We start from the raw sequence: 57,535 nt of genomic DNA, 5'->3' as shown, positions 1-57,535 counted from the left end.
GGGTGATCAACCTCGGCACCGAGGGGAGCATGCTCACCGGCGCGCTCGCCGCGTACGCCGTCACCGCCGAGACCGGTAGCCCGTGGGCCGGGGTGGTGGCCGGTGCCGCCGCCGGCGGCCTGCTCGCCCTGGTCCACGCGGTGATGGTGCTCTGCCGGGGCGCCAACCAGCTCGCCACCGGCCTGGTCGTGCTCTTCCTCGGCCTCGGGCTGACCTCGATGTTCGGGGCCGCGTACGTCGGCCGGGCGATCAGCCCGTTCCGGCCGTACCCGATCCCGCTGCTGGCCGACATCCCCTGGCTGGGGCCGATCTTCTTCCAGCACGACCCGCTCGTCTACGGCTCCTACCTGCTCGCCCCGGCGATCTGGTGGCTGCTGTACCGCAGCCGGGTCGGCCTGACCATCCGGGGGGCCGGCGAACGCGGCGAGGTGCTCACCGCGTACGGGCACTCGCCGCAGCTGGTGCGCTACCTGGCCGTGGTGACCGGTGGTCTGCTCGCCGGTATCGGCGGCGCGCACCTGTCCACCGCGTACGCCACCGCCTGGTTCGAGAACATGACCGCCGGTCGGGGCTTCATCGCCGTCGCCCTGGTCATCTTCGCCGCCTGGCATCCGCTGCGCGCCGTCGGCGGGGCGTACCTGTTCGGCGCCGCCCTCGCCCTCTCCCCCGCGCTGCAGGCCCGTGGCCTGGGCTTCAACCAGTTCGCCCTGGACGCACTGCCGTACCTGGTGACCATCGCCGCGCTGGTGCTGCTCGGCCGCCGCCGCAGCAACGCCGCCCCGGAAGGACTTTCCCGGGTCTTCGAGTTGACCCCCGCCAAATAGATCACGGAGGAACCCCCAGATGAGCATCCGAAGACTGTCCCGTCGCGGCGCGCTTGCCGCCACGGCCGCCACCACGCTCGCCGCCGTACTGCTGGCCGGCTGTGCCACCAACACCACCACCGCCGCGTCGACCGGGGACGCCGCCGGGGCGCCCGGCACCGGCGGCACCGCGATCGGCTTCATCTTCGTCGGACCCAAGGACGACTACGGCTACAACCAGGCCGCGTACGCCGGCAGTCAGGCCGTCGCCGCCGCGTACCCGGATCTGGAGGTGCTGACCGCCGAGAACGTCCCGGAGGACGACAACGCCACCCGGGTGATGGAGAGCATGATCCGCAAGGGCGCGAAGATCATTTTCGCCACCTCGTACGGCCACAAGGACCCGGCGCTCAAGGTCGCCGCCGCCAACCCCGACGTGGTGGTGCTGCAACAGGGCAACATCGTCGACGGCGACCTGCCGCCGAACTTCGGCACCTACTTCGGCACCGTCTACGAGCCGGTCTACCTGGCCGGCATCGTCGCCGGAAAAACCACGAAGACCAACAAACTGGGGTACGTGTACGCGTTCCCGATCTCGCAGACGCTGGACAACATCAACGCGTTCCAGCTCGGTGCCGCCTCGGTCAACCCCGACGCGAAGACCTACGTGGTCAACACCTCCAGCTGGTGCGACCCGGCCAAGCAGGCCGAAGCCACCAACAGCCTGCTCTCCCAGGGCGTCGACGTGATCAGCCAGCACCAGGACTGCACCGCCACCATCATCCGCACCACCGAGGCGGCCGGCGCCTACACCGTCGGCTACCACGCCGACGCCAGCGAACTCGCCCCGACCGGCTGGCTCACCGGCTCCGAATGGGACTGGGGACCGCTGTACACGAAGATGGTCGAGACCATGATGGACGGTGAGTTCACCGGCAGCGAGTACAACGCCAACTTCCGGGTCGGGCTGAAGACCGGCGACAACCCGTTCGTGCAGTCGGCGTACGGGCCGGCGGTCGACGAGGAGACCAAGGACCTCGTCGAACAGGCCAAGGCCAAGATCAGCGCCGAGGACGGTTCGCCGTTCGCCGGGCCGGTCGTCGACCAGGCAGGCACCGTACGGGTACCCGCCGACACCATCCCCGACTACCAGACGATCGAGTCGATCGACTACTTCGTCGACGGCGTCGTCGGCCAGATCCCGTCGTCCTGACCGACCCGCCGGGGGTACGGCCGGTGTGCGCGCCCCACCGCGCGCCCGGTCCCGCACCGGCCGTACCCCCGGCGCCACCGGAGGTATCCCCCGTGACATCGACCGCACCGGACGACGTGACCGCAGCGACCCGCACCACGCGGGCGGCCGCCGCCACTCCCACCGCGCAGCTGGCCGCCGCGACCCGCGCCGCGCAGCTGGCCACCGACCCCGAACAGCCGATCTGGATCACCCTGCTCGACCCGGCCGAGGTCGCCGACGCCGCCGCCCGCGTCGACCCGCAGGCCCCGCTGGCCGGCACCGCCGTCGCCGTGAAGGACAACCTCGACCTGGCCGGCCACCCCACCACCGCCGGCTGCCCGACCCTGGCCGGCCGACCGGCCACCGCCTCGGCCACCGCGCTACGCCGACTCACCGACGCCGGTGCCGTGGTCATCGGTAAGACCAACCTGGACCAGTTCGCCACCGGGCTGGTCGGCACCCGCAGCCCGTACGGCGCCTGCCACAGCGCGGCCAGCGCCGCACACGTCAGCGGCGGCAGCAGCTCCGGCAGTGCCCTCGCCGTCGCCACCGGCCTGGTGCCGCTGGCGCTCGGCACCGACACCGCCGGGTCCGGCCGGGTGCCGGCCGCCTTCAACGGCATCGTCGGGGTGAAACCGACCCGGGGGCTGATCTCCACCGTCGGGGTACTGCCCGCCTGCGCCGGGCTGGACTGCGTCACCACCTTCACCCGGACCGTCGCCGGGGCCCGCCCGGCGCTCGCCGCCCTCACCTGGGCCGATCCCGACGATCCGTGGTCGCGGCCGATGCCGGCCCAACCGCCGGCCGGGGTCGCCACCCGGATGCGGGTGGTCGCCGTACCGGACCGGCCGCTGGACCTCGACCCGGTGCACGAGACCGCCTGGCGGGCGGCGCTGCGGCGGCTGCGGACCGTCGCCGCGCACGTGGTGGAGGTCGACGTCACCGCGTTCCTGGCTGCCGCCCGGCTGCTCTACGACGGACCGTGGCTGGCCGCCCGCTGGGCCGCGTTCGGGCACCTGCTGGAGCCGGACGGCCCGCACCTCGACCCGACGGTACGGACCATCGTCTCGCGGGGACGTGACATCGCCGGGCCCGACGTCTTCGCCGGACTGGACCGCCTGGCGGCGCTGCGCCGCCACACCGAGGGCGTCTGGTCCGACGTGGACGCACTCCTGCTGCCGGTCACCCCCGGCCACCCCACGCTGGCCGAGGTCGCCGCCGACCCGGTCGGTGTCAACGCCCGGCTGGGCCGGTTCACCAACTTCGTCAACCTGCTCGACCTGTGCGCGGTCGCCGTACCGGCCGGGACCCGCGCCGACGGACTGCCGTTCGGTGTCCAGTTCATCGCCCCGGCCTTCGCCGACGGCCCGCTGCTCGACCTGGCCGCGCAGTGGTGCGGCGAACCGGTGGCCGACCCGGTCGACGCACCGACCGGGACGACCACCGTTGCGGTGGCCGGCGCGCACCTGACCGGGCTGCCGCTCAACCATCAGCTGGTCGAGCTGGGCGGGCGGCTGACCTACCGGGCCCGGACCGCCCCGGGTTACCGGCTCTACCGGCTGGCCGGGCCGGGCCTGCCCCGCCCCGGGCTGGTCCACACCGGCGACGGCCCGCCCGGCGGCATCGCCGTCGAGGTGTGGCGGCTGCCGCATCAGGCCGTCGGCGCGCTGCTGGGCACCGTACCGGCGCCGCTGGGGCTCGGCTCGGTCGAACTCGACGACGGTAGCCGGGTCACCGGGTTCCTCGCTGAAGAGCACGGCGTCCGCGACGCCGTCGACGTCACCGCCGCCGGTGGCTGGCGGGCCGCCCTCGCCGGCGGGCCGCCGGGGTCGCCGGCCGAACCGCTGGCGGCCGACCCCCCCGCGGTCAGGCCAGCCGGCGCAGGAGCTCCCTGACCAGCGGGCCGAACCGGGCGGCGGCCCCGTGGCCCGGCTCCCAGGTGCAGGCGATCCCGACGGCGGCGACCCGGCCGGTGTCCAGCAGGGTCGTCACCGCGTCGGCCACCTCGGTCAGGTGCGGTCCGCCCGGCGCGGGGAACCGCAGCCCCGGCAGGTCCACCGGGTCCACGATGTCGGCGTCCAGGTGCAGGTAGATCGGCTGGTCCGGCAGGTGCGCGACGGTGTCCGCGAGGTCGGTGACCCCGCAGCGGCGGATCGCCGACCCCCGCAGGTGGTCGACCTCCGGCGGGTCGAGGTCCCGGCCGTCGACGAGGACGACCCGGTCCGGCGCCACCGGGATCAGGTCGAGCGCCGTCGCGATCAGCTCGGGGCGGTGGCCGGTCAGCAGCCGCAGTGGCATCCCGCCGAGATAGCCGCTGCTGGTCGTCTCCGGGGTCTGCAGGTCGCCGTGCGCGTCGCACCAGACGACCGCCGGGTCGACCCCGGCGCGCTGCAGACCGGCCAGCACCCCGAGGGAGGTGGTGCAGTCACCGGACAGCACCAGCGGACGGTGGCCGGCGGAGACCGCACCGGCGACGGTCACCGCGACCGCCCCGTACAGCCAGGCCAGCCGCGCCCACTCGGTGCCCTCGGGCAGCGACGGCAGGACGGTCGTCTCCGCCGTCCCCGGCACGTCCAGCTCGGGCAGGTACTCGTCGAGATGGTAGGGCACCAGGATGCTCGTCACCCGGCAGAGACTACCGTGGACACCGCCCCTCCACAGGGGACGGGGCTGGCTCAGGACGCCGGCGCCAGCCCGGTGCCGAGCATCGCCTCGGCGCGTTTCACCAGGTAGTACCAGGCGGTCTCGCTGTGCTCGGTCACCTCGCCGATCGGCATCTCGGGATTGTCGAACGGCTGGGTCTGCAACTTGAGCAGATAGCCGGTACGCGGGTCGAAGCCCCACCAGATGCTGCCGGCCGCCTGGTAGTCCGGGGTCTGCTCCACCGCGTTCCAGACCAGGGTGACCGCCGGGTAGTCCCGGGCGGTCACCACCGGGCCGTAGTCGGTGTAGTCGGCGGCGGTCCGCTCGGCACGGCACTGGACGGACCCCAGCTGCCGCAGATACTCCTCGACGGCGGCCCGCTGCCCGGCCGGTACGTGTGACACCTGCACCTGGGCGCTGATCAGGTCGCTGGCCCCACCCAGGTAGAGGTAGCCGGTGCCGTGCGGGGTCGAACTCCAGCCCAGTTGCCACTCCGGGTCACCCGGGCAGCCCCGGAACGGGCCGAACGGGGCGAACTGGCTCTCCTGCGTCACCACGAAATCAGTCGGGCCGGTGCCGGTGACGAAGTTGCCGTCCCCGGGGCGGGGCACCACCTCGGCCAGCCGGTCCAGCGGCGGATCGGTGACGGTCAGCCGCACCGACCGGCGGCCGCTGTCGCCGGTGAAGGTCTGTCGGGCCAGCTCCACCGTGCCGGAGAGCAGCTCGCGGATCGCCCCGGCGTTGCGCCAGATCGCGAGCACCGCGTCGAAGCGCCGTTTCAGCAGTCCGCTCAGGCTGTTGCTGATCCCGTTGAAGATCCCTTCGACGTAGGTCTCCGCCGGCTTCTCCATGAACTTGATCACGAAGTCGACGAGTGGCTCGGCGCACCGCACCACGCCCTCGTAGTAGGCGTTCGCGGCCGACAGCACCCAGCCGGTGAGGTCGGCGCCGTTCGGGTTGCCGACGATCCGACCCAGCTTGATGCTCTCGGTCAGGATGCACTCGGCGGTCTGCAGGTACTTCTCGGACTGCCGCCACAGCTGCAGCGCCCTGCTGTCCGGGCTCAGCGGCAGCAGCAGTTGCAGCAGCAGGCCGGAGGCGTCCAGCAGGACGTGCCCGTAGTCGAGCCGGGCGCTGAGGGTCACCGTACCGGACTCTGGCAGCTTGGCCGGGTCGAGTCGGAAGGTGACCCGGGTGCCGGAGCTGAGCACCACGGCGGTGTCGCCCATCAACGTCCGGACGTCCTCGACGAGCGCGGTGTAGATGTTGTCCCGGCCGGTCGGCCCGGTGCCGGAGTCGGGTGCCGATTCGACCGTCAGCGCGGGCGGGAACTCCAGCAGCAGCGGATAGCCGACCGTGTTGCCGATACTGAACTGGTAGGTGCCGTCCCGGTCGGGGTGGAACCGGGCGCAGGTGTCCATCCCCGGGATGAAGTCGCCCAGGTCGACCCGGACCGGCAGGGCCTGGTAGCGGCACTCCAGCGGCGGCGGCACGGACAGGATCCCGGCGACGCCCCGTGCGTACCGGTTGGCGTTGATCTCGCGTTGCAGCACCAGCGCCGCCTGCGCGGCGGTCTCCTCCTGGTCCCAGGCCGCGACGACCCAGTAGGAGAAGTGCCGGGTCTGGGTGCTGATGGTGCCGGCGGCGGTGTCGATGTCGCCGCCGAGCGGCAGCCACTGCTCCCAGTCGGCGACGTAGGTGGCGATGAACATGTCGTCGACCGGCGCGTCCGGCGGGTAGTCGAAGGTGATGGTGGCCGGCCCGGTGAGTTCGCCGCCGTCGAGTTCCACCCGCGCGACCTCACCGAGCGGGGTGATCATGCTCTGCTGCGGGAACGCCGGTGGATCGTCGGCCGCCTCGACCCGCAGGCTGGCACCCCGGCCGTCGACGGCCGAGCCGTCCACCCGTACGGAGATCCCGGCACCCGGGTCGCTCGCGGTCAACGGCGGACCATCGCGGCCGAGCACCACGAGGGTGACGGTGACGGCCAGGGCGAGGACGACGACCACGACGGCCGAGACGGTCACGAGGCTGCGGCGGGTCATGGGTTCGGAGTCTTCGTTGACCGACGGTGGGCGGACAACCGTCCGCAGGTCGGCAAGTCCGGCCGACCGGCGGCGTCGTCCGGCCGGGCGGTCAGCCCATGATCACGCCGACGGTCAACCCTTGGTCACGCCGACGGTCAACCCTTGGTCGCGCCGACGGTCAGGCCACCGATCAACTGGCGCTCGGCGACCGCGTAGAAGGCCAGCGCCGGCACCATCGCCAGCACCACGTACGCCAGCACCTTGGCGCTGTCGTCGGCGTACTGGCCCTGGAACTCCTGCACACCGACCGGGATGGTCCACCAGCTCGGGTCGTTGAACACCACCAACGGGAGCATGAAGTTGTTCCAGCTGGCGACGATGGCCAGCACCGAGACGGTGGCGATCGCCGGCCGGGCCATCGGTAGCAGGACCCGCCAGAAGAAGCCGAACGGCGTGCAGCCGTCCAGGATCGCCGCCTCCTCCAGCTCGGCCGGGATGGCCCGGAAGAACGACCGCAGGATGATGATCGTCACCGGCAGCCCGAAGGCCGCCTGCGGCAGGATCACCCCGAGCGGGTTGTCCAGCAGCCCCAGCGTGCGCAGCAGGATGAACAGCGGCAGGATCGCCACCGCGAACGGGAACATCAGTCCGATGGTGAAGAACAGGAACACCAGTTCCCGGCCGCGGAAGGCGTAGCGGGCGAAGATGAACGACGCCAGCGCCGCGACCACGACGACGAGCAGGGCCGTGCTGGCCGCGATCAGGGTGCTGTTGAACAGCTGCCGCCAGAACGATCCGGAGCCGAGGATCTCCAGGTAGTTGGCCGGAATCCACGGCGCCGGCAGGCCGAACGGGTTGGTCGACAGCTGGGAGTTGTCCTTGAAGCCGCCGAGCACCGCGAAGACGATCGGTACGATGATCAGCAGTCCGACGAGGGCCGAGACGGCATGCAGCGACAGGTCCCGCAGGGTGCGGCGGTGGCGGGTGCCGGCCACGGCGGCGCTGGTGGACCCACCTGCCGTGGGGTGCGGAGAACGTGCCGGTCTGCTCATCTGCGGCCCCGCATGGTGGTGATGGCTCCTTCGAGGTCGCGGCGCAGCACGAACCGCTGGTAGAGCACCGCGAAGAGCAGACTGATCAGGAACATGGCGATGCTGATCGCGCTGGCGTAGCCGACCTCGAAGCGACGGAAGCCGTACTGGAACATGGTCACCGCCATCGTCTCCGAGGCGTTCAACGGACCACCGCCGGTCAGCACCCAGACCAGGTCGAACAGCTGGATGGTGCCGATCACCGCAAGGAACAGCGAGATCCGGATCGTCGGGGCGAGCAGCGGCAACGTGATGTGCCGGAAGGTCTGCCATCCGCCGGCGCCGTCGGTCGCCGCGGCCTCGTGCAGCTCGGCCGGGATGTTCTGCCGACCGGCCAGCAGCAGGATCATGTGGAAGCCGAAGTACTTCCAGGTCATCACCAGGAAGACCGAGTACAGCACGGTGGACGGGTCGGAGAGCCAGGTCGAGCTCAGCGCCTCCAGGCCGACCAGGCCGAGCAGGTGGTTGGCCAGTCCCCGGTTCGGGGAGAAGACCATGGTGAACAGGACCGCCGTGATGACCTCGGACAACACGTACGGGGCGAAGAACAGTGTCCGGTAGACCGCCCGGCCGCGCAGCTTCTGGTTGAGCAGCAGCGCCAGGCCGAGGGCCAGTGGCAGCTGGACGGTGACCGACAGCACCAGCAGCAGCGCCCCCCGCCGCAGGTCGCCGAGGAAGACCGGGTCGGCCAGCAGCCGGACGAAGTTGTCCAGGCCGATGAAGTCGGTCGGTACGCCGCCGAATCCGTTCCACCGGAAGAAGCTGGTGTAGCCGGCGACCAGGATCGGCACGATCACCAGCAGGGCGAACAGCACCAGCGCGGGCAGCAGGAACGCCACGATGGTGATCCGGTCGCTGATCCGGCGGCGCCGCAGGGCGCGGTCGGCCCTCGGGGTCAGTGGCCGACCCGGGGCACGCGCCGGGTCGGCGACGGTGGGCGTGGCCGACATCGCTCAGCGCTGCGCCACGGTGGTGACCGCCTCGGCCACCTGTGTCGGGGACATCTGCCCGGCGATCAGCTCGGCGACCCGGTCGTTGACCTCCTGGCCGACCGCCGGGGCGTAGGCCTGGTCCAGGTAGAGCTGGAAGCCGGTCGCCGTGGCGAGGGTCTCGGCGACCAGCGCGAGGTTCGGGTCGGTGATGGCGTCCTCGGCGCCGATGGTCACCGGCAGGAACGCACCCGTGGCGACCGCCCGGCGCTGGTTGTCGACCTGGCTGATGAACTCCAGGAACCGCAGCGCGTCGTCGGGTGCCTCCCGGCCGACGGCGAAACCGCCGCCGCCGCCGAACGCGTCCGACGCCGAACCCGCGCCGCCGTCGACCGCCGGGAACGGGAAGAAGCCGAGATTCTCGCCGATGCCTCCTTCGACACCGGACGCCTCCTCCTGGACCACCGGCGCCCACTGCCCCATCAGCTCCATCGCCGCCTGGCCGTTGCCCATCGCGGCGGCCTGGCCGTCGGGATCACCGTACGACGCGCCGAGGAAGCCCTGCTGGAACGGTTCGAGGGCGACCAGCTCGGCCAACCGCTCGCCGGCGCCGATGAACGCCGGGGTGGTGAAGTCGTTGTCCTGCGCCGCCTGGTCGAGCGCCTCGAGGCCGCCGATGCGCATCGCGAGGTAGGCCCAGTAGTAGTGGCCCGGCCACTTCTCGCCCCCGGCAAGCGCCACGGGGGTGATCCCGGCGGACTTGAGCGCGCGGACCACGTCGAGGTACTCGGCCCAGGTCTGCGGCGGCGCGTCCACACCGGCGTCGGCGAACAGCGCCTTGTTGTACCAGAAGCCGACCATGCCGATGTCGAACGGAACGCCGTACAGCCGGCCGTCGACCTCGTACGGCAGGGTCGACGCCGGGGCGAGGATGTCCCGCCAGGGGGCGACGGCGTCGGTGATGTCCTTGCACAGTCCTGCTTCGACCTGCTGGCGCAGCACCCCACCGCCCCAGGTGTGGTACAGGTCCGGCGGGTTGCCGGCCTGGGTGACGGTGGTCAGTCGGGCCTTGAACGCCTCGTTCTCCAACGGCGTGACGGTGATCGTGACGCCGGTGTTCTGCGCCTGGAACTCCTCGGCCAGGGCAGCCCAGACCGGCAGCATCGGGTCGGTGTTCTGGATGTGCCACCAGTCGAAGCCGGGACCGCCGTCGCCGTCGTCACCGCCGCAGGCGCCGAGCGCGAGCGCTCCGGCGCCCAGGCCGGCCAGGCCCAGCAGCGACCGGCGGGACAGGTGGATCGGACTCGCCATGCGCCGTCCCCTCACATGGGCGGGCGCGTCGCGGAGGACACGCACGCCGTCGGATACCAAATACGATCGATCCCGGTCACCGAAACTTTTCGCCGCTAGATCGACATCAGGCAATGGTTGCGGTCACGCTACGACGGCATCCCGCGACGGTCAAGACCGGAATCCCGATGCCATGCGCAGGAATCAATGGCTCCCGCAACATCGATCCTGGTGGCATACTTTCCGGAAAACTATCGAAATGGTGCCGCAGCCCGAGCCCGGAGGACCACTGATGCCGACCGAAACGACCGAAGTAGCCACCTCGGCCCGGGTCATCACCAATCCGGTGCTGCGCGGGTTCTACCCCGACCCGTCGGTGCTGCGCGTCGGCGACGACTACTACCTGGCCACCTCGACGTTCGAGTGGTACCCCGGGGTGACCCTGCACCACTCGTGGGACCTCGTGCACTGGCGCCCGATTGGCGGAGTGCTCACCGAACGCCGACTGCTGGACCTCACCGGCGCCGGCGACTCCTGCGGCGTCTGGGCACCCGACCTGACGTACGCGCACGGGCTGTTCCACCTCGTCTACAGTGATGTGTCCAGCTTCGCCAGCGGCTACTGGGACCCGCAGAACTACCTGATCACCGCGCCGTCGATCGACGGACCCTGGTCCGACCCGGTGCGGCTGCACGCCCACGGCTTCGACGCCTCGTTGTTCCACGACGACGACGGCAGCACCTGGCTGCTGGCGATGACCGCCGACTGGCGGCCCGGCCGGGACCGCTTCGGCGGTATCGAGATCCAGCGCTACGACCGGGAGGCCCAGCGACTGGTCGGCGACGCGGTCACCATCTTCACCGGTACGTCGGCCGGGCTCACCGAGGGGCCGCACGTCTACCGGCGCGACGGCTGGTACTACCTGGTCACCGCCGAAGGCGGCACCAGTTGGGAGCATCAGGTCACCGTCGCCCGGTCCCGGTCGCTGCACGGGCCGTACGAGGCCGACCCGCAGGGCGCGATGCTCACCTCGGTCGGTCGCCCCGAGCTGACCCTGCAGAAGGCCGGACACGGCAGCCTGGTGCAGACACCACGCGGCGAGTGGTACCTCGCCCACCTGGTCGCCCGGCCGTACACCCCGCTCGGCCGCTGCGTCCTCGGCCGGGAGACCGCCATCGCGCGGGTCGACTGGTCCGCCGACGGCTGGCCCCGGGTCGCCGGGCAGCTCCCGGCCGAACAGGTCCCCGCCCCCGACCTGCCGGCGCACCCCTGGCCCGCCGAGCCGGAGACCGACCACTTCGACAGCCCGCAACTCGGTCCACGCTGGGCCACGTTGCGCCGCCCGGCCACGCCGGACTGGCTCGACCTGACCAGCCGCCCGTCGCACCTGCGCGTCGTCGGCGGTCAGTCACCGGTCGGTCGACAGCGCCCCAGCCTGGTGGCCCGCCGGGTGGGGGCGTCGCACTGCGTGTTCGACACCGTCGTCGAGTTCCGCGCGGACACCCCACGCCAGCTGGCCGGGGTCACCGGCTACTACAACACCGAGAACTGGCACTACGCGTACGTCACCCGCACCGACGACGGTCGCCAGGAGCTGCAGCTGCTCAGCTGCGACAGCGGGCGCCGCCGGGCGTACCCGCAGGTCAGTGTCGACGTCACCGAAGTCGACCAGCTCGGCCTGCGGGTGGTGTTCGACGGCCCGGTGCTGCGGTTCGGCTACCACCGGGGCGACCAGTGGCGGGAGTTGCCGGTGGAGCTCGACGCGACGATCCTGTCCGACGAGTACGCCGCCCGGATGACCGACGGCGAGCCGGAGGCGTGGGGGTTCACCGGCGCGTTCGTCGGCCTCTGGGTGCAGGACATCGGCAACGACGGCGGCTACGCCGACTTCGACCACGCCAGCTACCGGGAGCGGTGAGCCCGGTCGCGTCAGCGGGCACCGCCGTTGACGTACAGGGTCTGTCCGCTGACGTAGGACGCGTCGTCACTGGCGAGGAAGGCGATGACCGCGGCGATCTCCGCCGGCTGACCGACCCGGCGCAACGGCGTCTGCTCGGCCACCTGCCGGCGGTGCTCCTCGGGGTCCACGCCGATGCGGTCGGCGACCGCTGCGGTCATCGCCGTGGCCACGTAGCCGGGGGCGACCGCGTTCACGTTGATGTTGTACGGCCCCAGCTCGATCGCCAGGGTCGCGGTGAGCCCCTGCACCCCGGCCTTCGCCGCCGCGTAGTTGACCTGGCCACGGTTGCCCAGCGCGGACCGGCTGCTCAGGTTGACGATCTTGCCGTACCGGGCCGGGACCATGTGCCGCTGCACCGCCCGGCAGCAGTGGAACATGCTCGACAGATTGGTCCGCAGCACCGCGTCCCAGTCGTCGACCGGCATCTTGAACAGCATGTTGTCCCGGGTGATCCCGGCGTTGTTGACCAGGATGTCGAGCCGACCGTGGTCGGCCGCCAACCGGTCGATCATGGCGTCGACAGCCACCGGGTCGGTCACGTCGCAGCCGACGGCGACCGCCGCGCCACCAGCGGCGACGATCTCGTCGACCACCGGCTGGGCCCGCTGTGCGCTCAGGTCGACCAGCACCACGGTGGCACCCTCGTCGGCCAACCGCCTGGCGGTGGCGGCCCCGATCCCCTGGGCAGCTCCGGTGACCACGGCGACCCGGCCGGTGAACCTGTCCATCGAGCGACTCCTTCGGCGCACGTCGGTACCGGCGGTCGGACGGGTCAGCGCAGACCGTCTCGTGGTCGGCGCCGACCGATGTGCCGGTGCCGACCATTGTGCCGGTGCCGGTCGGCCGCTCAGGGAGTGGGATCCCGGGCGTCGTACCGGGCGAACCCCGGCTGGTAGCGGGCCAGCGCCACCAGCACCAGCAGACAGGCCGCGCCGCCGGTCACGGCGGCCAGCGCCTCCCCGGTCAACTGCGCGGTCGTGCCCAGCACCAGCTGGCCCAGTTGCGGACCACCGGCGACCACCACGATGAAGACCCCCTGCAGTCGGCCCCGCAGCGCGTCCGGCGTCGCCGCCTGCAGGATCGTCATCCGGAACACCGAACTGACCGCGTCGGCCGCACCGGCCGCCACCAGCGCCGCCACCGCGAGCCAGAGTGCCGGACCCGCGCCGCCACCGGGTGCCGGGCCGGGCGACGCGGCGACGACCAGCCCGAACGCGATGATCGTCGCACCCCACGCCGCCACCGACAGCAGCACCGCCAGCCCCTGCCGACGGACCGTGCCCAGCGGGCCGGAGAACAGGTTGGCCGTGACCGTACCGGCGGCGATGGCGGCGCTGAGCAGACCGACGGTGGTCGCCCCGCCGCCGATCGCGGTCGCTCCGATCGCCGGGAACAGCACCCGTGGCATGGCGAACACCATCGCGGCCAGGTCGACCAGGAACGTCATCCGTACGTTGGGTCGGGTGCCGAGGAATCGCAGGCCCTCCCAGACCGACGCCAGCCCGGCCCGGCGGACCTCGCCCTCCGGCGGCACCGGCGGCAACGCCACCAGGGTCACCAGCGCCACCGCCACCAGCGCCACTTCGACGGCGTACGTCGCCGAGTAGCCCCACCAGCCGACCAGGGCCCCGGCGAGCAGCGGGCCGACCGTGTACGACAGGCCCATCGACAGACCGGTGAGGGCGTTCGCCGCCGGCAGCAGGCCGACCGGCAGCAGCCGCGGCACGATCGCCGTACGGGCCGGATTGTTGACCGCGAACAGCGCGTTCTGCACCGCCACCAGGGCGTAGAGCAGCCCGACGCTGCCGACGTCGAACCAGGCCTGGGCGGTGAAGCCCACTCCGACCAGCAGCAGGCCGGTCGAGGTCGTCACCACCACCCGACGCCGGTCGTAGGCGTCGACGATCGCCCCGCCGTAGAGGCCGAACGCCACCAGTGGTACCAGCGCGAACAGCCCCACCAGGCCGACGTTGAAGGTCGACCCGGTGATGTCGTAGATCTGCAGGCTGACCGCGACGGTGGTCAGGCCGGTGCCGATCGCCGACAGCGAGGTGCCGAGCCACATCCGGCGGTACGGGACACTGGACCGCAGCGGGCTGAGGTCGATCAGAAGGCGTGGCACGCCCGGCATCATGCCGGTCCAGCTGAGGGTGGTCGCGGCCGCCTCGACGGATCCCCCGGACGGGGGTTCAGCCGCCGGCGACCGATCCGATCACCTGCACCTGGGCACCGTCCGGGACCGGAGTGTCCAGACCGCCGCTGTGCCGGTGGTCGGCGCCGTCGACGTAGACGTTGACGTACCGGCGGATCTGGCCCTGCTCGTCGCGGATCCGGCGGGCCAGGCGCGGCCAGCGCTCGGTCACCTCGTCGAGGACCGCCCGCAGCGTGCCGCAGGTCGCGACGGACAACCGGGCCTGGCCGTCGCTGTCGGCCCGCAGCGGACCCGGCACCAGCAGGGTCACCACTCAGACCACCGCCGCGCGGACGCAGAGCACGTCGGGCAGGGCGGTGGCGACGGTCCGCCACGAGTCGCCCTCGTCCCGGCTGGCGAAGACGTCGCCGCTGCGGGAGCCGAAGTAGACCCCGGCGGTCGGCGCGTCGTCGGTGGTCAACGCGTCCCGCAGCACCACCGGGTAGTAGGGGTGCTCGGGCAGGCCCGCCGTCGACGGCTGCCAGCTGGCTCCGGCGTCGGCGGACCGGAACACCCGACAGCGGTGGTCGACCGGGAACCGTTGCGCGTCGGCGGTCAACGGGAAGGTGTAGATCACCCCGGACCGGTGCGGGTGTGCCGCGATCGGGAACCCGAAGTCGCTGGGCAGTCCGTCGGCGATCGACGACCAGGTGGCCCCGGCGTCGTCCGAGCGGTAGACCCCGTGATGGTTCTGCGCATACAGCCGGTCCGGCGCGACCGCGTCCCGGGCCACCTTGTGCACGCACTGGCCGAACTCCGGCCACTCGTCGGGCAGGAAGTAGGCCCGGATGCCGGTGTTGCCCGGTGCCCAGCTCGCCCCGGCGTCGCCGGTGCGGTAGACGCCGCCGGTAGACATGGCGACCAGCACGGTGGCCGGGTCGCGGGGGTCGGGCAGCACCGTGTGGATCGCCTGACCGCCGAACCCGGCACCCCACTGCGGCCGGTGCGGGTGGTCCCACAACGGTCGGACCAGCTCGAAGCTGACCCCGCCGTCGGTCGACCGGAACAGTGCCGACGGCTGGCTGCCGGCGTACACCACGTCGGGCTCGGCCGGTGACGCCGGCACCAGCTGCCAGACCCGGTCCAGGGCGGTTGCGGTGTCGGCCGGGAACGCCACCGGCGGCTGCGGCGGCTCCGACCAGGTGCGTCCGAGGTCGTCGCTGACGCTCACGCTCGGCCCGAAATGGGAGCTGGTGACCGAGGCGAGCAGCCGGGGCACCGCCCGACGGGTGTCGACCGCGACGGCGTACACGGCGGTCATCGGCAGGTGCGGGCCGGTCACCTGCCAACTACGCCGGTCGTCGTCGCTGGTGGCGACGAACAGGCCCTTCGCCGTTCCCACCGCGAGCAGCACTCGCGTACCTGGTGTCCCCATTGATCACCCTCCGGTTCGCACGACGCCGACGGCCGTCGTCGGCCCGACCGGAGTATGCAGCGGGGGACCGACATTTCAGGCCGGCCGATCCGGGCTGGTCAGGCCGGCTCAGCGGGGGTGGCGAAGCCGTACCGCTCGGCGTGGTCGGGATCGGCCGGGTCGATCTGGCGCAGCCCCTCGTCGGCCAACCGCTTGTTGATCTCGTCGAGGTGGTCGCGGACCAGCCGGGCCTCATCCTCGGTGGTCCGACCGCGGTGCGGCTTGCCCGCGTGCTCCAGGGTCGCGTAGTCGATCCGCTCGGTCGACCGGCGGGTGGTCCTGGCCGGCTTGACCCGCTCGGCGGTCCGCAGCAGCTGGGCCATGGGCACGTCGGTGGCGAGCGAGTCGAACTCGCTGGCGGTCAGCGTCACCCGGCGTGGCTCGCCGTCGCCCTGCCCGTCGTGGATCTCCACCACGGCGACGTCGAGCGCCGCGTCGTCGATGCTGTCCACCTCGTCGGGTCGCGCTTCCAGCCGCACCGGGCCGGCGACCAGGTCCGGGTGCTCCAGGACGACCACCCGCACCACCTCGTCGCCCGGATCCAGAACAGCACCGCTGAAATCGGAGACGTACACCGTCTTCCTGCCCATGTCGTTACATCTCCCGTCGGTCCGGTGGCCGCCCTGACGCGGTGGGCGGCCCAGCCGGTGAACGAAGCTACCCGACAGGTGTGCGAAGGGCACGGCAGCCGTGCTGCGGGTGTGTCCGGGCCCGCAGGGGTAGACTCGGCGCGAGGTCGAGAGGCGCTGCGACGGGCGTGGAGCGCCCGCCACGCTCGGCCGCGATCACGACCTGTCAGCGGGGGCGTGACCAGTGACAAGGGCGCCTCCGGACAGTACGGAGGTAGCCAGGTGGTCCAGTTGTCACACGTCAGCGACTTGTCACACGTCAGCGACAGTGAGCGGGCGCTCCGGGAGCTGCTCAGCCAGCGGATCGCGGTACTCGACGGGGCGTGGGGCACCATGCTGCAGGGTGCCCGGCTCACTCCGGAGGACTACCGCGGCGACCGGTTCACCGATCATCCGCGCGACGTCGCTGGTGACCCGGACCTGCTGAACCTGACCCGGCCGGACGTGATTCTCGACGTGCACCGGCAGTACCTGGCCGCCGGGGCGGACATCACCACCACCAACACGTTCACCGCGACCAGCATCGCCCAGGCCGACTACGGTCTGGAGGCGTACGTGCCGGAGATGAACCTGCGCGGCGCACAGCTGGCCCGCCAGGCCGCCGACGAGTTCGGCGGGCGGTTCGTGGCCGGCTCGGTCGGCCCGCTCAACGTCACCCTGTCGCTGTCGCCCCGGGTGGAGGACCCGGCCTACCGGGCGGTCACCTTCGACCAGGTGAAGGCGACGTACGCCGAACAGATGGTGGCGCTCGCCGAGGGCGGCGTCGACCTGCTGCTGATCGAGACGATCTTCGACACGCTCAACGCCAAGGCGGCGATCGCGGCGGCCCGCGAGGCCGTCCCGCAGCTGCCGCTGTGGATCTCCGTCACCATCGTCGACCTTTCCGGGCGGACCCTGTCCGGGCAGACCGTCGAGGCGTTCTGGCGCTCCGTCGAGCACGCCCGGCCGCTGGTCGTCGGGGTGAACTGCTCGCTCGGTGCGGAGGAGATGCGCCCGCACGTCGCAGAGCTGACCCGGCTGGCCGGCACCTTCACCGCCTGCCACCCCAACGCCGGGCTGCCGAACGCGTTCGGCGGCTACGACCAGACGCCGACCGAGACCGGCGCGCTGCTGGCGGACTTCGCCGGCGCCGGCATGGTCAACCTCGTCGGCGGCTGCTGCGGCACCACGCCGGAGCACATCGCGCAGATCGCCAAGGCCGTCGCCGGGGCGCCACCCCGGGTCGTGCCACAGCCGGAGCGGACCAGCCGGTTCAGTGGTCTGGAGCCGTTCGAGATCGGCCCGGACACCGGGTTCGTGATGATCGGTGAGCGGACCAACGTGACCGGGTCGGCGAAGTTCCGCCGGCTGATCGAGGCCGGCGACTTCCAGGCCGCCGTGGACGTGGCGCTCGACCAGGTCCGGGGCGGGGCGAACCTGCTCGACGTGAACATGGACGCCGACCTGCTCGACAGTGAGCAGGCGATGGTCACCTTCCTCAACCTGATCGCCACCGAGCCGGAGGTGGCCCGGATCCCGATCATGATCGACAGCTCGCGGTGGAGCGTGCTCGAGGCCGGGCTCAAGTGCGTACAGGGCAAGGCCGTGGTCAACTCGATCAGTCTGAAGGAGGGCGAGGAGGTCTTCCTCGACCAGGCCCGCAAGATCCGTGGGTACGGCGCCGGCGTGGTGGTGATGGCCTTCGACGAGCAGGGCCAGGCCGACACCACGCAGCGCAAGGTCGACATCTGCGCCCGCGCGTACGACCTGCTCACCGGGGAGGCCGGGTTCGACCCGACCGACATCATCTTCGACCCGAACGTGCTGGCCGTCGCCACCGGGATCAGCGAACACAACGGGTACGCCAAGGCATTCATCGACGCGCTGCCGCTGATCAAGCAGCGGTGCCCGGGCGCCCGCACCAGCGGCGGCATCTCCAACCTGTCGTTCTCGTTCCGGGGCAACGACGTGGTCCGCGAGGCGATGCACTCGGCGTTCCTGCTGCACGCGGTGCGGGCCGGACTGGACATGGGCATCGTCAACGCCGGGCAGCTCGCCGTCTACCAGGACATCCCGGCCGACCTGCTGGAACTGGTCGAGGACGTGCTGTTCGACCGGCGCCCGGACGCCACCGACCGGCTGGTCACCTTCGCCGGCACGGTCTCCGGCTCCGGCACGAAACGCGCCGTGGACCTGTCCTGGCGCGACGCGCCGGTCGCCGCCCGGCTGTCGCACGCCCTGGTTCACGGCATCGTCGACTTCATCGAGTCCGACACCGAGGAGGCCCGCCAGCAGGCGGCCCGGCCACTCGACGTGATCGAGGGTCCGTTGATGGACGGCATGAAGGTCGTCGGCGACCTGTTCGGCTCCGGCAAGATGTTCCTGCCACAGGTGGTCAAGAGCGCCCGGGTGATGAAGCGGTCGGTCGCCTACCTGGAGCCGTACCTGGAGGCCGAGAAGGAACAGGCCCGCCAGGACGCCACCGCCGCCGGCACCGAGTTCGACCCCGCTGGCGAACGCGGGCCGGGTACGGTGGTGCTGGCCACCGTCAAGGGCGACGTGCACGACATCGGCAAGAACATCGTCGGGGTGGTGCTGGGCTGCAACAACTACCGGGTGATCGACCTCGGGGTGATGGTGCCGGCCGCGAAGATCCTGGACACCGCGATCGCCGAGAACGCCGACGCCGTCGGGCTGTCCGGCCTGATCACCCCGTCGCTGGACGAGATGGTCACGGTCGCCGGAGAGATGCAGCGCCGCGGGCTGAAGCTGCCGCTGCTGATCGGCGGGGCCACCACGTCCCGCCAGCACACGGCGGTGCGGATCGCGCCGGCGTACGAGGGCGTCACCGTGCACGTCCTCGACGCCTCCCGGGTCGTCGGGGTGGTCTCCGACCTGCTCAGCGCCGACCGGGCGGAGCAGTTCGACACCGACAACCGGGCCGACCAGGAGCGGCTGCGCGAGCAGCACACCAACCGGCGGCAGCCGCTGCTCACCCTGGCCCAGGCCCGGGCCAACCGGGAGACGGTCTCCTTCGACGACCTGCCGGTGCCGGCGTTCACCGGGGTGCGCTACGTCGAACCCACCCTCGACGAGCTCCGGCCGATGATCGACTGGCAGTTCCTCTTCCTGGCCTGGGAGCTCAAGGGCAAGTACCCGGCAATCCTGGAGCAGCCGGTCGCCCGGGAGTTGTTCGACGACGCCAACACGATGCTCGACCAGATCATCGCCGACGGTTCGTTGCGGGCGCACGGCGCGTACGGGTTCTGGCCGGCCCACTCCGACGGTGACGACCTGGTGCTCGGCGCCGACTCCGGCCAGTCGGTACGGCTGCCGATGCTGCGTCAGCAGACCACCAAGCCGGCCGGCCGACCCAACCGCAGCCTCGCCGACTACGTGGCCCCGGCCGGTGACCACCTCGGCGGCTTCGCGGTCGCCGTACACGGCGCGGAGGAGCTGGCCGCCGGCTACGAGGCCGCTCAGGACGACTACCGGGCGATCATGGTGAAGGCGCTGGCCGACCGGTTGGCCGAGGCGTTCGCCGAACACCTGCACCTGCGGGCCCGGCGGGACTGGTACGAGCCGGACGCCGACCCGGACGTGGCGGATCTGCACGCCGAACGGTTCCGGGGAATCCGCCCGGCGCTCGGTTACCCGGCCAGCCCGGACCACAGCGAGAAGTGGCAGCTGTTCGACCTGTTGGACGCCGGTCGGGCCGGGATCGCGTTGACCGAGTCGGGGGCGATGACCCCGGCTGCGGCCGTCAGCGGACTGCTGTTCGCCCACCCTGCGTCGCGCTACTTCACGGTGGGACGCATCGGCCGCGACCAGGCCGAGGACTACGCCGCCCGACGGGGGGTGCCGCTGGCCGAGGTGGAGCGCTGGTTGCGGCCGAACCTCGGGTACGAGACCGACTGAGCCGCAGCTGGCTGCCGCACACCGACGAGGACGCAGCCGGTCGGGGTGTCCGCGACGAGTCGTCGCGGACACCCCGACCGGGATCGCCGGCGGCTGGGGAGGGTCAGCGCGACGCGGCGATGTCGGCGCAGTCCGACTCGTCGGGCAGCAGCGGCCGCAGGGTGACGGTCCACCGCTTACCGTCGGAGGTCCACGGGGTGGCGGTGGTGGCGTCCTCCGCCAGCGTCCGCAACTTCTCCAGCTCGGCACCGGTGACCGTCACGCAGCCGAGCTCCAGGTTCGGCGACAGCGCCGTACCGGGCAGTTGCGGGCCGGGCCAGGCCACCTCCGCCTGGCTGGCGTCGACTGTCTCGTCGACGGCCACCCACGGCTCGGCGACAGCGGCGATCGCCGTCGCCACGTACGGCGCGGAATCGTCCGCCGAGCCGCCGATCGTGCCCGGCAGGTCGGTCAGCGAGTCGGCGAACGCCCGCAGCTTCTCCCGGGCCGAGACCTGCTCGTCGGTCAGCCCTGACTGCCCGGCGTCGGCGGCCTCCGCCAACGCGTAGACCTCCAACTGCTCGACGCCGTCGTCGGTCTGCACGGTGAACCGGGTGGAGGTGGCGTCGGCCACCGGCGGGGTGCCGAGGTCCGACACGGTCCCGACCCCGGCGGCCAGCGCCTGCTTGACCAGGTCGTCGACCTGCTCGGCGCTGATCGTCTGGACCTGCAGGTTGGGCATCGCCGGACCGGGATAGACCAGGATCGTGGGGCCCTGGGTGATCACCCGGCCGTCCGCGTACACACTGATCAACGGCAGCCGGGTCGCCAGCATCGCCGGGGTGGTGAACCCACCGGTGTGGTCCACCCGCAGCACCAGTGCGTCGCCGGACAGCGCCGAGCCGCCAGCGACGGCGTCCTCGGCGGCGTCAGCCCCGCCGGTCTGGGCACATGCAGTGGTCAGCAGCAACAGGGAGGCGGCGGTCGCCGCCACCCGTACGCCTCGATAAGTCGTCATGTCCACTGAGACGTGGCTCAATCCCGGACGGTTCCCACCGTCGCGCGGTCCGGGGCCGCGGCCGGGGAGACGACCACGTACCGGGCGGTGGCCAGGACCGTCGCCAGGACCAACGCTGCCGTGCCGGCGATCCCCGCCGCGCTGCCGGCGTAGGCCACGAACAGCCGGCGGCGGCTCACCACCTCCAGCGCAGTCGCGGTCACCGGTTCGGTCGACACCAGCGCCAGCCCGGCCACGACCAGCAACGCCAGCCCGGCCGTGACCAGCAGGGTCGACGCGGCCGGGTGCCGGCCGCTGGGGCGCAACTCGGCGTCGGCCGGCCGGGCCAGCGCGAGCACCAGCATCCCGGCCGCCGCCCAGGCCCCCACCACCAGGATCGCCGCCACCGCGTCGCTGGGCCGGTGCCAACCGGCCGACAGCGTCGCCACCCCGGCGGCCGCCGCGTACGCCGCGCCGGCCAGCGCACCGATCCCCCGCAGCGCCGCCGGCAACACCAGCACCAACGCCACCGCCACCGACACGGCGACCGTGGTGTGCCCGCTGGGCAGGCTGTTGGCCGCGTACGCGTCGATCGGGTCGACGCCCAGATCCGGCCGGCCGACCCGGTACTTGAACAGCTGGGTGGTCAGGTTCGACCCGGCGATCACCGCCATCGCCACCACAGCGAGCAGCACCCGGCCGCGCAGCAGCGCGATGAACCCGATGACCCCGGTCGCCAGCGCCAACGACGCCACCGACACCACACCGAGAACCGTGCTCGCCGGCCCGTACGCCTCGTCCTGGCCGATCGAGTTGCCGGTCAGCGCGATCGTGTCGAGCATCTGCCCCCGCCAGGTCCGGACGAAGGCCCACCAGACCAGCGCGAACGCCAGAGTCTGCCCGACGGCCAGCAGTAGGCACCAGGCCGCCAGAAGGGTCGCGCCGCGACTGCGCATGTCGTCACGGTAGCGCCGGCCGGACGGCACCGCCCGGGTCAGAACCAACCGGCGATCCAGTTCCAGGCGCTGACCACCCATTCGGTCTGCCGCAGGTACGCGAACCCGACGACGATCAGGTACGCGCCGGTCACCATGTGCGAGGCGCGGGCGCCCCGGCGTACCCGGCCGAGCTGGCGCTCCAGCACCACCCGGCCGACCACCCGGCAGAGCGCGAACAGACCGACGCCGACCAGCAGGGTCAGCACGAAGGTGAGCACCGGGCTGCCCAGGTTGCCGCGCGCCGAGATCGCCCAGACGCCCCAGCAGACGAAGGCGAACAGCCCGCCGAGCACGCTCCACTCACCGCCCCGGCGCAACTGGGCCAGATGGTGGCTCATCGGCGGGCGGGGCTGGGGTACCGGGCCGTCCGCCCAGCCGGGTCCGCCGGCCTCCGGCGGCCAGCCGGTGCCGGTCGGTTCGTGCGGCGCGGTGAACTCGGCGGTCCGGGGCGTGGCCCGGCCGACCTGCGCGACCCCGCGTTGGAACACCCCGGCACCGTCGGCGCCGGGGCCGCCCGCCGCGTCGGCACCACCCGGCGCACCGCCCGGCAGGGTCGCGGTCTCGCCGCCGTCCGGTGTCCGCTGCGGCGGCACCTCGACGGTCCGCTCGGCCCATGGCGTGTGCTGATCCGGCATGTTTCCTCCCCACGGGTGCGGGCGGACCCCCGTACCGCTAGATGCTCACTTTCGAGAGTAGCGAGCCGACAAATAGGTCGCCGACCCCGCCACCGATCGGCTAGACAGGTGCAGTGACCGATATTTCGCCGCCGATGCGGGCCGCCGTACCAGCGGATTTCGATCCTGTCCTGGAGCTGCTGCTGGCGGCGTTCCACCAGAATCCGGACCCGGACTTCGTCGCCATGGAACGCGACGTCTTCGAACCCGACCGGTGCCTGGTCGTCACCGACGACGACCGGATAGTCGGCCACGCGGGCGCGTACACCCGGCAGTTGACCGTTCCCGGCAACGTGCTGGCGGCCGCGCACGTCACGATGGTGGTGGTGGCACCGACCCACCGGCGACGCGGGCTGCTCACCCGGCTGATGCACCGTCAGCTGCGCGAGGTCCGCGACGGCGGCGAGGCCGTGGCGGTGCTCTGGGCCAGCGAGGGTCGCATCTATCCCCGGTACGGCTACGGCATGGCGGCGCAGCGCCTCGAACTCGACATCGACCTACGGGAGACCCGGGTCGCCGGCTCGGGTCCGACCACCGGCCTGCGCACCGGTGACCCCGACGCGCTGGCACCGGCGCTGGCGGCGGTCTACGAGCGGGTCCGGGTCGGTCGGCCCGGCTGGTCGGGCCGCGACGATCGCTGGTGGCGGTACGTGCTGGCCGACACGCCCGCCCGGCAGTCCGGGCAGACGGCGCTGCGCGCGGTGGTCCACGACGGGCCGGGTGGGCCGGACGGCTACGCCCTGTGGCGCACGACGAGCGACTGGTCCGCCCGGGGCCCGCAGGCCCGGGTCCAGGTCGTCGAGGCGGTGGCCGACGATCCGGCCGCGTACGCGCAGCTGTGGCGGTTCCTCACCGGCATCGACCTGAGCCGCAGTGTCTCGTTGCGGTACTCGGCGACCGACGAACCGCTGCTGCACCTGGTCGACGAGCCCCGGCAGCTCGGCGCGACCCTCGCCGACAGCCTCTGGGTCCGGCTGGTCGACGTCGGCGCGGCACTGGCCGCCCGCCGGTACGCCGCCGGGGTGGACGTGGTCGTCGACGTCACCGACGGGCTGCTGCCGGACAACGCCGGCCGCTGGCGGCTCACCGGCGACCGGGAGTGGGCCCGCTGCGTACCGAGCACCGAACCGGCGGATCTGGCCTGCGACGTGCGTGATCTCGGCGCGGCGTACCTGGGTGGGGTGTCGCTGCGGGCGCTGGCCGCCGCCGGCCGGGTCCGCGAGCTGCGCCACGGCGCGGTGACCGAGGCGGCGACCGCGTTCGGCTGGGACCGCGCCCCGGCCGGCATCGAAGTGTTCTGAGCCGCCGCCGGGCGCGGTACGGTCGGCGCATGGCGGACATCGAACGGCGACGGCGACGGCAGCGGCACGGCACGCCGACCGAGCCGGGTGCACCGACATCGGACCGGCCGACGCCGGCATCGGACCGCCCGACGCCGGCGGCCGCAAACCGACCAGCGCAGTGGCCGGTCCCGCCGACGGGCCCTGATCCGGTCCCGGCCCGCCCGCCGGCACCGGGGCCCCGGCCGCCCTCCCCCGTACCGCGTGGGCCGGAGCCCGGCGGGCATCGGCAGCGCCGGCAGACCATCGGGCGCTCCGGCGGCGGTGGCGGCAGCGGCTACGGCTCCGACGACCGGGACACCGACCGGGGCCTGCGCGGTCTCGTCGGCTCCGGCACGTCGCAGGTCAACCCGGCCACCGCGCTACGGGCCCGGGACGCCTCCCGGCCCACCGGAGACGACCTCGCCGCCGCCGAGGAGACACTGACGATCGTCCGCCGGCACTGGGTGCCCCGGGAGGACCTGCCCCGCCGCTGACGACGCCGTCACGGCAGCGGCGGCAACTCCCGGTCGACCTCGTACGCGGCGACCTGGGCGATCCGCCGGGCATGCCGGTCGTTGCCGGAGAATCCGGTCGCCAGGAACGCCTCCACCAGGGTGGTCGCCTCGTCGAGGGTGTGCTGACGGGCACCGATCGCGACGATGTTGGCGTCGTTGTGGGTGCGCGCCAGCTGCGCGGTCTCCAGGTTCCAGGCCAGGGCCGCCCGGACCCCGGGGACCTTGTTGGCGGCGATCTGCTCGCCGTTGCCGGAACCGCCGATCACCACCCCGAGGCTGCCCGGGTCGGCGACCACCCGGGCGCCCGCGTGCAGGCAGAACGCCGGGTAGTCGTCGTCCGGGTCGAACTCGTGCGGTCCGACGTCGGTCACTTCGTACCCCTGCTTGGCCAGGTGGTTGGCCAGGTGCACCTTCAGCTCGTAGCCGGCGTGGTCGGCTGCCAGGTAGACGCGCATACCCGCAGTCTGTCAGCGCCGGCCGGGCACCGGCACACCCGGGTCAGCCGATTTCGGCCACCACCAGGCCGCCCCGGGCCTTCGGGGTGAACCAGGTGCTCTTGCGGGGCAGTTTCTGCCGGGCCAGGTTCACCGCGACGAAGTCGTCGACGGTGACCGGGGCGATCAGTACCGCCAGTTCGGCCCGGCCGGCGTCCACCTCACCGGTCAGCCAGCCGGCCGGATAGTCGCCGCCGACGTAGGTGATCCGCTTGTCACCGGGGTCGAGGCCGAGGACGCCGCGCAGCAGCACCCGCTCGACCAGGGCGTGGTCCAGGTTGTCGACCCGGTCACCGGAGCCGGTCGGCAGGGTCACCTCGTAGCCACGACCGGCCAGGTAGAGCTGCACGGTGCCGCCGACGGACGGCACCGTCGGCGCACCGTCGAGCGCCGTCACCGTGGCACCGGCGGCCCGCAGCCCGGCCAGCAGCTCGTCCGGGGTCGACGGCAACTCGCTGACCAGCCGGTTGTACGGCTGGATGGCGACCGAGGCCGGAGTGGTGACGACCGCCAGGAAGCGGGTCAGCCCGCCGGTCTGGGCGGCGAGACTGCGGTGGTTGCCGTCGGCCACGACGAGTTCGCCGCCGCCGGCCAGCGCGCAGAGCCGGTCCTGCAGCGGGCCCGGCCCGACCGGCCAGATCGCATGGGTGCGGCCGGCCTGGTCCAGGTCGGTCGCGGCCGGTGCGCCGGCGGCGTCGCAGGCCGCGGCCAGCGCGGCGTGCAGCTCGTCGCCGACGCCGGTCTGCAGCAGCAGCACCGGGGAGAGCAGGTGCCCGACGGCCTCGGCGAGCGCGACCCGTTCGCGGACCTTGGCGATGAACACGTCCTCGTTGCGGATCACCAGGCCCGGTTCGTCGGCGCTGGTCGAGATCTGGTCGGTGTCGACCATCACGAACAGGCCGTACGCGGCCGCGTCGCTGGCCGGCTCGGTGATCCGGTAGAGCACCGCCACCTGGTCGTCCGGGGTGTAGCTACCGTCGGCGCGGGCCTGGGCGAACCGCTGTGCGGCGACCGGCAGGCAGTCGAGGAAGGACCGGCCCAGGCTCTCCGGGGCCCGGTGCGGCATCTCCACCGCCAACGCGCTACGGGGATTCGCCTCGATGATCGCGGTGATCTCGGCGTCGGAGGCGAACTCGTCGTAGTTCTGCGCGCCGGTGTCTCCGGTGGTGATCCAGGCGCGGGGAATCGGGTGTGCGACCGTCATGGCGCGGACGCTACCGGCGGCGTCTGCTGTGACGCCCGATACATCCGCCCTGTCCACCCGATGGACAGCGGCCCGGCTCCACCGGGCCGCTGCCCATCGCAGGCGCGGCGGGCGCGGCGGATCATCCCACCGGGGTGGCACGCCGGTGCCGGCCACCGGCGGACCGGGCGGCCGGCACCACCGCCGTCGGGTACGACGACCCGACCGCCAACGGGTACGACGGCGTCACGGCCGCCAACGGGTACGACGGCGCCGGCCCGTACGGGCCGTCCTCGGTCGCCGCGCCCCAGACCCGGGCCGCGATCGCCTCACGCAGCACGGGCAGATCCCAGTAGTCGGCGTCGATGTCGATGTCGACCAGCATGTTGACCTCCGATGCGTCGGGTGGACCCGGCTACCTGCCGGGCCGGCGGGGTGAACATCCTGGGAAACGACCCGCGTCGCCGACGCGTCACGTGGCGCGTGCAGCGACACGCCGGGGACTTTCCGCCCGTCAGTCGAACGTGGGATCCACGTCCCGGGACCGCTTCAGCTCGTAGAATCCCGGGGTCGAGGCGACCAGCAGGACCCCGTCCCAGAGTCGCCCGGCGGCCTCGCCACGCGGCGTCGGGGTGACCACCGGGCCGAAGAAGGCGACCTGGCCGGTGCCGTCCGGGCCGGGCGCGTGGATCACCGGAGTGCCGACGTCCATGCCGACCGGCGCCATCCCGGCGGCATGACTGGTCCGCAGCGGCCCGTCCCAGGTCGGGTCGGCGGCCGCGGCGGCGAACCCCGGATCCAGGCCGGCGTCGGCGAGCGCCCCCGCGTACAGCTGCTCGTCGATGCTCTCCCGCCGCAGGTGGATCCGCTCGCCCAGCGCGGTGTAGACCGCCCGTACCGCCGCCTGGTCGTGCTTTTCCTGCACCGCGACGGCGACCCGGACCGGTCCCCAGGCCTGGTCCAGCAGTTTGCGGTACTCCTCCGGCAGATCACGCCCCTCGTTGAGCACGGCCAGGCTCATCACCCGGAACCGCACGTCCACCGGCCGGACCTGCTCCACCTCCAGCAACCACCGCGAGGTGATCCAGGCCCACGGGCACATCGGGTCGAAGTACATGTCCACGGTCTGACGGTCGGACATCAGACTCCCTCTCTTTTCTGCGGCGGCGTTGGGCCGTCCCGGTCCGGTTTACCTCGCCGGACGTCGGTCAACCCACCCCACGTCCATGATGTGGGCCGGCCTCGCCACCGGCCCATGACGTGAAAGACTTGGCCGAACGGGGCCATTCCCAGCAGGTCCCCGTGCCGTCGACGAAGACGGCAGGACGATTTCGGACGGAGGCACCACGGTGGCTGGAGTGCGCAACCTGACCCAGGTCGAGGCGGCTGAACGTGCCCGCCTGCTCGATGTGACCGGGTATGACATCCACCTGGACCTGTCCGCCGCCGGCAACGCCACGGACAACCGGGTGTTCCGCTCGACGACGACGGTCACCTTCCGCTGCACCGAGCCGGGCGCGAGCACCTTCATCGAAGTGGCGGCCGACCGGCTGCACACCGCGACGCTCAACGGACGCCCGCTCGACCCGGCCGGCTGGTCGGCCGAGACCGGGCTGACCCTGCCGGACCTGGCCGCCGAGAACACCCTGGTCGTCGAGGCCGACTTCAGCTACTCGGCCAGCGGGCAGGGCCTGCACCGCAGCGTCGACCCGGTCGACGGCGAGACGTACCTCTACAGCCAGTTCGAGACCGCCGACGCCCAGCGGGTGTACGCCTGTTTCGACCAGCCCGACCTCAAGAGCGTCTACACCTGGCACGCGGTCGTGCCGGCGCACTGGCGGGCCATCTCGAACATGCCGGTCGCCAGCGAGGAGCCGGCCGGTACCGACGCCAAGACCGTCCACTTCGTCGAGTCGGCGCGGATGAGCACGTACATCACCGCGCTGTGCGCCGGCCCGTACCACGAGGTACGGCGCAGCCACGACGGCGTCGACCTGGGCTACTTCTGCCGGGCCAGCATGGCCGACCACCTCGACGTCGACGACCTGCACCTGATCACCGCACAGGGCTTCGACTTCTTCCAGACCCAGTTCGGGGTCCGGTACCCGCTGCCCAAGTACGACCAGATCTGGGTGCCGGACTTCAACGCCGGCGCGATGGAGAACTTCGGTGCGGTCACCCACGCCGAGGCGCACTACATCTTCCGCTCCCAGGTCACCGATTTCGAGTACGAACAGCGGGCCAACACCGTGCTGCACGAACTGGCGCACATGTGGTTCGGCAACCTGGTCACCATGCGCTGGTGGAACGACCTGTGGCTCAACGAGTCGTTCGCCGAGTGGGCCAGCCACTGGTGCAACTCGGAGGCGACCCGGTTCACCGACGCCTGGACCACGTTCCTGTCGGTCCGCAAGAACTGGGGCTACCGGCAGGACCAGCTCTCCTCCACCCACCCGGTCTACTGCGAGATGCCGGACCTGGAGGCGGTCGAGGTCAACTTCGACGGCATCACGTACGCCAAGGGCGCCAGCGTGCTCAAGCAGCTCGTCGCGTACGTGGGTCTGGAATCGTTCCTGGCCGGCCTGCGCAGCTACTTCCAGCGGCATGCCTGGGGCAACGCCACCTTCGACGACCTGCTCACCGAGCTGGAGACCGCCTCCGGTCGGGAGCTGCGCAAGTTCGCCGCCCAGTGGTTGGAGACCGCCCAGGTCAACACGTTGCGGCCGGAGCTGTCGGTCGGCGCAGACGGCACCTACCAGCAGGTGACGGTGCTGCAGGAGGCCCCGACCGGATACCCGACGCTGCGTACCCACCGGATCGGGGTCGGCCTCTACGACCTGGTCGACGGGCGACTGGTGCGCCGGCACCGGGCCGAGGTCGACATCAGCGGTGAGCGGACCGCGCTGCCCGAGCTGGTCGGGCAGCGCGCCGCCGACGTGCTGCTGCTCAACGACGACGACCTGAGCTACACGAAGCTGCGACTCGACCCGGACTCGATGTCCAACGTGGTACAGCACATCAGCGCGTTCGAGTCGTCGCTGGCGCGGGCGCTGTGCTGGGCGGCGGCCTGGGACATGGTGCGCGACGGCGAACTCGCCGCCCGCGACTACGTCGCGCTGGTCCTCGCCGGGCTGCCCGCCGAGACCGACATCAACCTGGTGACCGCGACCCTGCGGCAGGCGACCAGCACGCTGACGTTCTACGCCGAGCCGGGCTGGGCACCGCAGGGCTGGGCCGACCTGGCCCGTACCGCCCGGACGGCGTTGCGGGCAGCCGACCCGGGCAGCGGTTTCCAGCTGGCCTGGGCGCGCAGTTTCGCCACCGCCGCCCGCTCCGACGACGACCTGGCGGTGCTGCGGGGCTGGCTCGACGGCGCCGATGTGGTGCCGGGGCTGACCATCGACACGGAGCTGCGCTGGACGGTGCTGCAGTCGTTGGCCGCCAACGGTGCCGCCACCGGCGAACAGATCGACGCCGAGCTGGCCCGGGACCGTACCGCCAGTGGCGAACGGGAGGCCGCGCTGGCCCGCGCCCTGTTGCCGGACGTCGCCAACAAGGCGGCCGTCTGGGCCCAGCTGACCGGACCCGACAGCCTGCCGAACTGGCAGCACCGGGCATTGCTGCAGGGCTTCCAGCACCCGACGCAGATCGAGCTGACCGCGCCGTACCGGCAGAAGTACTTCGAGGTGGCCGGCCGGATCTGGGCGACCCGCGACAGCGAGCCGGCGCAGGAGTTCGTCATGCTCGCCTACCCGGCGTACCTGGTGTCGCAGGAGACGGTCGACGCGACCGACGAGTGGTTGGCCGGCGAGGGCCACCCGGCACCGCTGCGCCGGCTGGTCGCCGAGGGCCGCGACGGGGTGGTCCGGGCGTTGACCGCGCGGGCCACCGACACGGCTGCCGCCAGCTGAGCGAATCCCTAGCCGACCGGCCGGCTCGGCGCACCGGACGCCATCGATGTGAGGCTGAGATACCTGACAACTGAGTCGTAGGGTGCCTCAGCCTCACATCGGTGCCGCCCTTCCGGTCGTCGGGCTCAGCCGACGCGCAGGGCGGCGGCCAGATGTGGAACTCGCCGTCGACGTGAGGTCAGCAGCGTTGCCAGGTCGTCACGGCTTCCGGTCAACGGGCGGTGGCGGAGGCGCTGGCCGGTTCTGCGCGCGAAGCCGGTAGATTGCGGCCTCACCTTCGCCGGAGCCATCTCAGCAGGTGCCAACTGCTCCCGCCGGACTTTGATATAGCTTCCGCCGCCGCTGCCGCTGTCGATCCAGACTCTCACCAAACCGCTCCCCGGTAGCTGGCGCGGACCAACCACCAACGTCTCGGCCATAGGCCCTCCTCATTCCGCGTCGATGAAGGAACTCTACCGCTGGCGGTACATGGTCGTCCATGGTCTGCCATAACAGAATGTGGCCCGCCGCCAACGCATATCGTTCGGGCCGTGATCGATCCGGACGGGCCGGTGCCGCTCTACCGCCAACTCGCGGACCTGCTTCGCGCCCAGATCGAAGCCGGAGAACTACCGCCGGGCCGGCCGATCCCCAGCGTCGTCCAGCTTCAGCAGCGGTACGGACTCGCCCGAGGGACCGTGCTACACACCGTGCGTGTCCTCGTAGACGAGGGCCTCGTCCAAGTGGTCAAAGGGCGGGGCGTCTTCGTCAGGCCGAGGTGACCGACGATCATCCGACGACAGATCCGATCACGGCCGGCTGTCTGCGCACCAACTGTGGCACCCAGTCGGGTGTGCAGCGACCATTTGCGCAGCGCGACGCCTGACCCTCGGATCGACCGCCGAGCAGGCGCGAACGGACCGCGCCCGACCCCGCACCTGCTTTCCTCGTGCCGCTCAGCCGGCAGGACTGGCCGAGCGCCGCTGTCATCGACCTCTCCCGGGTGCGGTCGCTCGACCGGCGTCAGTCGCCGGACCGGCCGGCCAGCTCACCTACCCGACCCTCACGGCCCTGACGACCGCCGTCCGCTATTACCTTGGCGCGACGGACCGCGTCTCGTAGAAGACCCGACTTCGCCGATCAAGGTCGGTACGGCGGCATCCATTTCGGCGCGACGCGGGACGGGGCGACTCAGCCGCAGCGGGTGATCCGGGGCGGTTCGCCGGACGGGGCCGGCGGGCAGGGCCGACGCTGAAGGCATGCGTGCCATCCAACTCACCGCGCCGGGCACCCTCGAACTCGTCGAGGTGCCCACCCCGACCCCCGGTCCCGGCGAGGTGCTGCTGACCACGGCGGCCGTCGGCGCTTGCCACTCGGACCTGCACATCCTCGACGCGCCCGCCGGGGTCTTCCCCACCCCGATGACCCTTGGCCATGAGATCGCCGGCCGGGTCGCTCAGCTCGGCCCAGGGGTGAGCGGATGGTCCGACGGGGACGCCGTGGCGGTGTACGGAATCCTCGGCTGCGGGCGCTGCCGGGCCTGCCTGCGCGGGCGGGAGAACCAGTGCCGCACCGTACCGGTCGGCGGCGTCGGCCTCAGCCGCGACGGCGGCCTGGCCGACCACGTGGTGGTGCCGGCGGACCGGCTGCTGCCGCTGGGCGGGCTTGACCCGGTGCAGGCGGCGCCGTTGACCGACGCCGGGCTCACCCCGTACCACGCGATCTCACTGAGCCGCGACGCGCTCCGACCCGGCACCTGCTGCGTGGTCATCGGCATCGGTGGTCTCGGTCACATGGCCGTACAGATCCTCGCGGCGACCACCGCCGCGACGATCATCGCGGTGGACACCAGGGACACCGCGCTACGGCTGGCCAAACAGATGGGCGCGCACCACACCGTGCAGGCCGGGCCGGCGGCGGTCGAGCAGATCCGCGAACTGACCGGTCCGGCACCGGACGGTGCCGAGGTGGTCCTCGACTTCGTCTGCGGCGAGGCAACCCTCGACACGGCCCGTCAGGTCGTCGCCACCGGCGGGCAGCTCACTCTCGTCGGCCTCGGCGGCGGTACGCTGCCCGTCACACCGACCGCGGAAGGCCCGCCGCCAGTGCCGTTCGAGACCGACGTGATCGTCCCGTTCTGGGGCACCCGAGCCGAACTGGCCGAGGTGATCGCGCTCGCCCGGCAGGGTCTGCTCCGCGCCGAGGTGCAGACGTTCCCGCTGACCGAGACGGTCCAGGCGTACCAGCAGTTGCGTGAGGGCAAGATCCACGGTCGGGCCGTGCTGGTGCCCTGACCGGCACGAAGCGGACCGATCAGATCTTGCCGGCGCGCGAGGCCAACTGGTCGATGCCGCTGACCAGGCCGCCGGCCAGGTCGCCGCCGCCGAAGGAGGCCACCATGGACAGCGCGGCGAGCTTGGCGTCGCGGTCCGGGATCCGCCGGCGCGCCTGCGCGCCGGTCACGATCTCCAGCAGCCGCTGGTTCGGCGACACGGCGATGAGCACCGAGGCGTCCGGGTCGGTGAGCTGCCGGTGCAGGGTCACCGCGTACTCCCGGGACGGCTCCTCGATCTCGCCGACGTAGATGCTGAACGCCAGGCCGGTCGCCGAGTCCGCCAGCCGCAATGCCTCGTCGAGGCGGAGCAGCTGCCGGGTGTTGAACGGCCCCGGCATGGTCGCGGCCCGGCGGGTGGCGTCACTCGACTGCTCGTGCACCTGCTCACCAACGGTCACTTGCGCCTCCCGTCACACCCGGCCGGGACTGCCCGGAACCGGCCTCAGCGGACTCGATCGCCGCCGGTTCCGTACCGGCCGGCAGCTCCGCCGCCTGGACCCCTGCGGACCTGTCGCCGGCGGCGACGTACCAGACCGGGCTGAACTCGAACGGTCGGCCCGGACGGTAGCGGCGGTCCGCCCCACCGCGCCCGCCGACCAGCGCCAGAGCGGCCACCACGAGTACGACGACCGCTGGGATGACGACGAAGTACAGCACCGTGTGGGTTACAGACAATCTCAACGCCCCCCGGCATCGGTTCAAGGGACTCAGCGGATGTCAGAAGTCCTGGACGTGGCCGCGCCGCCAGCCCGTTGCGGCTCAGACGCCTTCACGGTAGCGGAGCCGTCGGCCCACCAGATCTCCGGGTGCCGCCCGGTCCGGCCGGCCCGCTGCTCAAGTTGGGCGGCGGCGGCCAGCACCGTGGCGTCCGCACCGGCCTGCCCGGTCAGCAGGACGCCGACCGGCGCACCGGCAGCACTGTCCGCCACCGGAACGGACACCGACGGTTGCCCGGTGACGTTGAACACCGCACAGTACGGCGAGAAGCGCCGCTGCCGGTCGAAATCCTCCGCCGGGTCACCCGTTTCGGTGAACCAGCCGACCGGTGCCTGTGGCCGACTCAGCGTCGGGCACAACAGCAGGTCCAGCCCGGCGACGGCGTGCATCGCCCGGCGTACCTGGACCTGCAGCTCACTCAGCGTGGTGACCAGCGTCGCCGCGCTGATCGCCTGACCGCGCTCGCGCAGCAGCCGGGTCAGTGGCAGCAGCTGGTTCTGCCGCTGTGGCGGCACCGGGGACAGCGCCAGGACGTACCAGATGGTCTCGAACAGCGGCCACAGTTGCGGCCCGAGCGGTGCCGGGACCTCGACCACGTCGTGGCCGGCGTCGGCGAGCAGCGCCGCCGCCGTGTCCACCGCCGCCACACAGTCGGGGTGCACCGGTTCGTCGGCGAGCATCGGGGTGGTGAACCGGCCGATCCGCAGCCGACCGGGATCGGCGGCCCGAGCGGCGGCCAGGTACCCGCCGGCCGGCGCGGCGGGTGGCAGGTACGGCTCGCCGGGCACCGGCACCGCCATGGCGTCGAGCAGCGCGGCGGCGTCGGTCACCGTCCGGGCGATCGGCCCGTGGCTGGGCAGCCCGAACCCGCCGGCGCCGAGGGGCCCACCGGAGACCAGCCCCCGGGTCGGTTTGTAGCCGACCAGGCCGCAGAGCGCGGCCGGGATCCGGTTGGAGCCGCCGCCGTCGGAGCCCTGCGCGAACGGGACCAACCCGGCGGCGACCGCAGCAGCGGCACCCCCGCTGGAGCCGCCGGCGGTGCAGGTCAGATCCCACGGGTTGCGCGCGGGCGGGGCGACCTCGCCCTCGGTGTAGAGGGAGCAGCCCAGCTCGGCGGCGCTGGTCTTGCCGAGGCTGACGGTGCCGGCGGCGCGCAGCAGCCGCACCACGTCGGCGTCGACGCTCGGTACGTGGTCGACGAACGCGGCCGAGCCGAAGGTGGTCCGCACCCCGGCGGTCAGCGTGAGGTCCTTGATCGCCACCGGTACGCCGTACAGCGGGCCGGGGTGCCGCCGCTCGCGGCCGGCGAACGGGACCTCGTCGAGTGCCCTGGCCTGCGCGCGGGCGGCGTCCGGGGTGACCGTGACGAAGGCGCCGACGGTGTCGGAGTGCGCGGCGATCCGGGTCAGGTAGTGCTCGACGAGGTCGATGCTGCGCAGTTCGCCCCGGCGGACCGCGGCCGCCTGCTCCACCGCGCTCAACTCATGGATCTGCGGCATGGGTCGATCCTGGCAGGCCACCCGCGCACCGGACGCACCTGGGTGGTGCGGCGGGGTTCACCCGGTCGGTACGGCGTGCCGGTGGCCGTGGTGGGAAGTCCGACCGGTGAGCTCGGGAGGGGATCATGCGGGAATCGAGGCAACCGGTCCGGACGCTCGCCAGCCTGGCCATGGCCGTGCTGATCGGCATCGCGACGGTCCTGGCGACGGCGACACCGGCCTACGCCGGTAGCACGTACGTGGAGGCCGAGCCGAGCACGGTGCAGGCCGGTGAGAGGTTGACGATCCGGGCCAGCTGCGGCGACGACAACAACAGCCAGGCGACCGTCGAGTCGGACGCCTTCGGCCGGGTGATCGTCACGCCCGACCAGGGTCTGCTCACCGGCCAGGTGACGGTGCCCGGCAGCAAACGGCCGGGGCGCTACCCGGTCGACCTGCAGTGCCAGAACGGCAACACGGCGACCACCACGCTCACCGTGACCGGTACCGCCCATCCGACCCGGGGGCCGGACGCCGGCGGGGGCGGCACCGCCTCGGCCGGTACCGGAGCCGGCGGCTCGGCCCTGCTGACCGGTGGGATCGCCGCGGTCGGGCTGGGGGTGGGCATCGGGTTGCTCGCCATGCGCCGCCGCCGCGCCGACTCCGGCGCCTGACCCGCCGACGGCCAGATGGCCGCCCGTCGCGCACCGTCGCAGGACCGGCTGTACGGCGCTCTGGTGTCGGTGCTGGCTCAGATCGGCACAGCCGGGACCACCGCGCACACGGTCACGCCACGGGTGAGCACCTACGGCCGGCCCAGGCCGGCCTCGGATGCCGACGGTCCGGTGGTGCCACTGCCGGCGATCCCGGGTACCGCCCGGGGCATCGCCCGGGCACCGGTGCGCGGGGTGGCCGCCGTAGCGGCCTCGCAGCCCACCGGCCCGCCGGGCCGCTCCCGGGCGGCCGACCGGTCCGCACCGGCCCGGCGGCGCGGCTCCGGCGCCCACCGGGGCTGGCCGTGGGGTCGCCGGCGCGGTCGGGCCGGTGTCGGGCAGGTCGCGGGTGCCGCCGGGCGGGCCCGATCAGGTACGCCCCGGTTGCGCCCGGTGGCCCTGGTGCTGATCGTCGTCGGGGTGTTCGTCGCCGGGTTCGGCTTCGAACGGGTCACCGGCACGCCGCTGGCGCGGTGGCTGCCGGGCGGGGAGCGCCACGTCAGCCGGGAACACCCGCCGATGGCGGCCAGTGACCCGGTCAGCCTGACCATTCCGTCGCTGCGGCTGCAGGCGGCGGTGCACGACGTCGGGTTGGCCGACGACGGCACGATCGCCGTACCGGAGCTGAACCGGCACAACGAGGCCGGCTGGTACGTGGCGAGCCCGACGCCGGGCGAGAACGGCCCGGCGGTGATCGTCGGACACGTCGACACCACCACCGGGCCGTCGGTGTTCTACCAGGCGAGCACGCTGCAGCCGGGTGCGAAGATCCAGATCCGGCGGATGGACGGCTCGGTGGCGGTCTTCGAGGTCAACTCGGTGGAACGGTTCGACAAGTCGTCCCTGCCGGCCGAGCGGGTGTACGCCGACTACAGCCGCGCGGGCCTGCGCCTGATCACCTGCGGCGGCCAGTGGGTGGGTGGCTCCACCGGGTACGCGGACAACGTGGTCGTCTTCGCCTCCCTGGTCGACGCCGAGGGCGGCTGAGCCGGCCCGGTTCAGGCAGCGGCTTCGACCTCGGGCAGGTCCAGCCAGTCGGCCCACCGTGGATCGGGCGCCCGGTGTCCGAGCACCCGCCAGGCCGTACCCTTCGGCGCCGCCGGCGCGGTCTGCAGCCGCCAGCCCAGCTCCGCCGGTGTCCGGTCACCCTTGGTGTGGTTGCAGCGGGCACAGGCGGCGACCACGTTCTCCCAGACGTGCCGGCCGCCCCGGCTGCGGGGGAAGACGTGGTCGATGGTCTCCGCCGGGCCCCGGCAGTAGCCGCAGCGCCCGCCGTCGCGGGCGAAGATCGCCCGCCGGGACAGGCCGACATGGGTGCGGTACGGCACCCGGACGTACCGGGTCAGGCGCACCACCGACGGCACCGGCAGATGCTGCCGGGCGCTGTGCAGCATGCCCTCGCCGTCGGCGACGCAGACCGCCTTCGCGGAGAGCACGAGAATGGCGGCCCGACGCACCGACACGACACACAGCGGCTCGTACGTGGCATTGAGCACCAACGAACCGGAGCCCACCGTGGGTCGTATGTCAGGCATCCCGCTCACCCTCCCGGTTGTGTTCCCACCCGCTCCTGGCACCCGACGTGAATCGACACGATCCGACCATCGGACCGTGACCTGCGTCGGCGTGACGCCGACACCTGTGCGCCAATAGTCCCCGATAGATGACCCGAATGCACGTACTATTCGGCCGCTACCCCGTGTGCGGTCGGCGGATGGTGCGCCGATGACCTGTTGCGTCCGGTTCCACCGCCCGGGTGGGCCGCCCGCCGACCGGTGGGCGACGTACGGTACGAAATGACCGTGCAGCTGCTACCACCCGCTGACGCCGCCGGGCCACTGGCCTGGTCGGCGCAGGAGTCACCCGCGCCGACGGTGAGCCCGGAGTGCCCGCAGGACGATCCGGTCTGCAACCAGGTGTTCGACTGGACCGGCCTGCCCTGGCTGGCCGAGGGGAGTTTCTGGCTGCTGGTCAAGCCGATCCGGATCCTGTTGATCGTGATCGCGGCGGTGGTGCTGCGGTACCTGCTGCACCGGGCCATCCGGCGGTTGGTGACCAGCACCTCGACGGTGTCCGGCCCGGCGATCCTGCGCCCGCTGCGCGAACGGGTGCCACCGGTCGGACCGGTGGCGATGCCGGAGCGACGGCGGCAACGGGCCGAGGCGATCGGGTCGGTGCTGCGCAGCATGGTCAGCGCGGTGGTGTTCTCCCTCGCTGTCCTGCTGATCCTCGGCGAGCTGAGCTTCAACCTCGCCCCGCTGCTGGCCAGCGCCGGCATCGCCGGCATCGCGTTGGGCTTCGGGGCGCAGGCGCTGGTGAAGGATCTGCTCTCCGGCCTGTTCATGCTGCTGGAGGATCAGTACGGGGTGGGTGACACGGTCGACCTCGGCGAGGCGACCGGAGTGGTGGAGGCGGTCGGCCTACGGATCACCACGGTCCGCGACGCCCGTGGCGTGCTCTGGTACATCCGCAACGGGGAGATCATCCGGGTCGGCAACAAGAGCCAGGGCTGGGCGATGGTCGTGGTCGACATGCCGATCGGCTTCGCCGACCCGGAGCAGGCCACCGCGGTACTGCGTACCGCCGCTCTGGGGGTGGCCGCCGACGGTGAGTTCGCCGACCATTTCGTCGAGCCGCCCGACGTACTCGGCGTGGAACAGATCACGATCGACGGCGCGGTGATCCGTACGGTCGCCAAGACCACCGCGGAGGGCCAGTTCACTGTGGGTAGGCAGTTGCGCCGCCAGTTGGCCGCCGCGTTGCAGACCTCCGGGATCTCGGCGCAGATCGCCGCCGGGCGGATGTTCGTCGCCCGTGGGTCGGCCGGTGAGCAGGAGGGTAGCTGACTGTTGGCGCTCCGGGCATCTATGGCGCTCTTGAAGCTGCTATGATGCTCGCGTGAACCTCAAGGAGTGGGCAGCGTCGACCGGCATCGCGTACATCACCGCTCGGCGACAGTACGCAGCCGGGACGCTGCCTGTTCCCACCTACCGGATCGGTCGACTGATCATGGTCGGTGAGCCGGTCACCGGCACGTCGGCCGAGACGGGGCAGACCGTGGTGTACGCCCGGGTGTCCTCAGCCGATCAGAAACCCGACCTGGACCGGCAAGTCGCCCGGGTCACCGTGTGGGCCACCGGGCAGAAACTCGGCGTCGACCGGGTGGTGACCGAGGTTGGATCCGCGTTGAACGGGCACCGCAAGAAGTTCCTCGCGCTGCTGCGCGACCCGAAGGTGGCAACGATCGTGGTTGAGCATCGGGACCGGTTCGCCCGGTTCGGGGCCGAGTACGTTGAGGCGGCGCTGGCCGCGCAGGGCCGCCGACTGCTGGTGGTCGACCCGGCTGAGGTCGACGATGATCTGGTCCGCGACGTGACGGAGATCCTGACGTCGTTGTGCGCCCGCCTGTACGGGCGTCGCGCTGGCGCGAACCGTGTCCGCCGGGCGGTCGAAGTCGCCACCGGGAGTGGCCCGGCGTGAAAACGATCCAGGCGTACCGGTTCGCCCTCGACCTCACCCCGCTCCAGGAACGCGACGTCCTTGCACACGCTGGGGCCGCCCGGCTCGCCCACAACTGGGCGCTCGCGAAGGTCAAGGCGGTCATGGGCCAGCGCATCGCCGAACGCTCCTACGGCGTACCAGACGAGTTGCTGACGCCATCACTGTCCTGGTCGCTGGCCGGTCTTCGGAAGGCATGGAACGCCGCGAAGCCCGAAGTCGCGCCGTGGTGGGGTGAGGTGTCGAAGGAGGCGTTCAACACCGGCCTCGACGCGCTCGCTCGCGGGTTGAGTAACTGGGCTGATTCCCGCAGCGGGAAACGCGCCGGTCGGCCGTCGGGTTTCCCCCGGTTCAAGTCCCGCCGCCGTACCACGCCCAGCGTGCGGTTCACCACCGGGGCGATCCGGGTCGAACCGGACCGCAAGCATGTGGTGCTGCCCCGGCTGGGCCGGTTGAAGTTGCACGAGTCCGCCCGCAAGCTCGCCCGCCGTATTGAAGCCGGCACCGCCCGGATCATGTCCGCGACAGTGCGTCGTGATGGCCGGCGGTGGCATGTGTCGTTCACCGTCGAGGTCGAACGCGCCGAACGCAGCCCGGCCCGACCCGGCTCGGTGGTTGGTGTGGACGTCGGTATCCGGCATCTCGCGGTGCTGTCCACCGGCGAGTTGGTCGACAACCCGCGCCACCTCGTGGCCGCGCGGCAACGGATGCATGCGCTCGGCCGGACGCTGTCGCGCAAGCAGGGCCCGGACCGGCGTACCGGACGACGTCCCTCGAAGCGGTGGGAACGGGCCGCGAGCCGGCTCGGTCGTGCTCACGCCCGGGTCGCTCATCTGCGCCGTGACGGGCTGCACAAGCTCACCACCCGACTCGCCACGACGTCCGGCACCGTTGTGGTGGAAGACCTCAACCTCACCGGCATGCTGCGCAACCGGCGGTTGGCTCGGCACGTCGCCGACGCCGGATTCGCGGAGATCCGCCGCCAGTTGGCGTACAAGACCGGATGGAACGGCGGCCGGCTTGTGGTGGCCGACCGCTGGTACCCGTCCAGCAAGACCTGCTCGGGCTGTGGCACGGTGAAAACCAAGCTGGCCCTGCCCGAGCGTGAATACCGGTGTGAGGCGTGCGGTCTGGTCATCGACCGTGACCACAACGCCGCGGTGAACCTGGCCGCCCTTGCGGCGGCAACCGCCGGGAGTGGCCCGGTGGCAGCACGTCGAGCCGACCAGAAGACCCGCGCACGCGGGCAGGTGGCCGTGAAGCGTGAACCCGGCACCGCTCAAGCGGATCAGACCGGGACCGTCCTACCGCAAGGCAGGACTACCAACCGTGCGCTCACTAAAGCCCACTGAGAGGTAACGGCGGAATCGCGGGCACGGCGACCTGAGCCCGCCCGACGGCACGGCCGGCGGGGGTGGTCACCATCAGCCGATGAGCAGGGCGGCGACGCCGGATGGCGGTCTGGTTGTCATCCGTACGTTTAGTCAGAGTGACGACAAACCAGCCGTTCACACTAGCCAGATGTCACCCGATCGGGCATGATCCGGGACGAGTGTCATCGGAGTGTCACCGCCACTTCGCTCAGCCGTACGTCCGGGACGTTCCCCGGCGCACCTGCCACGAGCGGGCCGCCGAGAACGATGGAGGCGCCGTCCGTGTCCGACGAGACACACCACGCCGGGAAACCGGCCACCTTCCGCGATGTCTTCGCGGTCGGGGAGTTTCGTTTCCTGTTCGCCTCGGTGACGCTGTCCTGGGCCGGCGACTACATCGCGAAGGCCGCCGTCACGGTGCTGGTCTACCGGCAGACCCAGTCGGTCGCGCTGTCGGCGGCCGCCTTCGCGGTCAGTTTCCTGCCCTGGCTGATCGGTGGGCCGTTGCTGACCACGGTCGCTGAACGGTACCCGTACCACCGGGTCATGATCACCACCGACCTCATCCGGATGGTGCTCATCGCGCTGGTGGCGATCCCCGGACTGCCGGTGTGGGCGATGCTGGGGCTGCTCTTCTGCGCCACCCTGGCGAGCCCACCGAACCAGGCGGCCCGATCCGCGCTGATCCCGACCATCCTGACCGGCGACCGGCTGATCGTCGGGCTGTCGGTCAACGCCAGCACCAGCCAGCTCGTCCAGGTCGGCGGGTACGTCGCCGGTGCGGCCGTCGCCGCGGTCAACCCCCGTGCGGCGCTGCTGCTCAACGCCGCGACGTTCGCGCTGTCGGCGCTGGTGGTCCGGCTGGGGATCCGGGCCCGACCGGCGACGACCAGCGTCGACGGCCGTCAGCATCTGCTGCGCGAGACGGCGGAAGGGTTCCGGCTGGTGTGGGGCACCGACGTCCTGCGCGCCATCGCGGTACTGGTGTGGACGGTTCCGTTGTTCGCGATCGTCCCCGAAGGGCTGGCGGCCGCGTGGGCGGCCGAGTGGGCGGCCCAACCGGGCGTCGACGACGCCGACCGGGGTCTCGCCCAGGCCATGATCATGGCGGCCAGCCCGACCGGTTACATCCTCGGTGGCCTGCTCATCGGCCGGTTCGTCCGGCCGGACCGACGCAGCCGACTGATCCGACCGTTCGCGGTGCTCGCCCCACTCGTGCTGGCCCCGGTGATGTTCGACCCCAGTCCCGTCGTGGTGGCTGCGCTGGCCGCCGTCTGCGGCTTCGCGGTGGCCGGGCTGCTGCCGGTGACCAACGGGTTGTTCGTCCGGGCCCTGCCCCAGGGCTACCGTGCCCGCGCGTTCGGGGTGGTGGCGACCGGGATGCAGGTCAGCCAGGGCACGGCGGTGCTGCTCACCGGGGTGCTCGCCGACCGCTTCGACATCCCCACGGTGGTCGGGTTGTGGAGCCTGGCCGGGGCGATCGTGGTCTCGCTGGCGCTGCTGCGGTGGCCGGACGCGGAGCGCTTCGACGCCGCTGCCGCCGCGGTCGCGGTCGCCGAGACGACGACGCCGCCGACCGCCGGCGCGACGGGTTCGGCCGGCAGCGGGCCGACGGGATCGGCGGTCGGGCGGCTGGTGCCACGGAGTCGACCCGACCAACACGCCGGGAGCGCTGGCCAGAACCGGGCCGGCGGCGCCGGCGACCAGCCGCCGAGCCAGGTCGGCAGCGCCTGACGGACCCGGGCCGACCGCCCGCGCCCCGGCTGGCAGGATGGAAGCGTGACAGCGTCCGATCCCGCCACCGGTGCCTCCGGCACGCCGCCCGCCGCCGGCGACCCGGCGGCGACCTTCTTCACCGCCGTCGGCGGCGAGCCGACCTTCCGTCGTCTCGTGGACGAGTTCTACGCCGGCGTCGCCGACGATCCGTTGCTGCGGCCGATGTACCCGGAGGCGGATCTGGGACCGGCTGCGGAGCGGCTGACGCTGTTCCTGATGCAGTACTGGGGCGGTCCGGGTACCTACTCCCAGCAGCGGGGCCATCCGAGGCTACGGATGCGCCACGCGCCGTACCGGATCGGAGTCGCGGAGCGGGACGCGTGGCTGCGGCACATGCGCCGGGCGGTCGACCGGCTGCAGCTGCATCCTGAGCTCGCCAGCCTGCTCTGGGACTACCTCGAGCGGGCCGCGTACTTCATGGTGAACGAGATGGAGCCGACCCAGCCGCCCGGGCGCGACCTGTCCGCCGGCTGACCGGGCGGTCCCGCCGCCGGCTGACGGGCAGGGCGGGTCGCGCCGGACCCGCCACCGGTGCGACGGCCGCTAGAGCAGCGCCCCCTCGTCGTGCAACCAGTCCACGAAGGTGGTCGCCACCGCAGCACCGCAGTCGAGCACCTCGACCAGTAACGCGTCGTGCGCGCCAGCGGCCAACGGGACCTGCAACTCGGCGTAGATCGGCAGCTGACCCCGGTCGGTGGGGTCGCCGACGTAGGCCTTGCAGAAGCGTCGGGTGTGGTTCCACTCGTTGACCACCCGATAGGCGCGGTCGGCCCAGTCCGGTGGCACCGTCGAGTGCGGACGGGCCCGTACCACCAGGATCTCGTCGTCCGGTCCCTCGAGGGTGAACAGCACGGCGTGCCGTTCCCACATCGCCAGCAGGCTGCCGTCGCCGTCGGCGAGATACCGGATGTCGAGCAGGTCGAGCGCGTCCCCGACGCGGCGCAGGGTCACCGGCGCGACCTGCGACGACATCTCCTTACCTGATGCCGCTGCGGGCACCGGAACCGGGCAGGGCAGCCCGGCTGGTCTGGTCGGCCCGAGTTCAGCCGCAGGCCGGACGCTCTGTTCCGGCACACGTGGCGCGGGCGGCCCCAGCCGCACACCGCTGTCCGCTCCCGACCTGCTTCGGGTACTTGTCTCTTCGGCATTCGCGTGACCGGAGCGCCACGACCACCACGGCATTATGCGCACCTCACTCCCCAGCGGATCCGAGCGCCTACATTGCGTCGGATCCGAGGCACGACGGTACCCGGATAGCCGGGCCGAGACACCCCCCCACCGGCCCCCCCGAACCAGAGGGATGATGAGGCATCAGCCGTTCGACTGATTGGCTATCGGCGCTAGCGTCAAATTGTTAACTCTTTGTGTCCAGGCGACGCCGTACGGCGCATCAAGTCCTACCCAGTTGCCTACTGTCCGGACCCGTACCACTGACGTACCACCGTCGGTCGGCCCGCCGGACACCGGCCCCGATCCCGGCTCGCGACGCCCGGCCAGGTGCCAAGATCCAACTGGCTGGCGATGGCGGGCCGGGCCGACCTTGGCCCCTAGGAAACTCATCCGTACCACCGCCTGCACCAGCGACTGACGAACCTCGACCCGCAGGGTCGGCGCGTCGTCGCCGGTCACCACGATCGCGACGTGGTCGAGCAGGGCATCGCGCAGCGCCCGCGCGCCGACCGCCCGGCCGCCGACGCCGTCGCGCTGGGCGGCCCGCAGGGTGCCGGCAGCGGCGGCGGCCACCCGGCGGACCTCGTCGGCCGGGACGGTCTCCACGGTCCGGACCGTCCCGGACGGCACCGGCCACCGCCAGGCGTCGTCGCGACGCGACGGCAGGACGCCGTCGGCACCGGCGAGCCGGGCCAGCAGATCCCCGGCGGCGACGGTCACGTCGCCGGGCCCCGGTCCGGCGACCGTCCGTTGGACCAGCACCGACCAGGGCAGCCGGGCCCAGAGCTCGGTCCGACCCGGTCCGACCGACCGCAGCCGCACGACGGCGGCGGGGTCCAGCCGGGTCAGCCGGGCGAGGAAGGCGCCGGCGTCGGCGAGCCCGGTGATCCCGTGACCGCCGGACGCCCCCGGGTCCGCCGGGGAGGCGGCGGCCATCAGTCGGCGGGCCGCACGTACGGCAGCAGGAAGGCCCGCTCGGCGTCGGTCAGCCGACGCGGCCGCCCCTGGCCGAGGTCGAACGGCACCAGGACCGACCGGGCCCGGCTGACCACCTGGTCACCGTCGAACATCTCGTACGCCACGGTGAACCGCGACGGCCGGACCTGCTCGATCCAGAGCTCGATCCGTACGCTGGGTGCCTGCTCGGCGGTGGCCCGACCCAACCGGTAGTCGACCGGACGCAGATAGTCGACCTCGTGCCGGTGGATGAGCACCCCGTCGGCGAACGAGTCGACACCCCAGGCACGGCCACCGGAGAACATCAGCGCGACCCGTGCCTCCTCGTAGAGGGTCAGGAACCGGGCGTTGTTCAGATGCCCGTACGCGTCAAGGTCCGACCAGCGCAGCGCGGCGTGGAAGGTGTAGCGCTGCCCGCCGGGTACGGCGGGCAGCGTACCGGTGGGTGCGCCACCCGCCGGTACGCTGCCCGCCGAGGCCAGGTCAGTCACGGGTGAGCTTGCGGTAGGTCACCCGGTGCGGCCGGGCCGCCTCGGCGCCCAGCCGGTCGATCTTGTTCTTCTCGTACGACTCGAAGTTGCCCTCGAACCAGAACCACTTCGCCGGGTCGGTGTCGTCACCCTCCCAGGCGAGGATGTGCGTGGCGACCCGGTCCAGGAACATCCGGTCGTGGGAGATGACCACGGCGCAGCCGGGGAACTCCAGCAGGGCGTTCTCGAGACTGGACAGGGTCTCCACGTCCAGGTCGTTGGTCGGCTCGTCGAGCAGGATGACGTTGCCGCCGATCTTCAGGGTGAGCGCGAGGTTGAGCCGGTTGCGCTCGCCACCGGAGAGCACCTTCGTCGGCTTCTGCTGGTCCGGGCCCTTGAACCCGAACGCGGCGACGTAGGCCCGCGACGGCATCTCGACCTTGCCGACCATGAGGTGGTCCAGTCCGTCGGAGACGACCTCCCAGACCGTCTTGCTGCCGTCCAGACCGGACCGGTTCTGATCGACATAGGACAGCTGTACGGTCTCGCCGACGCGCACCTGACCGCTGTCCGGCTGCTCCAGCCCGACGATGGTCTTGAACAAAGTGGTCTTGCCGACCCCGTTCGGCCCGATGATGCCGACGATGCCGTTGCGCGGCAGCGAGAAGCTCAGGTTGTCGATCAGGACCCGGTCGCCGAAGCCCTTCTTCAGGTTCACCGCCTCGATGACGGTGTTGCCCAGTCGCGGGCCCGGCGGGATCTGGATCTCCTCGAAGTCCAGCTTGCGGGTCTTCTCCGCCTCGCTGGCCATCTCCTCGTAGCGGTCGAGCCTGGCCTTGGACTTGGTCTGCCGGGCCTTGGCGTTGGAGCGGACCCACTCCAGCTCCTCGGTGAGCCGCTTCTTCATCTTGGCGTCGCGGCGGCCCTCGACCGCCAGCCGGGCGGCCTTCTTCTCCAGATAGGTGGAGTAGTTGCCCTCGTAGCCGACGGCCCGGCCCCGGTCGAGTTCGAGAATCCAGCCGGCCACGTTGTCCAGGAAGTAGCGGTCGTGGGTGATCGCCATCACGGTGCCCGCGTACTTGGCCAGGTGCTGCTCCAGCCAGCTGACGCTCTCGGCGTCCAGGTGGTTGGTGGGCTCGTCGAGCAGCAGCAGGTCCGGTGCCTCCAGCAGCAGTTTGCACAGCGCGACCCGGCGCCGCTCACCGCCGGAGAGCTGGGTCACGTCGGCGTCCGGCGGCGGGCAGCGCAGCGCGTCCATGGCCAGTTCGAGCTTGGAGTCGACGTCCCAGGCGTCGGCGTGGTCCAACTCCTCCTGCAGCCGGCCCATCTCGTCCATCAGCTCGTCGGAGTAGTCGGTCGCCATCTGCTCGGCGATCTTGTTGAACCGCTCCAGCTTCGCCTTGGTCTCGGCGACGGCCTCCTCGATGTTGCCGAGCACCGTCTTCGCGTCGTTGAGCGGCGGTTCCTGGGACAGCAGGCCGACGGTGTAGCCGGGCATCAGCCGGGCATCACCGTTGCTGGGCCGGTCCAGGCCAGCCATGATCTTGAGCAGGCTGGACTTACCGGCACCGTTCGGGCCCACCACGCCGATCTTGGCGCCGGGTAGGAAGCTGAGCGTCACGTTGTCCAGCACGACCTTGTCGCCGTGCGCCTTGCGCGCCCTCTCGAGGACGTAGATGTACTGGGCCACGGTGCGGCCTACCTCCAGAACTCTCGTGGAACCCGCCGGACGCGGGCGTCTCGCGGCTCTCGCCGACCCACCCCCGCCGCGAGCGGGCGGACTGGTGCTCATGCAGGCCCGCCCGCGAGCGGGCGGACTGGTGCTACGTCTGTACGCCGTCGTCAATCCTGACAGGTCCGGCCCCCCGACCGCATGTCACCCCACGGTGCGACCGCTCGTGAACCGGCCGCACCGGGCGCGGTGTCGCAGACCACACCATCCCCACTGGTTTCGGCGGCCGGCCCGGCTGGGCACCAGGGGCGGGAACAACTGGGACGCCAGGAGGGGGACGGGGGTCCAACCGCCTGACCCGCACAGTACGCTCATGGCGGTCCCGTAATCACCGGAGGTGTACGGAACGTGACGGTTCGGAGCTCGTTCGTAGTGGTCGCCAACCGCCTACCGGTGGACGAGGTGACCACGTCCGAAGGACGCCAGTGGCGTCGCAGCCCCGGCGGGCTGGTGACCGCCCTGCATCCGGTGCTCGCCCAGCACCATGGCACCTGGGTGGGCTGGGCCGGCGGCGCAGGAGCCGCGCCCGACCCCTTCGACCTGGAGGGCATCCGGCTGCACCCGGTGCCACTGAGCGCCGAGGAGTTGGAACGCTACTACGAAGGCCAGTCCAACGCCACCATCTGGCCGCTGTACCACGACGCGGTGGAGACGCCCGCGTTCAAACGCCGCTGGCGGGAGGCGTACCGGGTGGTCAACGCCCGGTTCGCCGAGGCGGCCGCCGAGGTCGCCGACGAGGGTGCCACCGTCTGGGTGCAGGACTACCAGTTGCAGCTGGTGCCGGCGATGCTCCGGGAGATCCGGCCCGACCTGCGCATCGGATTCTTCCTGCACATCCCGTTCCCGCCGATCGAGCTGTTCATGCAGATGCCGCAGCGGGCCGAGATCCTGCGCGGCCTGCTCGGCGCCGACCTGGTCGGCTTCCAGCAGCGGCTGGCGGCCCAGAACTTCGTCCGGCTGGCCCGGCACCTGCTGGGGCTGCGCTACGAGGGCCAGATGATCCAGGTCGACGGACGCAAGGTGAAGGCCGGCGCGTTCCCCATCTCGATCGACGTACCCGAGATGGAGCGGATGGCCCACGACCCGTCGGTGCAGGCGCGGGCCAAGCAGATCCGGGCCGAGCTGGGGGATCCGAAGACCGTCATCCTCGGGGTGGACCGACTGGACTACACCAAGGGCATCGAACTGAGGCTGAAAGCCTTCCGCGAACTTCTTGCTGACGGAAAGCTGACAGTTCCGGACGCGGTTATGGTGCAGGTCGCCACGCCCAGCCGCGAACGGGTCGAGCACTACCAGGCACTTCGGGTCAAGGTGGAGCGCGAAGTTGGTCGGATTAATGGTGAATTCGGCCGGGTGGGTGTGCCCGCCGTGCACTACCTGCACCAGTCGTACAGTCGCAGTGAACTCGCCGCGCTCTACCGCGCGGCCGATGTGATGATGGTGACACCACTGCGAGACGGAATGAACCTGGTGGCCAAGGAGTACGTCGCGGCTCGCGCCGACACCGGCGGGGCACTCGTGCTCAGCGAGTTCGCCGGTGCCGCGACGGAGCTGCGGCAAGCGTTCCTGTGCAACCCGCACGACCCGGACGGCGTCAAGGACGCGTTGCTGCGGGCGGTGCACGTCGACAGTTCCGAGGCCCGGCGGCGGATGCGGATCATGCAACGCCACCTACGGACCCATGACGTCGGCCACTGGGCCCGCTCCTTCCTCACAGAACTCGGTGTGCCCGAGACGGAGGAATGAATGAAAACGTCCGTCCTTGACGGGGACGTACGCGCGGCCGCGGACCGGATCGATCCCGAGCTGCGCGCGGCGATCGGGCGGATCGCCCGGATGCCGATACTCCTGGTTGCCTGCGACTACGACGGCACCCTCGCGCCGATCGTCGAGGACCCGGCCAAGGCCGTGCCGCTGCCGGAGTCGGTCGCGGCGGTACGCGCGTTGGCCGCCCTGCCACAGACCACCGTCGCGGTGGTCTCCAGCCGGGCGCTGCGTGACCTGGCCGCACTGTCGCGGCTGCCCAGCGAGGTCCACCTGGTCGGCAGCCACGGTTCCGAGTTCGACATCGGCTTCGTCGAACGGCTCGCCCCCGAGCAGTTGCAGGTGCACTCCCAGCTCAAGCGGGAGCTACGGCAGCTGATCAAGGACCGGCCGGGAATCCGGCTGGAGGTCAAACCGGCCAGCGTGGCGGTGCACACCCGGGGTGCCGACCCGCAGGTCGCCGCCGAGGTGGTCGACGCGGTCCGGTCCGGCCCGGCCAGCTGGCCCGACGTCACCGTGACCCAGGGCAAGGAGGTGGTCGAGCTGTCGGTGGTCGCCACCGACAAGGGCACCGCCCTGGACCAGATCCGGACCCAGACCTCCGCCAGCGCAGTGCTGTTCATCGGCGACTCGATCACCGACGAGAGCGCCTTCGCCAACCTGCACGGCCCGGACGTCGGCGTCAAGATCGGCGACGGCGAGACCCGGGCGGACTTCCGGGTGGCCGAGCCGATCGACGCCGCCCGGCTGCTCGGCGTACTGCTGGAGACCCGACGCAACTGGCTCTACGGCGAGCACGCCGTACCGATCGAGCGGCACTCGATGCTCGCCAACGGACGCACCATCGCGCTGCTCACCCCGGACGCCAGGGTCACCTGGCTGTGCCACCCCCGGCCGGACTCGTCGGCGATCTTCGCCGACCTGCTCGGCGGGGCACCGGCCGGCCACTTCACCGTCGCCCCGGCCCGGGGCGGACTGCCGCTGGGGCAGCGCTACCGGCCCGGCACGATGACCGTGGAGACCCGCTGGTCCGGGTTGACCGTCACCGACTGGCTCGACCTGCCCACCGCCGAGCCGGCCGCCGACGACACCGTCGTCCCCGGCGCCGACTCCACCCTGGTGCGGGTGCTCACCGGCACCGGCCAGGCCCAGCTGGAGTTCGCGCCCCGGCCCGAGTTCGGTCAGGTCGCCGTCCAGCTGCAGCCGCTCGGCGACGGGCTGCTGGTGCTCGGCTCCAACGAACCGGTCGCGCTCTACTCCCCCGGCGTGGAGTGGAAGGTCGTCGACGACGGCGGCCGGGAGACCGCCCGGGCCCTGGTCGACCTGGCCGCGCTCGGCGGGATGCTCACCATGGAGCTGCGGTTCGGCTCGCACAGCCTGGAGCACCACACCGTACCGGTGCAGCAGCGGCAGTCCGCCGCCGAACAGCCCTGGCGGGACTGGGTCCGCGAGCTGAAGCTGCCCAGCACCGGCCGGGAACTGGTCACCCGCAGCGCGTTGACGCTGCGCGGGCTGTGCCACGAGGCGACCGGGTCGATCCTCGCCGCCGCGACCACCTCCCTGCCGGAGGAGCTCGGCGGGGTCCGCAACTGGGACTACCGCTACTGCTGGCTACGCGACGCGGCGATGAGCGCCCGCGCGCTGGTCGACCTCGGCTCGCTGACCGAGGCCGAGGCGTTCCTGCGCTGGGTGGACGGCTGTGTGGAACGCACCGGCGGGCACCCGGAGCGGCTGCACCCGCTCTACACGGTCGAGGGTTTCGAGCTGGGCGCCGAGGCGGTCATCGACACCCTGCCCGGTTACGCCGGTTCCCGCCCGGTCCGGGTCGGCAACCTGGCCAACCATCAGCTGCAGCTCGACGTGTTCGGTCCGATCGCCGACCTGCTCGCGGTGGTCGCCGACGCGCGCGGATCCGTCCGCGACGACGAGTGGCGGGTGCTGGAGGCGATGGTGCAGGCGGTGGAGCGCCGCTGGCACGAGCCCGACCACGGCCTGTGGGAGGCGCGACTCGCCCCCCGGCACCACGTCTTCTCCAAGGTGATGTGCTGGATGACGGTGGACCGGGCGCTGCACATGGTGCGCCGTCACGGCGGCGGCGAACGGCCCGAGTGGGTCGAGCTGCGCGACCGGATCGGGCACAACGTGCTGGAGTACGGCTGGCACGAGAAGGCCGGCGCGTACACGGTCGCCTACGGCGACGAGGAGATGGACGCCTCGTCGCTGTGGATCGGGTTGTCCGGGCTGCTGCCCGACGACGACCCCCGGTTCCTGGCCACCGTCCTGAAGGTCGAGGCCGACCTGCGCAGCGGCCCGGTCGTCTACCGCTACCGCTGGGACGACGGCCTGCCCGGCCGGGAGGGCGGATTCCACATCTGCACCGCCTGGCTGATCGAGGCGTACCTGCGGACCGGTCGGCGCAGCGACGCCGAGGAACTGTTCGAGCAGATGATCGACACCGCCGGTCCGACCGGCCTGCTGCCCGAGCAGTACGACCCGATGGCCGAGCGCGGACTGGGCAACCATCCGCAGGCGTACAGCCATCTGGGTCTGATCCGGTGCGCCCTGCTGCTGGACGACATGCTCACGCTCTGACCGGGTGAAGGTCCGGCGCGTCCGCCGTCGCGCGGCGCGCCGGACCGACCTCAGCGCCGGACCAGGCCTTCAGGGCCCAGTTTGGCCGTCAGCGCGCAGGACCGGCTTCAGCCGGCGTCCGGGCGCAGCGCGTGCACCACGTCGCCGACCACCACCACCGCCGGCGGCCGCAGCCCGGCGGCCGCGACGTCGCCGGCCACGGCGGCCAACGTGGACGTCAGCGCCCGCTCGGCGCCGGTGGTCGCCTCCTGCACCACCGCCACCGGGGTGTCCCCGCTGCGACCGTTGGTCAGCAACGTGTCGGTGATCGCCGACAGGTTCTTCAGCCCCATCAGGACCACCAGGGTGCCGCGCAGCCGGGCCAGTGCCGGCCAGTCCACCAGGGACAGCCGGTGTCCCGGCGGCAGATGCCCGGAGACCACGGTGAACTCGTGGGCTACGCCGCGATGGGTCACCGGCACGCCGGCGGCGGCGGGCGCGGCGATCGAGCTGGTCACCCCCGGCACCACGCAGACCGGTACGCCGGCCTCGACGCAGGCGAGCAGCTCCTCCCCGCCGCGACCGAAGACGTACGGGTCGCCGCCCTTGAGCCGCACCACGGTCGCCCCGGTGCGGGCCCGGTCGACCAGGATCCGGTTGATCTCCTCCTGGGCGGCGGCCGGACCGTACGGGATCTTCGCCGCGTCGATCAGCTCCACCCGGGCCGGCAGCTCGTCCAGCAGCAGGCCGGGGACCAGCCGGTCGGCGACGACGACGTCGGCCTCGGCGAGCAGCCGTCGGCCCTTCACGGTGATCAGCTCGGGGTCGCCGGGGCCGGCGCCGATCAGCACCACCCGGCCGGTGGTCGACCCGGCGGACGCCGGGGCCGGCGCCGGGTCGGCGACCGGGATGCTGCCGTCGGCGAGCCGCTGACCGATCGCGTCACGGACCCGGACCGCCCGCTGCGGATCGCCGCCACCGAGCACCGCGACGGTCACCGGACCGTGCCGGGTGACCGCCGGGGTCCAGGCGGTGGCCTCGGTGCGGTCGTCGGCCCGTACGCAGAAGACCCGGCGTGGCTCGGCGGCAGCGCTCACCTCGGCGGCGGCAGCCGCGTCGTCCACGGCGACCTGGGCCAGCCAGACCCCGTCGAGGTCGGCCGGCTCGAACCGGCGCGGCCGCCAGTCCACCCGGCCTGCGGTCACCAGGCCGTGCAGCGTCGGGGTCAGTTCCGGTGACACCACGAGTACGTCGGCCCCGGCGTCCAGCAGCGCCGGGACCCGTCGGGTGGCGACGGTGCCGCCGCCGACCACCAGCACCCGGCGGCCGGCCAGGCGCAGCCCCAGGGGGTACAGGTTCACTTCTCGGAGACTCCCGCCGCGTCGAAGGTGGCCACCTCGTGCAGGACCCGGACCGCGCTGGCCACGATCGGCCAGGCGAGCAGGGCGCCGGTGCCCTCCCCCAGGCGCAGCCCCAGATCGACCAGTGGCTGCAGGCCGAGGTGCCGCAGCCCTACCGTAGCGCCCGGCTCCACCGAGCGGTGCCCGGCGACCATCGCGCCGGTGGCCGCCGGGGCGAGCGACGCCGCCGCGAGCGACGCCGCGACCGCGCTGACCCCGTCGACGATCACCGGGATCCGGCGGGCGGCGGCACCGAGGATGAAGCCGCTGAGCGCGGCGTGCTCCAGTCCACCGATCGCGGAGAGCACACCGATCGGATCGACCGGGTCGGGCCGGTGCCGGCGCAGGGCCGCCGCGACGACGGCGACCTTGTGCCGGTACGTCTCGTCGTCCACCCCGGTGCCCCGGCCGGTGACCTCGGCGGCGTCGGCACCGGTGAAGCCGGCGACCAGCGCGGCGGCGGCGGTGGTGTTGGCGATGCCCATGTCGCCGGTGAGCAGCACCCGCGCACCGGCGGCGTGCAGGTCCGCCGCGACACGCAGGCCGACGTCGATGGCGGCCCGGGCCTCGTCGACGGTCATCGCCGGGCCGCTAGACAGGTCGGCCGTACCGGGCCGGATCCGGGCCTGGACCAGGCCGTCCGCCGGCTCCAGCACGGTGGCGACCCCGACGTCGACCACGGTGACGCTCGCCCCGACCTGCCGGGCGAAGGCGTTGACGACCGCGCCACCGGCCAGGAAGTTGGCCACCATCTGGGCGGTGACCTCCTGCGGCCAGCCGGTCACCCCGTGGCGGTGCACGCCGTGGTCGGCGGCGAAGATCGCCACCGCGGCCGGTTCGGGCAGCGGCGGTGGGCACGCACCGGCGAGCCCGGCCAGCCGCACCGACAGCTCCTCCAGGACGCCGAGTGAGCCGGCGGGTTTGGTCAGCCGGGCGTGCAGCGCCCGGGCCTGTGCCATCGCGTCGTCGTCGAGTGGTCGGATCGCGGCCAGGGCCGTGTCGAGCATCAGTCCTCCAGGGTCGCGCGCAGCACGTGGACGAACGCGTCGGTGGTGGCAGTGTCCCGTACCGCCACCCGCAGCCAGTCGGGGCCCAGTCCGGGGAAGGTGTCGCCTCGGCGTACCGCCCAGCCCTGCTGGCGCAACCGGCGGCGGACCTGATCGGCGCCGACGAGATGGAGCAGCACGAAGGCGCTGGCCGGGGTGCCGGCGACGGTGACGCCGGGCAGTTCCCGAAGCCGGCGGAGCAGGTGGCCGCGGTCGGCGGCGAGCGTGGCGGCGTACCGGCGTTCGGCCCCGACCGCCCGGCGGCTGGCGCAGATCTCGGCGGCGACCAGCGCCGGGGTGGCGACCGGCCACAGCGGCGCGACCGCCGCGAGGCGGGCCAGCAGTGCGGCCGGGCCGAGCAGGTAGCCGATGCGCAGCCCGGCCAGGGCCCAGGTCTTGGTGAGGCTGCGGACCACCACCAGGCCGGGCAGGTCGCGGCGGTCGGCCAGCGACTGTGGTTCGCCCGGTACGCCGGCGGCGCAGGTGGTGTCGGCGAAGGCCTCGTCGACGACGACGGTCCGGCCGGGCCGGGTGAGGGCGGCGATCGTGTCGGCCGGGTGCAGCACCGACGTCGGGTTGGTCGGGTTGCCGATGAAGACCAGGTCGGCGTCGGCGGGGATCCGCGCCGGGTCGAGGGTGAAGCCGGTGTCGGGGCGTAGCAGCACCCGGTCGACCCGGTGTCCGGCGGCGCGCAGGGCGGCCTCCGGCTCGGTGAACTGCGGGTGCACCACCACCGGGTGGCGGGCGTCGCGCAGTGCCTGGGCGAGCAGCACGAAGCCCTGGGCGGCACCGGCGGTGAGCAGGACCTCGTCGGGCGGGCGGGTGTGCCGGGCGGCGACGGCGGCGCGGGCGGGCCGTTGGTCGGGGTAGCGGGCCAGGTCGCCGAGGCTGGCCCGGACCGGCGCGAGCAGCCAGTGGGGTGGTTCGCCGACGCGGACGTTGACCGCGAGGTCGACCAGGCCGGGGGTGGCGTCGACGTCGCCGTGGTGCCCCAGGTCGTACTCGGGTGGCTGGCCGCGCTGGGCCGGCTGGCCGTCCTCCGGTGTCCGATCCGACTGCTGCATGACGGGGATCATGCCCGCCCGGAGGGGGTGAAATCGACGAAGGGTGACGCTTGTGACACGATTCGTCTTGTGGTTTTAATCCTTTTGGACATGTTTTGCGGCTGTCCGGCCTACGTTTGAAGCCGTGACCAAGCGCAGCCGAAACCCCGCCCGCCGTGGCCGCCTCGTCCAGTTGCTCCGCGCCGGTCTGATCGCCGGCGTCGTGGTCGCCGCCGCCGCCTACCCGCTGGCCGCAGTCGCCGGCCTCACCGTCATCGCCAGCACCCGGGCCATCGAACAGGTCCCGGAGAAGCTGCGCGACATCGACCCGGCCCAGACCACCTACGTGTACGCGGCGGACGGCCGGACCCTGGTGACGATGTTCTACGAGGAGCACCGCAAGTACGTCCCGCTGACCGAGATGTCGCCCTTCATCCAGCAGGCGATCGTCGCCTCCGAGGACGTCCGGTTCTACCAGCACAACGGCGTCGACCCCAAGGGTGTCGCCCGCGCGTTCGTGGCCAACTCCCAGGCCGGCGGGGTGTCCCAGGGCGGCTCCACGCTGACCATGCAGTACGTCCGGCTCGCCCTGCAGGAGACCGCCGAGACACCACTGGAGCTGCAGGCGGCGACCGCACAGACCCCCGGCCGCAAGATCCGCGAGATCCGGATCGCGATGGAGCTGGAGAAGCAGCTGTCCAAGCCGGAGATCCTGGAGCGTTACCTCAACGCCGCCTACTTCGGCCACCGGGCGTACGGCATCTACGCGGCCGCGGAGATCTTCTTCTCCAAACACCCCCGGGAACTCAGCGCCAGCGAGGCCGCGCTCATCGCCGGCCTGGTCAAGGCGCCGTCGGAGTACGACCCGGCCACCTCGGACCAGGCCGCCGCGACCGAACGCCGCAACTACGTCATCGACCGGATGGCCGCGCTGGGCTACCTGGCCCCCGCCGCCGCCGCGCGGTCCAAGGCCGAACCGATCCAGCTCAACCTGAGTACGCCACCCAACGAGTGTGTCTCGGTGCCGGCTGAGCACAACGACTGGGGCTTCTTCTGCGACTACCTGAAGTCCTGGTGGATGGGGCAGAAGGCGTTCGGCGACAGCCCGTCGGAGCGGCTGGGCAACCTGCGCACCGGCGGGTACCGGATCGTCACCAGCCTCGACCCGGCCACCCAGAAGGCCGCCCAGGACCAGGTCACCTCCCGGGAGTCGATCGGCAGCCCGTTCGCCCACGGACTGGTCGCCGTCGAGCCCGGCACCGGCCACGTCAGGGCGATGGCGATCAACCGGGTCTACTCGCTGGACCAGACCGACAACGGCGGGCACTCCAACCCCACCCTGCGCAGCAAGGGGGTCAAGGGCAACTACCCGAACACGGTGACCCCGCTGCTCGGCGGCGGCGACCTGCCCGGATACCAGGCCGGGTCGACGTTCAAGATGTTCACCATGCTGGCCGCGCTGGACGCCGGCATGCCGCTGCGCTCCGGCTTCAACGCCCCGCACCGGATCAACTCCATCTACGACGGCGGCGAAGGCACCAGCAGCTGCGGTGGCCGCTGGTGCCCGAGCAACGCCTCCGGCGCGATGGCCGGCTACCACTACATGTGGTCCGGCTTCGGCAAGTCGGTCAACACCTACTTCGTGTGGCTGTTGCAGCAGGTCGGCGCCGAGAAGGCGGTGCAGATGGCCGAACGGCTCGGGCTGCGCTGGCGCACCGACGTCGACAAGCGCAACGCCTCCCCCGAGCACGCCAGCAAATGGGGCGCGTTCACCCTCGGCGTGTCCGACGTGACGCCGCTGGAGATGGCGAACGCCTACGCCACCATCGCCGCAGACGGCAGCCACTGCGAGGACTCCCCGGTGCTGTCGGTGGAGAATCCGGACGGCAGCCCGGTCACCTACCGGACGTTGACCGGGGCCGAGGTCGAGGTGGCCACCCCGCGCTGCCACGCGGCGTTCTCGCCGGACGTGGCCCGCGCCGCCACCGACGCCGCCCGGTGCCCGGTCGGTGACCGGCCCGCCGCCGGCGGCTGCGGCGGCTGGTCCACCGCCGACGGCGTGGCCAAGGCGGTCGGCCGGCCGGTCGCCGGCAAGACGGGCACCACCGACAGCACCCGGTCGGCCTGGTTCACCGGCTACACCCCGGACCTCGCGGTGGCCAGCTTCATCGCCGACCCGGACAACCCGTTCAACGCCGTCGGCGACTGGCAGTCCCAGAAGCCGGTGGACACGGCGGCCGGCACGCTGAAGAACGCGCTCAAGGACCGACCGGTACGCCAGTTCGCGCCACCGTCAGCCGAGATCATCGGCTGAGTGCACCAGCAGCGGATCGGTGTCCTCCTCGGCCAGCGGCGTCGGACGCGCCATCGGCGGCATGGGCGGCATCGGGCCCATCGGCGGCATCGGCGACTCCTCCGGGACCGGACCGTCGCCACCGCGATGGTCCGGGCCGGGGACGCGCCCGTCGCCAGCCGGGCCCCGGGAGTCCGCGCCGGCCAACCGGCCATCGGCGGCGGCCAGGACCAGCCGCCGGGCGATGTCCGGCGCCCCGGCCCAGTGCAGCGTCAACTGGGAGGCGTGCACCCGACGCCAGACGAACCCCTCCGGTACCCCGTTGCCCCACGTCCACGCCGGGGTGTGCCCGGCGCGCGGGGAGACCACCACCTGATGCTGCTTGTAGCCGATCATCCGGCCACCCAGCGGGGCTACCGGGGTGGCCGCCCGCGACGTCGCCTCCCGGTAGCCGACGACCATCCGGTCCGAGGTCATCGCGGCCGCGTCGAACACCTCCCCCATCGGCCGGCCGTCGCACTCGCGGACCAGCCACAACAGGCCACTGCCCTCGGCCAGCACCGGCCGGCCGGCCCGGGCCAGATCCGCCACGGCGGCGGTCAACGCCCGGTTCGCCGACAACTCCGGCAGGTACGCCTCCGGCAACCCGCCGGGCAGGACCAGCGCCGCGGTCGCCTCCGGCAGCAGTTCGTCGCGCAGCGGGTCGAACGGCACCACCGCCCCACCGGCGGCGGTGATCAGCTCCACCGTCTCGGTGTAGCCGTAGACCAGCTCCGGCGTACCGGCGACGGCGATCACCGGTCGCCGTACCGGCGGCGTCACCGGCGGGGCGCCGGCCGCCTCCGCCTCGGCGGCCAGGGCGTCCGCGGCCGACCAGGCCGGCACCGGCAGCGGCGGCGCCGACCGGGCCAGGGCCAGCACCCGGTCGAGGTCCACGGCGGCGTCCACCGCCTCACCGAGGCGACGGATCAGCCGTACGGTGTCGATGCTGTGGTGCGCCACCGGCACCACCCCGGCGGCGCGGGGAATGCCGGCGGGC

50 protein-coding genes (2 of these 50 cut by a window edge) are annotated in these 57,535 nt (G+C 72.2%); 20 read left to right on the top strand and 30 right to left on the bottom strand.

Going from position 1 to position 57,535, the window contains the following annotated elements:
* The 3 genes from O7608_RS12630 to atzF all read left to right on the top strand — a co-directional run.
* Positions 1–824 carry the 3' portion of an ABC transporter permease gene (locus O7608_RS12630; protein WP_289210139.1) on the top strand. It extends 88 nt beyond the left edge of the window, so the window shows 824 of its 912 coding nt (coding positions 89–912); its start codon lies off the left edge, out of view; the stop codon is at positions 822–824.
* 19 nt (positions 825–843) lie between these two features.
* The gene (locus tag O7608_RS12625) at positions 844–2,016 is read left to right on the top strand and encodes a BMP family ABC transporter substrate-binding protein (protein WP_289210138.1); all 1,173 of its coding nucleotides are present in this window, start codon (positions 844–846) and stop codon (positions 2,014–2,016) included.
* 92 nt (positions 2,017–2,108) lie between these two features.
* A complete protein-coding gene (gene atzF / locus O7608_RS12620) occupies positions 2,109–3,932 on the top strand; it encodes an allophanate hydrolase (RefSeq protein ID WP_289210137.1) in 1,824 nt (607 codons plus the stop codon).
* On the opposite strand, the gene O7608_RS12615 is transcribed toward atzF, so the two are convergent.
* The 5 genes from O7608_RS12615 to O7608_RS12595 form a co-directional block, all read right to left on the bottom strand.
* A complete protein-coding gene (locus O7608_RS12615; protein ID WP_289210136.1) occupies positions 3,904–4,662 on the bottom strand; it encodes an arginase family protein in 759 nt (252 codons plus the stop codon). The two genes, atzF and O7608_RS12615, sit on opposite strands and share 29 nt — an antisense overlap.
* A gap of 50 nt (positions 4,663–4,712) precedes the next feature.
* The gene (locus tag O7608_RS12610; RefSeq protein ID WP_289210135.1) at positions 4,713–6,725 is read right to left on the bottom strand and encodes a hypothetical protein; all 2,013 of its coding nucleotides are present in this window, start codon (positions 6,723–6,725) and stop codon (positions 4,713–4,715) included.
* Between the two features lie 137 nt (positions 6,726–6,862).
* Positions 6,863–7,759: a carbohydrate ABC transporter permease gene (locus O7608_RS12605; RefSeq protein WP_289210134.1), complete on the bottom strand. Its 897-nt coding sequence runs from the start codon at positions 7,757–7,759 to the stop codon at positions 6,863–6,865.
* On the bottom strand, positions 7,756–8,748 hold the full coding sequence (locus O7608_RS12600) for a carbohydrate ABC transporter permease (protein WP_289210133.1): 993 nt from the start codon (positions 8,746–8,748) through the stop codon (positions 7,756–7,758). The genes O7608_RS12605 and O7608_RS12600 overlap by 4 nt, the downstream gene beginning before the upstream one ends.
* Positions 8,749–8,751: 3 nt before the next feature.
* Positions 8,752–10,038, bottom strand: coding sequence for an extracellular solute-binding protein (locus O7608_RS12595; RefSeq protein WP_289210132.1), 1,287 nt, complete (start codon positions 10,036–10,038; stop codon positions 8,752–8,754).
* 271 nt (positions 10,039–10,309) lie between these two features.
* Between O7608_RS12595 and O7608_RS12590 the strand changes: the two genes are divergently transcribed.
* Positions 10,310–11,935: a glycoside hydrolase family 43 protein gene (locus O7608_RS12590; protein ID WP_289210131.1), complete on the top strand. Its 1,626-nt coding sequence runs from the start codon at positions 10,310–10,312 to the stop codon at positions 11,933–11,935.
* Between the two features lie 11 nt (positions 11,936–11,946).
* Here O7608_RS12590 and fabG read toward each other — a convergent pair whose 3' ends face one another.
* From fabG to O7608_RS12565, 5 genes are all read right to left on the bottom strand, one after another.
* Positions 11,947–12,705: a 3-oxoacyl-ACP reductase FabG gene (gene fabG, locus O7608_RS12585; RefSeq protein ID WP_289210130.1), complete on the bottom strand. Its 759-nt coding sequence runs from the start codon at positions 12,703–12,705 to the stop codon at positions 11,947–11,949.
* 119 nt (positions 12,706–12,824) lie between these two features.
* The gene (locus tag O7608_RS12580) at positions 12,825–14,099 is read right to left on the bottom strand and encodes an MFS transporter (RefSeq protein ID WP_289210129.1); all 1,275 of its coding nucleotides are present in this window, start codon (positions 14,097–14,099) and stop codon (positions 12,825–12,827) included.
* Between the two features lie 67 nt (positions 14,100–14,166).
* The gene (locus O7608_RS12575; protein ID WP_289210128.1) at positions 14,167–14,442 is read right to left on the bottom strand and encodes a MoaD/ThiS family protein; all 276 of its coding nucleotides are present in this window, start codon (positions 14,440–14,442) and stop codon (positions 14,167–14,169) included.
* Positions 14,443–15,543, bottom strand: a complete 1,101-nt coding sequence (locus O7608_RS12570; protein ID WP_289210127.1) for a beta propeller repeat protein — start codon at positions 15,541–15,543, stop codon at positions 14,443–14,445.
* 98 nt (positions 15,544–15,641) lie between these two features.
* Positions 15,642–16,172: a hypothetical protein gene (locus tag O7608_RS12565; protein ID WP_289210126.1), complete on the bottom strand. Its 531-nt coding sequence runs from the start codon at positions 16,170–16,172 to the stop codon at positions 15,642–15,644.
* 270 nt (positions 16,173–16,442) lie between these two features.
* Between O7608_RS12565 and metH the strand changes: the two genes are divergently transcribed.
* The gene (gene metH, locus O7608_RS12560; protein ID WP_289210875.1) at positions 16,443–20,108 is read left to right on the top strand and encodes a methionine synthase; all 3,666 of its coding nucleotides are present in this window, start codon (positions 16,443–16,445) and stop codon (positions 20,106–20,108) included.
* A gap of 103 nt (positions 20,109–20,211) precedes the next feature.
* On the opposite strand, the gene O7608_RS12555 is transcribed toward metH, so the two are convergent.
* From O7608_RS12555 to O7608_RS12545, 3 genes are read right to left on the bottom strand one after another with little or no spacing between them, the layout of a single operon-like run.
* A complete protein-coding gene (locus O7608_RS12555; protein WP_289210125.1) occupies positions 20,212–21,105 on the bottom strand; it encodes a hypothetical protein in 894 nt (297 codons plus the stop codon).
* Positions 21,106–21,122: 17 nt separating this feature from the next.
* Complete coding sequence (locus O7608_RS12550) at positions 21,123–22,040, bottom strand: phosphatase PAP2 family protein (protein WP_289210124.1); 918 nt, start codon at positions 22,038–22,040, stop codon at positions 21,123–21,125.
* Positions 22,041–22,078: 38 nt separating this feature from the next.
* Positions 22,079–22,717 carry a hypothetical protein gene (locus tag O7608_RS12545; protein WP_289210123.1) on the bottom strand — a complete coding sequence of 213 codons (639 nt, stop codon included), beginning with the start codon at positions 22,715–22,717 and terminating at the stop codon, positions 22,079–22,081.
* 134 nt (positions 22,718–22,851) lie between these two features.
* Here O7608_RS12545 and O7608_RS12540 point away from each other — a divergent pair, with 134 nt between their 5' ends.
* Together O7608_RS12540 and O7608_RS32175 are read left to right on the top strand one after the other, a co-directional pair.
* Positions 22,852–24,057, top strand: a complete 1,206-nt coding sequence (locus tag O7608_RS12540) for a GNAT family N-acetyltransferase (RefSeq protein ID WP_289210874.1) — start codon at positions 22,852–22,854, stop codon at positions 24,055–24,057.
* A gap of 29 nt (positions 24,058–24,086) precedes the next feature.
* On the top strand, positions 24,087–24,572 hold the full coding sequence (locus O7608_RS32175) for a hypothetical protein (protein WP_421359774.1): 486 nt from the start codon (positions 24,087–24,089) through the stop codon (positions 24,570–24,572).
* A gap of 8 nt (positions 24,573–24,580) precedes the next feature.
* Here O7608_RS32175 and O7608_RS12530 read toward each other — a convergent pair whose 3' ends face one another.
* The 4 genes from O7608_RS12530 to O7608_RS12515 all read right to left on the bottom strand — a co-directional run bounded on the left by O7608_RS12530 (position 24,581) and on the right by O7608_RS12515 (position 27,411).
* A complete protein-coding gene (locus O7608_RS12530; RefSeq protein ID WP_289210122.1) occupies positions 24,581–25,048 on the bottom strand; it encodes a ribose-5-phosphate isomerase in 468 nt (155 codons plus the stop codon).
* A gap of 43 nt (positions 25,049–25,091) precedes the next feature.
* The gene (locus O7608_RS12525) at positions 25,092–26,291 is read right to left on the bottom strand and encodes a DUF1015 family protein (RefSeq protein WP_289210121.1); all 1,200 of its coding nucleotides are present in this window, start codon (positions 26,289–26,291) and stop codon (positions 25,092–25,094) included.
* 121 nt (positions 26,292–26,412) lie between these two features.
* Positions 26,413–26,655: a hypothetical protein gene (locus tag O7608_RS12520; RefSeq protein ID WP_289210120.1), complete on the bottom strand. Its 243-nt coding sequence runs from the start codon at positions 26,653–26,655 to the stop codon at positions 26,413–26,415.
* 129 nt (positions 26,656–26,784) lie between these two features.
* Positions 26,785–27,411 carry a mycothiol-dependent nitroreductase Rv2466c family protein gene (locus O7608_RS12515; protein ID WP_289210119.1) on the bottom strand — a complete coding sequence of 209 codons (627 nt, stop codon included), beginning with the start codon at positions 27,409–27,411 and terminating at the stop codon, positions 26,785–26,787.
* A 217-nt stretch (positions 27,412–27,628) separates the two neighbouring features.
* On the opposite strand from O7608_RS12515, the gene pepN reads away from it, so the two are divergent.
* Positions 27,629–30,181: an aminopeptidase N gene (pepN, locus tag O7608_RS12510; protein ID WP_289210118.1), complete on the top strand. Its 2,553-nt coding sequence runs from the start codon at positions 27,629–27,631 to the stop codon at positions 30,179–30,181.
* 125 nt (positions 30,182–30,306) lie between these two features.
* On the opposite strand, the gene O7608_RS12505 is transcribed toward pepN, so the two are convergent.
* The gene (locus O7608_RS12505; RefSeq protein ID WP_289210117.1) at positions 30,307–30,600 is read right to left on the bottom strand and encodes a hypothetical protein; all 294 of its coding nucleotides are present in this window, start codon (positions 30,598–30,600) and stop codon (positions 30,307–30,309) included.
* Between the two features lie 111 nt (positions 30,601–30,711).
* Between O7608_RS12505 and O7608_RS12500 the strand changes: the two genes are divergently transcribed.
* Both O7608_RS12500 and O7608_RS12495 read left to right on the top strand, forming a co-directional pair.
* Positions 30,712–30,942 (top strand): GntR family transcriptional regulator, encoded by a 231-nt coding sequence (locus O7608_RS12500; RefSeq protein ID WP_289210116.1) that lies wholly within the window; start codon positions 30,712–30,714, stop codon positions 30,940–30,942.
* Between the two features lie 477 nt (positions 30,943–31,419).
* The gene (locus tag O7608_RS12495; RefSeq protein ID WP_289210115.1) at positions 31,420–32,454 is read left to right on the top strand and encodes an NAD(P)-dependent alcohol dehydrogenase; all 1,035 of its coding nucleotides are present in this window, start codon (positions 31,420–31,422) and stop codon (positions 32,452–32,454) included.
* 19 nt (positions 32,455–32,473) lie between these two features.
* On the opposite strand, the gene O7608_RS12490 is transcribed toward O7608_RS12495, so the two are convergent.
* The 3 genes from O7608_RS12490 to O7608_RS12480 are packed head-to-tail and all read right to left on the bottom strand — an operon-like array spanning position 32,474 to position 34,711.
* Positions 32,474–32,893, bottom strand: a complete 420-nt coding sequence (locus O7608_RS12490) for a DUF5130 family protein (RefSeq protein ID WP_421359771.1) — start codon at positions 32,891–32,893, stop codon at positions 32,474–32,476.
* Positions 32,880–33,170, bottom strand: a complete 291-nt coding sequence (ctaJ, locus tag O7608_RS12485; protein ID WP_289210114.1) for an aa3-type cytochrome oxidase subunit CtaJ — start codon at positions 33,168–33,170, stop codon at positions 32,880–32,882. Before ctaJ ends, O7608_RS12490 begins: the two co-directional genes overlap by 14 nt.
* Before the next feature lie 32 nt (positions 33,171–33,202).
* The gene (locus O7608_RS12480) at positions 33,203–34,711 is read right to left on the bottom strand and encodes an amidase (protein WP_289210113.1); all 1,509 of its coding nucleotides are present in this window, start codon (positions 34,709–34,711) and stop codon (positions 33,203–33,205) included.
* A 170-nt stretch (positions 34,712–34,881) separates the two neighbouring features.
* Here O7608_RS12480 and O7608_RS12475 point away from each other — a divergent pair, with 170 nt between their 5' ends.
* The gene (locus tag O7608_RS12475) at positions 34,882–35,364 is read left to right on the top strand and encodes a hypothetical protein (protein WP_353850564.1); all 483 of its coding nucleotides are present in this window, start codon (positions 34,882–34,884) and stop codon (positions 35,362–35,364) included.
* Positions 35,365–35,379: 15 nt separating this feature from the next.
* Positions 35,380–36,390 carry a class F sortase gene (locus O7608_RS12470; RefSeq protein ID WP_289210111.1) on the top strand — a complete coding sequence of 337 codons (1,011 nt, stop codon included), beginning with the start codon at positions 35,380–35,382 and terminating at the stop codon, positions 36,388–36,390.
* A gap of 11 nt (positions 36,391–36,401) precedes the next feature.
* On the opposite strand, the gene O7608_RS12465 is transcribed toward O7608_RS12470, so the two are convergent.
* Positions 36,402–36,938, bottom strand: coding sequence for an HNH endonuclease (locus O7608_RS12465; RefSeq protein WP_289210110.1), 537 nt, complete (start codon positions 36,936–36,938; stop codon positions 36,402–36,404).
* A 261-nt stretch (positions 36,939–37,199) separates the two neighbouring features.
* On the opposite strand from O7608_RS12465, the gene O7608_RS12460 reads away from it, so the two are divergent.
* From O7608_RS12460 to O7608_RS12440, 5 genes are all read left to right on the top strand, one after another.
* Positions 37,200–38,249 (top strand): mechanosensitive ion channel family protein, encoded by a 1,050-nt coding sequence (locus O7608_RS12460; RefSeq protein WP_289210109.1) that lies wholly within the window; start codon positions 37,200–37,202, stop codon positions 38,247–38,249.
* Between the two features lie 52 nt (positions 38,250–38,301).
* On the top strand, positions 38,302–38,883 hold the full coding sequence (locus O7608_RS12455; RefSeq protein ID WP_289210108.1) for an IS607 family transposase: 582 nt from the start codon (positions 38,302–38,304) through the stop codon (positions 38,881–38,883).
* Positions 38,880–40,253 carry an IS607 family element RNA-guided endonuclease TnpB gene (tnpB, locus tag O7608_RS12450; protein WP_289210107.1) on the top strand — a complete coding sequence of 458 codons (1,374 nt, stop codon included), beginning with the start codon at positions 38,880–38,882 and terminating at the stop codon, positions 40,251–40,253. Before O7608_RS12455 ends, tnpB begins: the two co-directional genes overlap by 4 nt.
* Before the next feature lie 288 nt (positions 40,254–40,541).
* Positions 40,542–42,008, top strand: coding sequence for an MFS transporter (locus O7608_RS12445; RefSeq protein WP_289210106.1), 1,467 nt, complete (start codon positions 40,542–40,544; stop codon positions 42,006–42,008).
* A gap of 45 nt (positions 42,009–42,053) precedes the next feature.
* Complete coding sequence (locus O7608_RS12440; protein ID WP_289210105.1) at positions 42,054–42,524, top strand: globin; 471 nt, start codon at positions 42,054–42,056, stop codon at positions 42,522–42,524.
* A gap of 69 nt (positions 42,525–42,593) precedes the next feature.
* On the opposite strand, the gene O7608_RS12435 is transcribed toward O7608_RS12440, so the two are convergent.
* From O7608_RS12435 to ettA, 4 genes are all read right to left on the bottom strand, one after another.
* Positions 42,594–43,232, bottom strand: a complete 639-nt coding sequence (locus O7608_RS12435) for a type III secretion system chaperone family protein (protein ID WP_289210104.1) — start codon at positions 43,230–43,232, stop codon at positions 42,594–42,596.
* A 129-nt stretch (positions 43,233–43,361) separates the two neighbouring features.
* Positions 43,362–44,156, bottom strand: coding sequence for a DUF8010 domain-containing protein (locus O7608_RS12430; protein WP_289210103.1), 795 nt, complete (start codon positions 44,154–44,156; stop codon positions 43,362–43,364).
* On the bottom strand, positions 44,156–44,611 hold the full coding sequence (locus tag O7608_RS12425; protein ID WP_289210871.1) for an acyl-CoA thioesterase: 456 nt from the start codon (positions 44,609–44,611) through the stop codon (positions 44,156–44,158). Before O7608_RS12425 ends, O7608_RS12430 begins: the two co-directional genes overlap by 1 nt.
* A 49-nt stretch (positions 44,612–44,660) precedes the next feature.
* Entirely contained in the window at positions 44,661–46,337 is a 1,677-nt protein-coding gene (gene ettA, locus O7608_RS12420; RefSeq protein WP_289210102.1) for an energy-dependent translational throttle protein EttA, read from the bottom strand.
* A 390-nt stretch (positions 46,338–46,727) separates the two neighbouring features.
* Between ettA and O7608_RS12415 the strand changes: the two genes are divergently transcribed.
* Together O7608_RS12415 and otsB are read left to right on the top strand one after the other, a co-directional pair.
* Positions 46,728–48,125, top strand: coding sequence for an alpha,alpha-trehalose-phosphate synthase (UDP-forming) (locus O7608_RS12415; protein WP_289210101.1), 1,398 nt, complete (start codon positions 46,728–46,730; stop codon positions 48,123–48,125).
* Positions 48,126–50,735, top strand: a complete 2,610-nt coding sequence (gene otsB, locus O7608_RS12410; protein WP_289210100.1) for a trehalose-phosphatase — start codon at positions 48,126–48,128, stop codon at positions 50,733–50,735.
* 107 nt (positions 50,736–50,842) lie between these two features.
* Here otsB and cobA read toward each other — a convergent pair whose 3' ends face one another.
* The 3 genes from cobA to cobC are packed head-to-tail and all read right to left on the bottom strand — an operon-like array spanning position 50,843 to position 54,224.
* Positions 50,843–52,075, bottom strand: coding sequence for a uroporphyrinogen-III C-methyltransferase (gene cobA / locus O7608_RS12405; RefSeq protein WP_289210099.1), 1,233 nt, complete (start codon positions 52,073–52,075; stop codon positions 50,843–50,845).
* Positions 52,072–53,121, bottom strand: a complete 1,050-nt coding sequence (cobT, locus tag O7608_RS12400) for a nicotinate-nucleotide--dimethylbenzimidazole phosphoribosyltransferase (RefSeq protein ID WP_289210098.1) — start codon at positions 53,119–53,121, stop codon at positions 52,072–52,074. The genes cobA and cobT overlap by 4 nt, the downstream gene beginning before the upstream one ends.
* The gene (gene cobC, locus O7608_RS12395; RefSeq protein WP_289210097.1) at positions 53,121–54,224 is read right to left on the bottom strand and encodes an Rv2231c family histidinol phosphate aminotransferase CobC; all 1,104 of its coding nucleotides are present in this window, start codon (positions 54,222–54,224) and stop codon (positions 53,121–53,123) included. The genes cobT and cobC overlap by 1 nt, the downstream gene beginning before the upstream one ends.
* 124 nt (positions 54,225–54,348) lie before the next feature.
* On the opposite strand from cobC, the gene O7608_RS12390 reads away from it, so the two are divergent.
* On the top strand, positions 54,349–56,517 hold the full coding sequence (locus tag O7608_RS12390) for a transglycosylase domain-containing protein (protein WP_289210096.1): 2,169 nt from the start codon (positions 54,349–54,351) through the stop codon (positions 56,515–56,517).
* Here O7608_RS12390 and O7608_RS12385 read toward each other — a convergent pair.
* Positions 56,497–57,535, bottom strand: the 3' portion of a protein-coding gene (locus O7608_RS12385; RefSeq protein ID WP_289210095.1) for a cobyrinic acid a,c-diamide synthase CobB. Its footprint extends 551 nt past the window's final position; only the last 1,039 of its 1,590 coding nucleotides appear in the window; its start codon lies off the right edge, out of view; the stop codon is at positions 56,497–56,499. The two genes, O7608_RS12390 and O7608_RS12385, sit on opposite strands and share 21 nt — an antisense overlap.

Origin of the sequence: Solwaraspora sp. WMMA2056, from assembly GCF_030345095.1 — a bacterium.
Classification (GTDB): Bacteria; Actinomycetota; Actinomycetes; order Mycobacteriales; family Micromonosporaceae; genus Micromonospora_E.
The sequence above is the reverse complement of the archived record's forward strand: the minus strand, read 5'-3'. Positions and strand labels throughout refer to the sequence as shown.

Coding starts and splice junctions, on each gene's coding strand:
- O7608_RS12625 (WP_289210138.1), top strand. CDS start 844: ATGAGCATCCGAAGACTGTCCCGTCGCGGCGCGCTTGCCGCCACGGCC.
- O7608_RS12610 (WP_289210135.1), bottom strand. CDS start 6,725: ATGACCCGCCGCAGCCTCGTGACCGTCTCGGCCGTCGTGGTCGTCGTC.
- O7608_RS12605 (WP_289210134.1), bottom strand. CDS start 7,759: ATGAGCAGACCGGCACGTTCTCCGCACCCCACGGCAGGTGGGTCCACC.
- O7608_RS12600 (WP_289210133.1), bottom strand. CDS start 8,748: ATGTCGGCCACGCCCACCGTCGCCGACCCGGCGCGTGCCCCGGGTCGG.
- O7608_RS12595 (WP_289210132.1), bottom strand. CDS start 10,038: ATGGCGAGTCCGATCCACCTGTCCCGCCGGTCGCTGCTGGGCCTGGCC.
- O7608_RS12590 (WP_289210131.1), top strand. CDS start 10,310: ATGCCGACCGAAACGACCGAAGTAGCCACCTCGGCCCGGGTCATCACC.
- fabG (WP_289210130.1), bottom strand. CDS start 12,705: ATGGACAGGTTCACCGGCCGGGTCGCCGTGGTCACCGGAGCTGCCCAG.
- O7608_RS12570 (WP_289210127.1), bottom strand. CDS start 15,543: ATGGGGACACCAGGTACGCGAGTGCTGCTCGCGGTGGGAACGGCGAAG.
- O7608_RS12565 (WP_289210126.1), bottom strand. CDS start 16,172: ATGGGCAGGAAGACGGTGTACGTCTCCGATTTCAGCGGTGCTGTTCTG.
- O7608_RS12555 (WP_289210125.1), bottom strand. CDS start 21,105: ATGACGACTTATCGAGGCGTACGGGTGGCGGCGACCGCCGCCTCCCTG.
- O7608_RS12550 (WP_289210124.1), bottom strand. CDS start 22,040: ATGCGCAGTCGCGGCGCGACCCTTCTGGCGGCCTGGTGCCTACTGCTG.
- O7608_RS12545 (WP_289210123.1), bottom strand. CDS start 22,717: ATGCCGGATCAGCACACGCCATGGGCCGAGCGGACCGTCGAGGTGCCG.
- O7608_RS12540 (WP_289210874.1), top strand. CDS start 22,852: ATGCGGGCCGCCGTACCAGCGGATTTCGATCCTGTCCTGGAGCTGCTG.
- O7608_RS32175 (WP_421359774.1), top strand. CDS start 24,087: ATGGCGGACATCGAACGGCGACGGCGACGGCAGCGGCACGGCACGCCG.
- O7608_RS12530 (WP_289210122.1), bottom strand. CDS start 25,048: ATGCGCGTCTACCTGGCAGCCGACCACGCCGGCTACGAGCTGAAGGTG.
- O7608_RS12525 (WP_289210121.1), bottom strand. CDS start 26,291: ATGACGGTCGCACACCCGATTCCCCGCGCCTGGATCACCACCGGAGAC.
- O7608_RS12520 (WP_289210120.1), bottom strand. CDS start 26,655: ATGCTGGTCGACATCGACATCGACGCCGACTACTGGGATCTGCCCGTG.
- O7608_RS12515 (WP_289210119.1), bottom strand. CDS start 27,411: ATGTCCGACCGTCAGACCGTGGACATGTACTTCGACCCGATGTGCCCG.
- O7608_RS12505 (WP_289210117.1), bottom strand. CDS start 30,600: ATGGCCGAGACGTTGGTGGTTGGTCCGCGCCAGCTACCGGGGAGCGGT.
- O7608_RS12495 (WP_289210115.1), top strand. CDS start 31,420: ATGCGTGCCATCCAACTCACCGCGCCGGGCACCCTCGAACTCGTCGAG.
- O7608_RS12480 (WP_289210113.1), bottom strand. CDS start 34,711: ATGCCGCAGATCCATGAGTTGAGCGCGGTGGAGCAGGCGGCCGCGGTC.
- O7608_RS12475 (WP_353850564.1), top strand. CDS start 34,882: ATGGCCGTGCTGATCGGCATCGCGACGGTCCTGGCGACGGCGACACCG.
- O7608_RS12470 (WP_289210111.1), top strand. CDS start 35,380: ATGGCCGCCCGTCGCGCACCGTCGCAGGACCGGCTGTACGGCGCTCTG.
- O7608_RS12465 (WP_289210110.1), bottom strand. CDS start 36,938: ATGCCTGACATACGACCCACGGTGGGCTCCGGTTCGTTGGTGCTCAAT.
- O7608_RS12460 (WP_289210109.1), top strand. CDS start 37,200: ATGACCGTGCAGCTGCTACCACCCGCTGACGCCGCCGGGCCACTGGCC.
- O7608_RS12445 (WP_289210106.1), top strand. CDS start 40,542: ATGGAGGCGCCGTCCGTGTCCGACGAGACACACCACGCCGGGAAACCG.
- O7608_RS12435 (WP_289210104.1), bottom strand. CDS start 43,232: ATGCCGTGGTGGTCGTGGCGCTCCGGTCACGCGAATGCCGAAGAGACA.
- O7608_RS12430 (WP_289210103.1), bottom strand. CDS start 44,156: ATGGCCGCCGCCTCCCCGGCGGACCCGGGGGCGTCCGGCGGTCACGGG.
- otsB (WP_289210100.1), top strand. CDS start 48,126: ATGAAAACGTCCGTCCTTGACGGGGACGTACGCGCGGCCGCGGACCGG.
- cobT (WP_289210098.1), bottom strand. CDS start 53,121: ATGCTCGACACGGCCCTGGCCGCGATCCGACCACTCGACGACGACGCG.
- cobC (WP_289210097.1), bottom strand. CDS start 54,224: ATGCAGCAGTCGGATCGGACACCGGAGGACGGCCAGCCGGCCCAGCGC.